Raw genomic sequence first — 55674 nt, 5'->3', positions numbered from 1 at the left:
CCCTACAACGTGCCGGCCTACCGGCTCGACGTGAAGCTCGCGCTCACCAACAAGGTTCCGGTCACGCCGATCCGCGGCGCCGGCCAGCCGCAGGCGACCTTCGTGATGGAGCGGCTGCTCGACCGCGTCGCGCGCGAACTCGGCCTCGACCGCGCGGAGGTCCGGCGGCGCAACCTGGTGCACGCCGATCAGATGCCGTGCGAGAAGCCGCTCAAGCTCCGCGGCGGCACCTTCGTGGCGCTCGACAGCGGCGACTTTCCGACGGCGATGGCCGACGTGCTGGCGAAGACCGGCTGGGCCGATTTCAGGGCGCGGCAGGAGGCGGCACGCGCCGCGGGGCGGCACATCGGGATCGGCCTCGCGAACTACGTCGAGGGAACGGGGCGCGGGCCGTTCGAGCCGGTCAAGGTGCGCGTGACGTCGAACGGCCGGATCCGCGTCGCCTCCGGCGCCACCGCCATGGGCCAGAGCACGCAGACGATGCTCGCGCAGATCGTCGCGGACCAGCTCGGCGGCGACATGGCGAACGTGTCGGTGACGACGGGCGATACCGCGGCGATCAATCTCGGCTTCGGCGGCTTCAACAGCCGCCAGGCGGTGATGGCCGGCAACTCGGCGCACGCCGCCGCAATGAAGGTGCGGAAGAAGATCCTCAAGGCCGCGAGCGCGATGCTCGAGGTGGCGGAGGACGACCTCGAGATCGTCGGCACGCGCGTGGCGCTCAAGGGCGTCTCGGAGCACGGCATCGCGCTCGGCGCGATCGCCCGGGCGCTCGACGGCTCCCCCGGCTACAAGCTGCCGGGCGATCTGGAGCCTGGGCTCGAGGCCGAGGAGCACGTGATCGTGCACGACATGGCGTTCTCGAGCGGGAGCGCGGTCGCGGAGGTGGAGGTCGACGTCGACACGGGCGCCGTGACGGTCACCCGCTTCACGCTCGCGCACGATTGCGGGCGGATGATCAACCCGATGATCGTCGACGGCCAGGTCGTCGGCGGCATCGTGCACGGCATCGGCAACGCGCTGTTCGAGTGGATGGGCTTCGATGCCGAGGCGCAGCCCGTCACCACCAATTTCGGCGAGTACCTGCTCGTGACCGCGACCGAGATCCCCGAGATCGAGATCCTGCACCGCCAGTCCCCCTCGCCGCTCAACACGCTCGGCGTGAAGGGCGTCGGCGAATCCGGGGTCATCCCGACGCCGGCGGCCATCATCTCCGCGGTCGAGGATGCGCTCTCGCCCTACGGCGTCCGGATCGCCCAGGCGCCGGTCTCGCCGGCCGACATCATCGCCCTCATCAATGGAGCGTCCGGCCGTGCCTGATGCGCTTTCCAAGGACCAGGCAGGCGCCGAAGCCGACCTTGCGGGCCTGAAGGAGGAGCTCGCGGTGGCCAACCGCCTGCTCGTGAACGAGGACGTCCTCGACGCGTTCGGCCATGTCAGCGTCCGCCACCCGGCGGATCCCGGCCGGTTCTTCCTGTCCTGCGCGCTGCCCCCGATCGTCGTCCAGGCCGGCGACATCCTGGAATTCGACCTCGACGGCAGCCTGGTCGGCGCGTCCGACCGCCCGCTCTATTCCGAGGTCGTGATCCATTCGGAGATCTACAGGGCGCGCCCCGACGTGAGCGCGATCTGCCACCACCATGCGCCCGCGATCCTGCCCTTCTGCGTCGCCGGCACGCCGCTCGTGCCGGTCTCCCAGCTCGGCGCGGTGATCGGCGAGGAGGCGCCGTTCTGGGACAGCCAGCACGAGTTCGGCGACACCAACCTGCTGCTCACCAGGCCCGAGGAGGGCGCCTCGCTCGCCCGCGCGCTCGGGCCGCACTGGCTGGTACTGATGCGCCGGCACGGCGCGACCGTGGTCGGGCGGAGCCTCCGCGAGATGGTGTTCCGGGCCGTGCATTCGGCCGCGAACGCGGCGGTGCAGAGCCAGGCCATGCAGCTCGGCCGCCTCGACGCGCTGACGGCCGGGGAGCGCGCGCTCGCGGGCGTCATCCGCGCCTCGCCGGTCGAGCGCTCCTGGCTGCACTGGAAGGCCCGGCTCGACGCCGCGGAGCGGCGCTAGCGCCGCTGCGGAGCGGCGGCGCCTTCCCGCGCCCCTCCCGGCTCAGCCCTCCTTCGCGCCGGAGACCTCGGCCGCCTTCTCGATGACCGCCTTCGGCGTCGCGTAGATCTCCTCCAGCAGGCCGGCGATCTCCGCGCCGGTGACGGGGCTCACCTCGAGCCGCAGGCTCGCCGCCTTGGCGAGGAAATCGGGGTCCTTCATCGTCGCGTCGAAGGCGGTCCGGAGCGCTTCGGCCCGCTCGGCGGGAATGCCCGGAGGGGCGGCATAGGGCCGCCCCATGACGTTCGGGGCGAGGATGAAGCGGATGATCTGCTTCTCCTCGGTCGTCTCCGCGAGATCCGCCGCGTTCGGGACCGTGAGGTCGGGCGCGCCCTTGAGCCCCGCCTGCAGGATGACGTGGACCTTGCCCTCGTCGAGGAGGTTCGCGAAGCGGCTCTTCAGCGAGCCGTAGGAGATGCCGCACACGCCGTCGATCTCGCCGCGCTCGACCGCGAGCATCATGTCGGTCGTGCCCGGATAGCCGGTGATGACCTCGAGCTTGGCGCCGAACAGGTTCTTCAGGGTCAGCGAAAGCGCATCGACGTCCGAGCCGCGGCCCTCGCCGCCGACCTTGTGCGGTATCGTCTTCATGTCCTCCCAGCTCTTCACCGGGGAGGCCGTGGAATAGGCGCAGACGCTCACCTCGCCGGCCACGCTGCCGATCCAGGTGAACTGGCGGGCGTCGAACGGCGCATCGCCGAGGAGAGGCGCGACGGCGAGCTGCTGGGCGAAGGTACCCATCACCGAGCCGTCCTTCGGGGCGACGCCGAAGAGATAGGTGGCCGATTTCAGGCTCCCGGCGCCCGGCATGTTCTGCGGCACGAGGGTCGGGCCGCCGGGCAGGTGGGCGCCCATGAACTGCGAGAGAAGGCGCGCATAGGCGTCGTAGCCGCCACCCGGCGCATAGCCGATCAGGACGGTCAGGTCCCTTCCCTTGTAGAAGTCCTCGATGCCCTGGCCCGAAGCGGAGGTCGCCCCGGCCGCGAGCAGGGCGGCGCCGCAGAGAATGCCCTTCCAAATTTTGTTCATCCGCCTTCTCCTCGATCGTGGCGCAGCCGGGAAGACATCCGCGCAGGGCTCCGAGCCGGCTTTGCGCCTCGGGAGAGCCGCAGGACGACATCACCTCGACCCGCAGCCTCGCCGTTCGGCATGGCGCGGTCAACCGGGTGTGCAAAAATTTGTACAGACGCCGACGGGGGCGTCGCTCAAGCGCGTTGACCTTTGGTGCGCCCTGCTCAAATAAGCAGTCCGAGACGACCACCCTCGCAACGACCCGCCCTGCCTCGGGCGCCCCGGCCGCGGCCCGAGCGCCCGCTCCGAAGACGAGGTTCCCGCATGCCCGATTCCGAGACAGCCTTCCGCGCGGCCGGCGGGCGGACGGGCTGAGCCTTGCAGGAGGGCCGGAAGACACCCGATCGCGCGTGGCGCCCGCGCCCGGGCGGCTGGCCGCCCGCGGCGCGCTGGGCGGTGCTTGTCGCGTTTTCGGCGGTGCTGGTCGTCGCGCTCGAATCGCTCCATTTGCCGGCCGCCCTCCTTCTCGGGCCGATGGCGGCGGCAATCGCCATGGCGGCGGCCGGGGGCACGCTCCGGCTGCCGCCGCCGGCCTTCGTCGCCGCGCAGGGCATTGTCGGGCTGATGATCGCCGACAACCTGCCCGCCTCGATCTTCGGGGAGATCCTGGGGAGCTGGCCCATCTTCCTGGCCGGAACGCTGTCGACGGTCGTCGCCGCGAGCGGCCTCGGCTGGCTGATGTCCCGCGGGCGCATGCTGCCGGGCACCACGGCGATCTGGGGGTCCTCGCCCGGCGCCGCCGCGGTCATGACGCTGATGTCGGAATCCTACGGCGCCGACATGCGCCTGGTCGCTATCATGCAGTACCTGCGCGTCGTGTGCTGCGCGGTCATCGCGACGCTCGTGGCCCGGCTCGCCGGCGGCCATGCCGGCGCCTCGGGCGCGCAGATGGACTGGCTGCCGGACCTGCCCTGGCTCCCGGTCCTCGCCACCTTCGCGCTCGCGCAGGCCTGCGCCTGGCTGGGGCAGCGCCTGCGGATACCGGGCGGGGCGCTGATCGTGCCGCTCGCGATCGGCCTCGCCGTCAAGACGACCGACCTGATGCCGATCGTCCTGCCGCCCTGGCTGCTCGCCCTCAGCTATGCCCTGATCGGCTGGGGAATCGGCACCCGCTTCACGCCCGAACTCGTCGCCCATGCGGGGCGGATCCTGCCGCGCGTCCTCGCCTTCAGCCTCGCGCTGATCGCGCTCTGCGGCGTGTTCGCGATGGGCCTCGTTTTCGTGGCGGACATCGACCCGCTCACGGCCTATCTCGCCACCAGCCCCGGCGGCGCCGATTCGGTCGCCATCATCGCCGCCTCGACCGGCGTCGACATCTCCTTCGTGATGGCGATGCAGATCGCCCGCTTCCTCTTCGTCCTCCTCGCCGGCCCGGCGATCGCCCGGCTCCTGTCGCGTTCGACGTCCGCCGCGGCGTGACCCGCCCGCGCGATCGGAATCCCCGATCGGCGCAGCCGCGATCGCGCGCCGACGACAGGGCGGAGAGCCGTTCGCCGCCCTTGACGCGCTGTTCCGAAATAGTTCATTTTACAAAAATAGGTACGCCGTCGCACTCGACGGGACGGAATTCGGGTCCGGCCCGTTCCTGCCCGCGCCGGCGCACCGGAGCCCAAGGATTGCGATGAAGCCAGCTCCCTTCAAGTATCACCGGCCGACGACGCTTGACGAGGCGCTCGCGATCCTCGCCGAGGTCGCCGAGGAGGACGGACGCATCCTCGCCGGCGGGCAGACCCTCGTGCCGATGATGGCGCTGCGCCTCGCCTATCCGCCGCATCTCGTCGACATCAACGCGATTCCGGAGCTCGCCCGCACCCGCGTCGAGGATGGCCGGCTCGCGATCGGCGCCCTCGTCCGCCATGCCGATCTCCAGGCGCCGCTCGGCTGCCCGCCGCTCGACGGGCTCCTCGCGGAGGTCGCCTCGCACATCGCGCATTATCCGATCCGCACGCGCGGGACGTTCTGCGGCAGCCTCGCCAATGCCGACCCCGCGTCCGAATGGTGCCTCGTCGCGGCGACGCTCGGCGCGGAATTCGTGATCCGCAGCGCGGATGGAACGCGCAGCGTCGGCGTCGAGGACTATTTCCAGGGCGTCATGGCGACCGCGATCGGGCCCGGCGAGATGCTGGTCGAGGCGAGGCTGCCGCTCCTGCCCGCCGACAGCCTCTGGGGCTTCTACGAGTTCAGCCGCCGGGCGGGCGATTTCGCGCTCGGCATGGCGCTCGCCACGCTGAGGCTGGAAGGCGGCGTGGTCGGCGAGGCCCGGATCGGCGTCGGCGGCGCCGAGGAGCATCCGCGCCGGATCGCGGAGGCGGAGGCGGCGCTCGTCGGCCGGGCGCCGGACGAAGCGGCGTTCCGCGCCGCGGCGGCGAAGGCGGCCGCGGTGATCGACCCGCTCGAGGATCATGCGACCGACGGGACCTACCGTCGCGAGCTCGTGGAAACGGTGGTGCGCCGCGCGCTCTCGGCCGCCATGGCGCACAGGCAAGCGCGGCCGCGCACGGAGATCGAAGCCCGCTCATGAACGAAAAGGTCGACCTCACGCTGACCGTCAACGGCCAGCGGCACGCCATCCGCGTCGAGCCGCGCAAGACGCTGGTCGACGCGATCCGCGACGATTGCGGCCAGACGGGGACGCATGCCGGCTGCGAGCACGGCGTCTGCGGCGCCTGCACCATCCTGCTCGACGGCGAGCCGGTGCGCTCCTGCCTCATGTTCGCCATCCAGTGCGAGGGGCGGGACATCCGGACCGTCGAGGGGCTGGCAAACGGAAACGAGCTCCATCCGCTCCAGCAGAGCTTCATCGACCACCACGCGCTGCAATGCGGCTTCTGCACGCCGGGCTTCCTGATGCTCGCCGCCGGCGTGCTGCGGAAGCGCCCCGACATCGGCGACGAAGAGCTGATCGACCTGCTCTCCTCCAATCTCTGCCGCTGCACCGGCTACGCCAACATCATCAAGGCGGTGAAGGCGGTGCGCGACGGGCTGGCGCAAGCGTGATGGCGGAACGCGGCATCATCGGGAAGTCGCTGCCCCGGCTGGAGGATCCTCCGCTCGTGACCGGCCGGGGCCGCTTCGCGGCCGACATCAACTTCCCCCATCAGCTCCACATGCGGATCGTGCGCTCCGCCATGGCGCATGCCCGCATCGTCTCGATCGACGCCGAGGCGGCAAGGGCGCTGCCCGGGGTCGTCGCCGTCTGGACCGCGGCCGACATCCCGGACGCCTCGCCCGTCGATTTCCGCGAAGGTCCGAACGAGAAGCTCGCGCCCTACCGGCAGCACGTCCTCGCCCGCGAGGCGGTCCGCTATGTGGGCGATCCGGTCGCGGCGGTCTTCGCCGAGAGCGCCTATGTCGCGGAGGACGCCGCCGACCTCGTCGCCGTCGAATACGAGGAGCTGCCGGTCGTCCTCGCCGCCGACGCGCCGCCCGGCGAGTTCTCGCCGGGGCGCAGCACGGAGGCCACGCTCGTCCGCCAGGATTACGGCGACATCGACGCCGCCTTCGCGGCAGCGCATCTCGTCGTCGAGCTCGACCTCTCGGTCGGCCGGCACACCGGCGTTCCGATGGAGACGCGCGGCGCGATCGGCCGCTACGATGCGGCGCGCGACGTGCTCGAGCTGCACGGCGCGGCCAAGGTGCCGCACAAGAACCGGGATTCGCTCGGCCGCATGCTCGGGCGCGACGTCACGGGCATCCATCTCTACGAATCGCATGTCGGCGGCGGCTTCGGCGTGCGCGGCGAGCTCTATCCCGAGGACATCCTGGTCCTGATGGCCGCGATGCGCCTCGGCCGCCCGGTCAAGTGGATCGAGGACCGGCGCGAGCACCTGATGGCGACGAACCATTCGCGCCAGCAGCGCCACAGGATCCGGGCCGCGGTCGACGCCGAGGGGCGGCTGCTCGCGATCGACAACGAGTTCTTCCACGACCAGGGCGCCTATATCCGGACCCACGGCACCCGCGTCGCCGATTCCACCTGCGGCCTGCTGCCGGGGCCGTACCGGCTTCCGGTCTACCGGGCGCGCGGCCACTTCCGCCTCACCAACAAGACGCCGGCCGCGACCTACCGCTCGCCCTCGCGCTACGAGACGAATTTCGTGCGCGAGCGGGTCATGGACGAGATCGGACGCCGTCTCGGGCTTTCCCCGGTCGACGTGCGGCGCCGGAACTTCCTGGCCAAGGAAGAGATGCCGTTCGCCCGCCCGCTCGCCGCCCTCGGCGAGAACGTGGTCTACGATTCCGGCGATTATGCGCTCCTCCTCGACAAGGCGCTCGCCGCGTTCCGCTGGGACGAGGTCCAGGCCGACATGGCGCGCCGGCGCGCGGCCGGCGAGATGGTGGGCGCCGCCCTCGCCGTGTTCGTCGAAAAGAGCGGGCTCGGTCCGACCGACGGGGCGCGGGTGATCGTCGACACGACGGGCGCCGTCGAAGTCGTCACCGGCGGGGCTTCGGTCGGGCAGGGCTTCGAGACCGTCGTCGCGCAGGTCTGCGCCGAGACGCTCGGGGTCGACTACGACCGCATCCGCGTGACGCACGGACGCACGGACAGGATTGAATACGGCCTCGGCGCCCATGCCTCGCGCGCCACCGTGATGACGGCGAACGCGACGGCGGCGGCCGCCGCCAGGGTGCGGGCGAAGGCCCTCGACGTCGCGGCCGAGATGATGCAGGCGCCGATCGAGGCGCTCGACATCGTCGCCGGGCGGGTCGTGCGGACCGACATCGAAAGCGGCCCGTCCGTCGCGCTCGGCGAGATCGCACGCAACCTCGCCCCTTCCGCGAAGCTCCGCAACGGGCGCGAGCCCGGGCTGTCCTCGGACGGCTGGTTCGACACCGAGCACCAGACCTATCCCTACGGCGTGCAGATGGCCGTGGTGAAGGTCGATCCGGAGACCGGCGGCGTCGCCGTCGAGCGGATGCTCGTCGGGTACGACATCGGGCGGGCGATCAACCCCATGCTCGTCCACGGCCAGATCGCGGGCGGCTTCGCGCAGGGGCTCGGCGGCGCGCTCTACGAGGAGTTCCGGTACAGCGAGACCGGCGACCCGCTCTCCGTCACCTTCGCCGACTACCTGATACCGACCGCGAGCGAAGTGCCGGAGGTCGAGATCCTCCTCACCGAGGACGCGCCGAGCCCGTGCAATCCGCTCGGCATCAAGGGTGCGGGCGAGAGCGGCATCGCGGCGGTCGGCGCGGTCATCGCCTCGGCGGTCGACGAGGCGATCGGCATTCCGGGCGCGATCACGGAGCTTCCGATCACGCCGCAGCGCCTGAAGCGCATCCTGGCCGGGATCCGGCGGCCGCTCGCGGCGGAATAGGGCGCCGGCCCGTCTTCTCTGTCGTCAGCCGTCTCTGTCGCCGTCCCTCTCTGTCGTCGCCGGGGCCTGGCCCGGCGATCCATCCCCCTCCCCCTAGGGGGAGGGGTTCTTCTCCCTCGCCGGATCCGGACCGGCATCCGGAAAGTCCGGTCCCCGCGGTTTCAGCCGGCGACCTTCTTGTAGAGGTCGATCACCTGCTTGAGGTCCTTCCAGCCGCTGTCCATCGCGACCGCGACGTACTCGCCGACATGATCGAAATCCGGGACCGATTCCACGTGCTTCGGATCGGGGTCGACGTCGACGCGGTTCGAGAGCGCGCCGCCGGGATTGCTCTTCGCCCATTCGCGCACGAAGGTCTCCTGGCCGTCCTTGCTGAGGAGCCAGTTCACCCAGATCCGGGTGGCGTCCGGGTTCGGCGCGTTCTTGAACACCGAGATGCCGCGCGAATGCAGGACGGAGACGGGGAACTTCTTGACGTTCGCGCAGCCGCCGCTGTCGTGGCACTGGAAGAGCGCCTCTTCGGACGTCCCGATGCCGACCGCCTTGTCGCCGCGAATGATGGACATCGTGCTCTGCCGGTCGTTGTCCACGAACACCGGCTCCATCTTCGTGAGGATCGCCTCCACCTCGCCGATGCCCTTCATCCTGGCGATCTGGGCGAGCATCATCGCGCCCCCGTGCGGCCGGCTCGGAACGCGGATCGCGATCTTCCCCTTGAGCGACGGGTCGAGGATGTTGTCGAGCGTGAGCACGCCGCCGGGCACCTGGTCGACGTCATAGGCGCCGTAATTGATCAGGAAGTGCGTGTGGACGAACACGAAGTTCCCGCGGTCGGACGTGTACATCATGTCCGGCAGCCGCCACTTCGACCTGTCCTTCACCTCGTCCAGCACGAAGAACTCGTCGATCGGCACCAGCACGCCCGCAGGCGTCGCCACGTTGTTCATGTTCGAGCAGACCGCCCACCAGGTATCCCAGTTGTAGAGCCCGTTCTTCTGCTCGGTGATGACCTTCGGCGCGGCGTCGCTGGCATGGATGGCGTTCGCCTGGACGTTGATGTCCGGGAACTTCTCCTTGAACACGTCGACGACCTTGGCGTGCGCGTCGAACGGATCCATGATCAGGTTGAGCGACTGCCCCTTCGCCGCCGCGACGGCGGCGTCCCAGTCCGCGCTTCCCTCGGCCAAGGCGGGCGACCGGCCGCCCAGCCCGAACGTCGCTGCGGCGGCGAGCCCGGCGGTGCCGGCGAGGAACTTCCTGCGATCTACCATCATCTCTGGTACCCTCCAATTCCCTCGTATTTCGGCGGCCCCGCCCCCCGGGGCCGGACAGCGTCCCCGCCTGTCAGCCGGCGACCTTCTTGTAGAGCTGGATGATGGCCTGGACCTCCTCCCGCCCGCGGTCGTAGGAGACCGGCGCGTAGCGATCGATGTGGTCGGTGTCCGGCAGCGATTCGGCATGGCCCGGAGCGGGCGCCACGTCCTTGCGCATGGACACCGCGCCGTTCGGGCTCCCCTTCGCCCATTCGGCGACATAGGCCTCCTGGCCCTCCCGGCTCAGGAGCCAGTTCACCCAGACCGTGGCCGCCGCCTGGTTCGGGCGGTTCTTGAACACGGAGACGCCGCGCGCCTGCATGTCGGCGGTCGGGAACGGCTTCACGTTCGCGCAGCCGCCGCCCTTGTGGCACTCGTAGAGCGTATCCTCGGCGGTGCCGATCCCGACCGCGCTGTCTCCGCGCATCACCGACATCGTGTTCTGCCGGTCGTTGTCGACATAGACCGGGTCCATGGTCGTCAGCAGCTTCTCCACGAAATCGAAGCCCTTCTCGTGGGCGATCTGCGCGAGCATCAGCGAGCCGCCATGCGGGCGGTTCGGGATCCGGATCGAGATCCTGCCCTTGAGGCTCGGGTCGAGCAGCTCGTCGAGCGACAGGTCGCCGCCCGGCACCTGGTCGGCGTCATAGGCGCCCTGGTTGATGAGCGAGAGCGTGTGGACGAAGACGAAGTCGCCCTTGTCCGACGTGTAGAGCATGTCCGGACGCCGCCAGTTTGAGACGTCGGAGACCTCCGGCAGGAGCAGCGAATCGGTGATCGGCGCCAGGATGCCGGCGGGCGTTGCCACGCTGTTCATGTTGGTGCAGGTGCCCCACCAGGCGTCCCAGGCGTAGACGCCGTTCTTCTGCTCGCTGATGACCCGCGGCGCCGCGTCGCTCGGGTGCATCACGCTCGCCTGGACGGATATTTCCGGGAATTTCCGCGAGAAGATCCCGATCACCTCGCGATAGGCGTCGGCGGGGTCGACGATCATGTTCAGCGTCTGCCCCTTCGCGGCCGCGACCGCCGCCTCCAATTCCGGGCTCTCGGCGGCAAGCGCCCGGCCGTCTTTCGGAAGCGCCGCGAAGGCGGCCAGTCCGCCGGTGGCCGCGAGGAAGCGGCGTCGAGAGAGCATGATCCGTATCTCCTTTGGTTGGATCCCCGCGTGCATCACCCCTTGGAGAGCACGAACCGGTCGCTCACCGCCCGGGCCAGCACGGCCGAGCTCACGGCGATGGCGAGGATGAGCAGGCCGATGATCGTGGCCGGCTCGAACTTGCCGGAATCGAGATAGGCGAGCTGCAGGATGGAGAGCGGCTGGGTCGGCCCGGTGCCGAGCAGGACGACGATGCTGACGACGGAGACCGCCGTCGCGAAGACCTGCAGGCCGACCACGATGACCGACGGCGCGACCAGCGGCAGCACGATCCTGAAGAAGGTGCGCAGCCGCGAGGCGCCGCTCGTCCAGGACGCTTCCTCGAGCTCGGCGTTGAGCTGCAGGAGCATGCCGCGGATGATCTGGACGCCCATCGTCATGCTGCCGATCACCACGGCAAGGATGAGCGCCCACATCGTCCCGTAGATCGCGCGGAGCGGGCCGACCTGCAGGAACATCTGCAGGAGCCCCATGCTCATGACGATGCCGGGCACGACGAGCGGCATCCAGGTCAGGAAGTCGAGGAGCCGCCCGCCGATATGGCGGGCCCGGGTCGCGGCATAGGCGACGAGCGAATAGGCGATCATCGCCAGCAGCGCCGATCCGGCGCCGAGCTTCAGCGTGTTGGCGAGCGCGCGGCCGAGCTCGGAGCGGGCGAGCGCGTCCTGCCAGTGCCGGGTGGTCCAGATGCTCGGCATGTTGAAGGTGCCGAAGAGCTTCATGAAGCTGCCGATCACGAGCATGATCGTCGGCAGCACGGTCATGATGAGGATGAGGCCGAGCACGACCGAGAAGAGCGGCCAGCGCAGCCTGCCGAGGTCCTGGATCCGCGTGCTGAACCGACCGCCGATCACGCCGTGGGCATGGCGACGCACGTACCATTGCTGCAGGACCACGAACGGCAGGATCACCGCGACGAAGGAGAGCGAGAGCACGCTCGCCACGCCGTAGAGCGGCGGCTCCTGCTTCATCGCGGCGTAGATGATCGTGCTGTAGACGTCGATGCCTGCCGGCGTGCCGAGGATGAGCTCGATCTCGAAGGCCTGCATCGAGTGGATGAGGCCGAGCAGCGCCGTCACGACCAGGGTGGGCGTCATGATCGGCACGACGATCTTCCAGACGGTGCGGACGAGGCCGGTGCCGCAGGCCCGCGCGCTCTCCTCGAGCGCGGCATCCATGTTCCGGAAGGCCGGGACGAGCAGGAAGACCTTGATCGGGATCGTCGCCGTCACGAGGTGGACCCAGACGATCCCCCACCAGGAATAGATGTTGAACACCGGCCCGTCGAGGAAGGGCAGGAGGTCGCTCAGCCAGATGTTGATGAGCCCGCTTCGCCCGCCGGCCAGGAGCACCCAGCTCATGGTGACCGGGAGCGCCGGCATGAAGAGCGCGATCCAGAAGCCGAGCTCCAGCCAGCGCCGGCCGGGCAGGTTGGTGCGCGCGATCAGCCAGGCGAGCCCGATCGCGACGGTGAGCGAGATGGCCTGCCGCGTGATGCTGAGCGTGAGCGTGTTCCACAGGGCCTCGCCGAGGCGGCGGCTCTGGAACGGCTCGATCCAGTTCGCGAGGCCGAACGTGGTCTCGCGGCCGAACGTGCCGACCTGGAAGCTGGTGGCGACCAGCGCCACGAGCGGGAAGAGGACGAGAAACCCGACAAGCCCGACGAGCGCCCAGAACAGGATGCGCCCCGGTTCGGGCGCAAGCCGCGCCCGAGCCGCGTGCGGCAGGGCGAGATCCGTCATGCCTTCGCCTCTGCCGCCGGCCAGAGCTGCAGGTGCTCGGGGGATAGCCTGAGCCGCACCTGTCCGCCTTCGCGCCATTCCGGGCCGGGCGGGACGGTGACGTTCATCGCCGTGCCGTCGGCGAGCTTGATGCTCGCCTCGTAGCAATTGCCCATGAAGAGGAGCGCGAGGATCTCGCCGCCGAGCGCGTTCGGCTCGCTCTGCGCGACATGCGGCTTGGTCGCCACCGGCTCGACATGGATGTGCTCGGGGCGGACCGCGACGAGGCACTTCGTGTGGGCCGGCGCGCTGCGCGTATGGTCGGAGCCCGCGACCACGCATGTCACGCCCTGGTCGAGCTCGACCGTCACGCGTCCGTCCGGCTCGCGCTTCAGGATCCGGCCCGGCAGGAGCCGCGTCTCGCCGAGGAAATCGCGCACGCTCGGCGTCTGCGGGTAGCGGTAGAGCTCCGACGGCGACCCGATCTGCTCGATATTGCCCGCCCGCATCACCGCGATCCGGTCGGAAAGCGCCAGCGCCTCCGACTGGTCGTGCGTGACGAAGAGGACCGCGATGCCGAGACGGCGCTGAAGCACCTTCACCTCCGCCCGCATCTGGTTGCGCAGGCGCGCGTCGAGATTGCTGAAGGGCTCGTCCATCAAAAGGACGTCGGGACCGACGGCGAGGCCGCGCGCGATCGCCACGCGCTGCTGCTGGCCGCCGGAGAGCTGGGTTCCGCGCCGCTCGGCGAACGCCTCCAGCCCGACGAGCCGGAGCAGCTTCGTCACCTCGTCCCGGATCTCGGCGGCCGGGCGACGGCGCGCCCGAAGCGGATAGGCGACGTTCTCGAACACCGACATGTGCGGCCAGATCGCGTAGGACTGGAACACCATCCCCATGTTGCGCTTCTCGGGCGGCAGGAAGGTCCGCTCGCGCGGGGCGTCGACGATCCGGCCGTCGAGCCGGACTTCCCCGGCGGTCGCCCGCTCGAGCCCGATCGCGATGCGCAGGGTCGACGTCTTGCCGCAGCCGGAAGGGCCGAGCAGGGTCAGGATCTCGCCCTTGCGGAGCTCGAAGCTGACGTCGCTGACGGCCTTGAAGGAGCCGTAGGTCTTCTGGATGTGGCTGAGCGCGAGGACCGTCTCGGCCGGCCGGGATGCGGGGGCGAGCGCGTCCGGCATTGTCTCCCCCGGATTTCCCGGCCCCGGCCGATCGACTGAGACGAGATGTGGCGGCATGAATCGGCCTCCCGACCGGAGCGCTTCGCCTAGAACCAGGCCGGCAGGACGTCCGCGAACCTGGCGCGGACGTGATCGTCGAGCGCCTTGCTGGAGCGGACCAGCGCGGGCCAGTCGGCGATCCTGTTCCACGGCTTGCAGGCGTCGATGACCATCCGCGAATTCATGTTCCGGCGGTCTTCCGGATAGGCCATCGGGTCGAGCGTGGTGCTCCAGCACCCCTTCAGGATCTCGACGTCCTCGCGCGGGTCGCAGCGCGTGCAGATCGCCCAGACGACCTGGTCCATGTCGGCCGGGTTCACGTCCTCGTCGACGACCACGACCATGCGGTTCGCATAGGCCCCGGCATGGCACTGCGAGGCGATCAGCCCCGCCTGCTTGGAATGGCCGGCATACATCTGCCTGATGGCGACGGTCAGCCACATGCGGCTGCCGCCGGCCTCGTGCGACCAGACGCCCTTCACCTCCGGGACGCCCGCCGCCTCGATCTCGTGCCAGACGGCGCCGGCGCGATAGGTGCCGCGATAGAAGGTGTCGTCGTTCGGCGGGACGGCGGGAATGCAGCCGGTGAGGATCGGATCGTCACGGTGCATGAAGGTCTCGACCCGGATCGCCGGCTCCTTCTTGAGACCGCCCGCATAATAGCCGGTCCATTCGCCGAGCGGCCCCTCGTCAATGAGGTCATCGGGATGGACGTAGCCCTCGAACGCGATCTCGGCGTCCGCGGGAATGGGAAGCCCGGTCTTCGGCCCCTTCACGACGCGGATCGACTCGCCGAGCAGCCCCCCGGCAGCGTCGTACTCGTTGTTGCCGTAGGGGATCTCGAGCCCGGCGACGGAGAAGATGCCGGGATGGACGCCCACCACCACCGCGATCGGGCACGGCTCGCCCCGCTCGTGGTAGCGCCGCTTGATCATGTCGCCGTGCTTGCCCTTGGAGGCCATCACCGATGCGACGTTGCGGTCGTGCACCTGGACCCGGTAGGCGCCGTAATTGACCCATCCGGTGTCCGGGTCGCGCATCACCACCATGCACCCGGTGCCGATGTAATAGCCGCCGTCGCCCTCGTGCCACCGCGGCGTCGGGATCTTCAGGAGGTCGATTTCGTCCCCGGAGAAGACGTTCTCCATGACGGGCCCGGATTCCACCTCGGTCGGGGGGATCATCGGGTGGTCCTTGAAGTTGTCGCGCCAGAACCTGACCAGGTCGATCTCGCGCGTGGTCTCGGGCAGGCCGAGCGTCAGCGCGATCCGCTTCACCGACACGAACAGGTTGGCGAGCACGCGATAGTTCGGATCGTAGCCGGGCACCTTGTCGAAGAGCAGCGCGGGGCCGCCGATCTTGCGCTGGTAGATGTCGACGATCCCGCCGATCTCGCGCTCGCGGTCGGCGCCGCTGATCCGCTTCAGCTCGCCGGCCGTCTCCATCTCTGCGATCCAGGTCCTGAGATCCTGTGCACGGGTGACCGTCTGCAACATCCGTGAAGCCTCCTCCGTGGGTGCGCGATCATCGGCACGGCCAAGTCTTTCCCACCGGCACGGCCCACCGTACAAAAATTGCAACACGAACACCTTTTTTGTGTCAATGCCAAAAAAGGTTCAGATGTGCTGAGAAGAGTGGCAGATTGGGATGGCTGTCCCGGAAAAGGGCCGGAGCCGCCTTCCCGGCCGGCAGGAAGCACTGGATAGTCCGCTGGCGACAAGGAGAAGGATTCCGCTTGCCCGTAACGCCGACCTGCCGTGCTGGACCCTCCGGCGGAACGAAGCCAAGTGACCGGCCGGCCTGCGGTGCGGCGCGCCCGATCCCGGCCGCCGCGCGCCTTCGTCAGGCCCGGCAGCAATCCGACCGCGCGGCCGGGGCAGATGCCGGACGCGGCTGACCCGGCCGCGGCCCGGGCCCGCAGGCGCGCGCTCGTCGCCACCAATGCCGGCGCGTTCTTCAGCCTGAGCCTGATGCAGATCGTCGGGCTCGTGACGCCGCTCTGGACGACGAAGCTCGCGATCGAGCCGGCCTGGATCGGCTTCATCCTGAGCGCCCGCTCAGTCCTGCCGTTCCTGCTGTCGATCCAGCTCGGCGGCCTGATGGACGCCATCGGCGTCCGCAAGGTGATGCTCGCCTGCGCCGCCGGGGGCATCGCGCTGCCGCTGCTCTATCCGCTGCTTCCCCATGTCTGGCCGCTCATAGCGCTGCAGCTCGTGCTCGGGCTGGTCTCCGCCGTGAGCTGGCTCGGCTCGCAGGCGTCGATCGGATTGCTGGTCCACGGCGATCCGCGGACCATGGGGATCTTTTCCTTCCTGACGAATCTCGGCAGCGTGCTCGGCCCGCTGCTGCTGGGCCTCGCCTGGGACCATCTCGGGCCGGTCGGCGGCTTCGGGATGGTGAGCCTCTGGAGCGCCGGCCTGCTGGCGAGCACGCTCGCCATGCCGCGCGCCATCCCCTCCGCCGGACGGGGCGGCAAGGGCCTGCCGGGGCCGGAGGTCTATCTGCGGGCGTTCCGCCTCCTCGGTCGGACGCTGGTCGCCTTCGTGATCTGCATGACGTTCCTGCGCATCGCCCTCATCACGATGCAGGAATCGTTCTACCCGGTCCACCTCACCGGGGTCGGGATCTCGGCGGCGCAGATTGGCGTGCTGGTATCGATCGCCTGGCTGAGCAGCACGCCGTCGACACTGCTGATCGGGCCGGCGATCCGCCTGCTCGGCTCGGCCGAGGCGGTGCTCGCGGCGAGCGTCGCCCTTTCCACCGTCGCGATCACGGTCACGCCCGCCCTGCCCGGCTTCTGGCCGCTCGCCGCGGCGGCCTGCCTGTTCGGCATCGGGCAGGGACTCGGATTCCCCCTGACGATCTCGATCCTCTCCAAGGATGTCGGCGTCGAGGAGCAGGGCGTGAGCGCCGGCCTGCGCGCGACCGCGAACCGCTTCGCCGCCGTCGTGGTGCCGCTCGCGATGGGCGCCGTGGCGCAGGCCGCCGGGCTCGGCGCCTCCTTCTGGGTGCTGGGCGGCGCGCTCATCGCCGCCCTCGTGCTCTGCGTGCTCCTGTTCGGCTCGCGAAGGCCGAAGCGCCGACAGGGCCGCGGCTGATGCGGCCGCGGCTGATGCGGCCGTATTCGCGGCGCTGCCCAGCCGGCGGCCAAAAGCTGCATCCTGCGGTCCAATTTTGTGCATCCGTAACAAAATCGGCATTTCTGCTTGATGAACGGGACGTATGCTGGTTCACTTCCGGCGGAAGTTGGTCGGCGGCCCGGCAGGAATGCGGGGAACCCGGTCCGGGAATGCGGCTCCGGCCGCGCCGTGTGCTCCCGCCGGACCCCGTGCACCGCCCTTCGCCGGCCATGGAGATGGAGGAAGAGCCTATGCGTAAGCCTGTCGCGCTGGCGGGGTGGATTGCGGGACTGTTTCTGGCGACGGCCGCCCCGGCCCTTGCCGGGCCTTATACGATGACGGTCTGCGGCGCCAGCCCGGGCGGCCTCTGGTCGCTCGTCGGCGCCGGCCTCGACGCGGCGATGAAGGCCGCCTATCCGGGCTCCACGATCACCTATCAGACCTCCAGCGGCGGCCTCGCCAACGTCGTCCAGGTGAAGGGCGGCACCTGCGAGATCGGCATGGCGAATGACGGCGACCTCATCTACGCCGTCGAGGGTCGCGAGCCCTTCAAGGACAAGGTCCAGGGCCTGAAGGCGATCGCCGTTCTCTACGACTGGGCGCCGGTCATGTGGATCGCGCGCAAGGACTTCGCGGAGAAGTACGGCATCAAGGACCTGAACGACCTCAAGACGGCGAAGCCGCCCGTGCGGCTCGCCTTCAACCGGCGCGGCCTGCTCACCTCGGCGATCACCGAAGCGACGCTGGAGGCGATCGGGATCACCCTCGACGACATCAAGTCCTGGGGCGGCACGGTGCAGTTCCAGGCCTCCAACGAGCAGGCCGAGCTCATGCAGAACGGCCGCATCGACCTCCTGGCCAACACCCTCTTCGAGGGCCACCGCAGCATCGCGGAGATGGCCCAGGCGGTCGATCTCGCAATGGTCGACGTGCCCGACGAGGCCGCCAAGAAGACCATCGAGGAGTTTCACCTGAAGCCCTGGACGATCCCGGCGAGCGCGCACGACTGGCAGAAGAAGGACGCGAAGACGGTGACGACCAGCATCATCCTCTTCGCCGACGAGAAGCTCGACGAGCAGACCGCCTACGACATCACCAAGGCGATGATCGAGCATCCGGACCGCATGGCCGCGGTCTCGAGCGCCATGAGCCGGTTCAAGCCGAGCATCATGATCGACCAGGAGGCCGCGCCGTTCCACGAGGGCGCGATCCGCGCCTACAAGGAAGCGGGGCTGATGTAGGACGGGCTCCGGCCCGTCCTTTCGACCGAAGCCGATGCGATTGGCGGAAGGGGAAGCCTCTTGAGCTTCGTGAATCTCGCCTTCTCGACCGGGGTGCGCCGCTATCCGAGCGGCCGCCTCGGGCAGGCCTTCAAGCTCTATGCGGTGCTCGTGGCTGCCTACACGATCTGGGCGGCGGCGTTCTCGACCTGGGACGTCCTCTCCCGCACCATCGTGTTCCTCTCGATGATGCTGGTGCTCGTCTTCCCGCTCATCGGCCACAGCGAGCGGGCGCGCGCCGACAGGCCGCTCGTCACGGACTGGCTGCTCGCCGCGCTCGCCTTCGCGAGCCTCGTCTTCTTCGTTTCGGAGGTGGACGCGATCGGCCAGCGCATGTCGCTGTTCGATCCGCTGCCGCCGAGCTACTGGTTCTTCGGCTCGGCGATCCTCCTGATGTCGCTCGAGGCGGCGCGCCGCACGGTCGGGCTGGGGCTGACGACGATCGTCGTGCTGTTCGTCGCCTACAACCTCTTCGGCCACCTGCTCGCCGGCCCGCTCACGCATGGCCACATCACGCCCGGCCATTTCCTCGACCTGATGGTCTTCACCACCGACGGGCTGTTCGGCGCGCCGGTGCAGGTGACCGCCACCTACGCCTTTCTCTTCGTCCTCTTCGGCACGCTCCTGGAGCGCGCCGGGGGCGGCGAGTTCTTCTTCGACTTCGCGGCGATCTTCGCCGGGCGGAGACCCGGCGGGCCGGCCAAGGTCGCCGTGTTCTCCTCCGGGCTCTTCGGCATGGTCTCCGGCAGCCCCACCTCCGACGTGGTAACGACCGGCTCCGTCACGATCCCGATCATGAAGCGGCTCGGCTATTCGCCGCGCCTTGCCGCCGGCGTCGAGGTGGCGGCCTCGACCGGGGGAAGCATCCTGCCTCCGGTCATGGGCTCGGCCGTCTTCATCATGGTCGAGTTCACGGGCATCCCCTACGTGGAGATCGCCGTCGCGGCGCTCGTGCCCGCGATCATCTACTATGTCGGGATCTATGTGCAGGTGCATCTGCGCTCGCTGAAGCTCGGCCTGCGCGGCCTGCCCGAAGAGCAGATTCCGGAGCTCGCGCCGACGCTGAAGCGCGGCTTCCTGTTCCTGGTACCGCTCGTGACGCTCGTCGGCGCGCTCTGGGCCGGCTACACGCCGACCTTCGTCGCGCTCTTCGGAGCCGCCTCGGTGGTGGCCGTGTGGGCGCTCCGCTGGCGAACCTTCTCGCTCCGCGCGCTCTATGACGGCGCGGCGCAGACCACCTTCAACATGGTCGCGGTCACCGGCGCCTGCGCCGCGGCGGGCATGGTGATCGGCGGCATCACCATGACCGGCCTGGCCGGCAAGGTCTCCGACCTCATCGCGCTGCTCGCCGGCTCGAACCTGCTTCTGACGCTCGTGATCGGCGGCGCGCTCACCATCCTCCTCGGCATGGGCATGCCGACGCCGGCGGCCTACGCGCTGGCGGCCGCGCTCGTCGCCCCCACCCTCATCCGCGATTTCGGCGTGCCCGCGATCCAGGCGCACCTCTTCCTGCTCTATTTCGCGGTGCTGTCGGCCATGACGCCGCCGGTCGCGGTCGCCGCCTATGCGGCTGCGGCGATCGCCGACGACAATCCGATGGCGATCGCCTTCGTGGCCTGCAACCTCGCGGTCTCCGCCTTCCTGCTCCCGTTCACCTTCATCTACGATCCGGGCCTCATGCTGATCGGCGGCCCGGCGGCGATCGCGGGAAGCATCGTCAGCGTCCTGCTCGCCGTGGTGCTCATCTCCGTCGCCAAGGAAGGCTACGCCCACCGGCCGCTCGGCCCGGTCACGCGCACGCTCTGCGCGCTCGCCGGCCTCGCCTATCTCGTGCCGAACCTCTACAGCCTGATCTACGGCACCGTCCTCCTCGCGGCGGCGCTCGTGTCGCTGCGCTGGTCCCAGCCAGGCACGGCCGGGGCGGACAAGGCCGAAGCCGCGCTCCGCTGAGGCGATCCCGCGGATCTCAGGCGCCCGCCGCCCGGGCCGGCGGCGCGGGCGGAAAGAGCTCCGGGCGCCCGCGGCGGAACGTCATCCGGCCGGCCTTCCAGCCGGCGAGCGCGGGAGCGACGGTGCGGACCGCCGCGGCCGGGTCCGGCGCATCGAGGAGGACGATATCCGCCGGGCCGCCCGGGCGGATTCCGTGCGGCGCCCCGAGCTGCCGGGCGGCGTCCCCGCTCACCATCCGGAACACGGCGGCGAGATCCTCCTCGCGCGCGAGATGGGCGACATTGGCGTAGAGGTTCGCCATCCGGCAGAGCGAGGCGTCCCCGAACGGCGTGAACGGATTGAGGATGTTGTTGCTCGCCACCGAGGCGAGGACGCCGCGCCTGGCGAGCGCATAAGCGGGCGCGACGCCCCGCGGCGCGAGCCGGTCCGCAGCCCTGCCGCCGAGGAAGAGGTCGGTCGCCGGCAGGACCGTCACCGCGACGCCCGCTTCCGCGAGCGTCTCCGCCATCCCCGCCACCGCCTCCGGCGCCATCGCCGCGAGCTTGGTGACGTGGCCGACCGAGACGCGGCCGGCATAGCCGCGCGCGCGGGTCTGGGCCGCGATCTCCGGCAGGATGGAGTGGGCAGGATCCAGGTCGAAATCGGCATGGAAGTCGACGTCGACGCCGTGCCGCTCGGCGATCTCGAAGATCGCGGCGACATGCGCGACGGGGTCGGGATCCGTGTACGGGCAGCCTCCGAGCGAGGTCGCGCCCATCCGCAGCGCCTCGTCCAGCATGCCGGCCGTCTCCGGCTCGTTCGTGAGCCCCTCCTGCGCGAAGGCGCAGAGGTCGAGGTCGAGCGCCCAGCCGTAGTCCGCCCTGAGCGCGAGGAGCGCCTGCAGCGAGCGGAAGCCGGCCCGCGGATCGACCTCGACGAAGCTCCGCATGCGCATCGTCCCGTGCGTGACCGCCTTCTCGATGACCGCCGCAGCGCGGGCGCGGACGTCCTCGACCGTGAAGCCGGCCTTCGCCCGCGCGGTGAGCGCGATCGCCTCCTCGAGCGTGCCGTGCCGGAGCCGGCAGCGGTCGAGGATGCAGGCCTTGTCGAGATGCACGTGGGTCTCGACGAAGCCGCCGAAGGCGAGGCAGCCCGTTCCGTCGGCGCGGGGCGCTTCGGATTCGATCCGCGGCTCGATCGCCGCGACCAGCCCGTCCGCGACGCCGATATCGACCGGATCGGGCCGTCCGGCGAGCCGCACGCCCGCGATGACGAGGTCGAGCGGCACGCTCACGCCTCCGGGTCGCTCATCGCGTTGTAGCGATAGGCGCGGTAGCCCTCGGCGGGCGCGTGGGCGCGGTGGAAGGCCTCCAGATGCGGCATCATCGCGTCGACCATCGTCCGCGCCTCGCGCTCCGCGGGCGTTTCGGGCGCGGCCAGCCGATCGGCGATCTCGCGCATCACGGCGTCGCGGTCGATCGAGACGACGCGGCCGCCCGCCACCACCACGCGGCCGCCGACGAGGACCTTGTCGATCGCGTGCCGGCCGCCGCGATGGAGCACCGCCTCGGCGACCGGCACGCGCGGGTCCACGAAGGGCCGGCCGATCGCGTCTGCGGAGAGGAGGACGAGATCCGCCTGCCTGCCCGGCTCGATCCGGCCCACGCTGTCGCCGAACCCGGCCGAGTTCGCGCCGTGCTCGCTCGCCATCGCGAGGATCTCCGCGGCGTCCGGCCGGTCGTTCCAGAGGCCGGTCTCGCGATGCAGCGCCCACACGAGCTTCATCTCGATCATCATGTCGCGATCGTCGCAGATGTTCGACTGGTCGATGCCGAGCGCGACCGGGATCCCGCGCCGCCGCATCTCGTTCACCGGCGCGATGCCGCTGCCGAGGCGGAGCCCCGAGCTCGCATTGTGGCAGACCGTGCAGCCGTGCTCCGCCAGGAGGTCGAGATCCGCGCGGTCCGTCCAGTTGGCGTGGCCGAGCGTCAGCTCCGGGCCGAGGCAGCCGAGCGCGGCGAGGTGCGCCACCGCCGAGCGGCCGAAACGCTGCCGCGCGAAGGCGGCCTGGCGCTCGGTCTCGACGAGGTGCATGTGGACGTTCGCGCCGTGCGCCCGCGCCGTCGAGAAGACGAGCTCGAGGCTCGCATCGCTGCACCAATGGAGGTTCGCCGGCGCGAGATGGAAGCGCACCCGCCCCGGCGCGGCGGCTTCCCGGCGCGCCCTGGCCTCCGCGAAGAACGCCATGTAGTCGGCGGTCGGCACATGCGCCGGAGCGAGCCTCGGAAGGAGCCAGGCGCGGACCGGCTCCGGCATCGCGGCGAGCACGTCCTCGTCGCATTCATAGGCGAGGATGTTGCGGTCCCGCATCATGAAGGAATAGCCGGCCCGCATGCCGATCTCGCCATAGGCGGCGAGAATGCCGTCGGTCGCCGCGTGCCATTCCTCCGGGCCGCCGGTGAGCCCGCTGTTGATGTGGTGGACCGTCGTTGTCCCGCTCTCCAGCATCTCGATCGCGGAATAGAGCGTATCGAGCCGCGGCCCGATCTGCCGCATCGCGCGGAACCGCGGCAGCCAGAGTTCCAGGGGCGCGAAGGGCACGCCCATCATCAGCGGCGTCAGGCCGAAATGGTGGTGCGCGTTGACGAGGCCCGGGATGACGACGGCCCCGGGCGAACCGTGCCGGGGCAGGCCGCTCGCCGCGATCGCCTGCGGGTCGCGAGGTCCGATTGTGGTGATCGTCCCGCCCCGCACCTCGATCGCGACGTCGTGCCGGACGATCGGCCTCCGCTGCGCATCGAGCCCGCAGAGGAGGGTCCCGGCCTCGACGATGCAATCCTCTCCGACGTCCATCCAGGCTTCCCCGCTCCCTCCGGAAGCATCTCTCCCGGCGTCCCTGCCCCGCAGCAAGCGTCGTGCCGCGAGCGGCGTCGCCGGCGGACCGGCCGCCGCACGCGCCCTTCTGCCTACGCGGTAGGCAATCGGCCCCGCCACGGGTCAGGCCGCGCGCGCCGTTGCCCCGGGAGGCGCGCCGGATCCTCGGCAGGCGGGCATGGCACGCGGCTTGCGATACGTGGGCAGAGGGTAGCGGGAGCGGCAGCATGCCGAAAGCCGTCGATCTGGAACTGGCGAGCCTCACGAAGCGCTACGGCGACACCCTGGCCGTCGACGCGATCGCGCTGAAGATCAGGGCCGGCACCTATTGCTGTCTGCTCGGGCCGTCCGGCTGCGGGAAGACGACGACGCTCAGGATGATCGCCGGCCACGAGAGCGTCAGCGACGGCGACATCGTGATCGGCTCGGAGGTCGTGAACGACCAGCCGCCGGCGGCCCGCGGCACCGCCATGATGTTCCAGAGCTACGCCCTCTTCCCGCATCTCAATGTGCGGGACAACGTGGCCTTCTCGCTGAAGATGCGCGGCATCGCCAAAAGCGAGCGCCATGCGCGCGCCCAGCACATGCTGTCGCTCGTGGCGATGCAGGCCTATGCCCTCCGGCTGCCGAGCCAGCTCTCGGGCGGCCAGCAGCAGCGCGTCGCGCTCGCCCGCGCCCTCGTCACCGATCCGAGCATCCTGCTCCTCGACGAGCCGCTCTCCGCGCTCGATCCGTTCCTCAGAATCAAGGTCAGGGCCGAGCTGAAGCGCTTCCAGCGCGAACTCGGCATCACCTTCATCCACGTGACGCACAGCCAGGAGGAGGCGATGGCGCTCGCCGACCTCATCGTCGTCATGAACAATGGCACTATCGAGCAGGCCGGCACGCCGCGGGAGATCTTCAACGAGCCGCGGACCGAGTTCGTCGCCCGCTTCATCGGCGGCCACAACGTGATCCCGATCAACGGCCGCACGGTCACCATCCGCTCGGACCGCGTCGCGGTCCTTCCGGACGGCGCCGAGGCGAAGGGAAGACCGGCCCGGATCGCGGCGATCGAATATCAGGGCGCCGCGGTGCTGGTGAGCCTCACGCTGGACGAGGGGCTGCCGCTCGCCGCGCTCGTTCCTGAGCGCGTCTTCTACCAGCACGCATTCGAGCCCGGCCAGACCGTGCGGGTCCGCTGGCAACAGGGAGACCTGCACGACGTCAGTGCAGCCGCATGAACGAACCCACCGAACGCACGCAGGAGAGGAGTGATCGAATGACCAAGAACATTTCGACCGGAGGCATGTCCCGCCGCACCGTTCTCAAGGGCTCCGCGGCGCTCGCCGGGCTCGCCGGCACCGGCTTCGCTTCGAGCTTCCCCGCCCCGGCCGTGCATGCGCAGGAGGCCGTCACCCTGCGCTATCTCGGCACGGCCGTGAACCAGTCGGCCGACATCGCCAGGAAGGCGAAGGAGGATATCGGCGTCACCATCGAATACATTCCCGTCGAGACGGACGAGGTCGCCAAGCGCGTCATCACGCAGCCGAACTCCTTCGACCTCCTCGACAGCGAATATTTCTCGCTCCCGAAGCTGCTCCCGTCCGGCAATCTCCAGGGCATGGACGCCGGGAAGATCAAGTACGCCGGCCAGATCGCCACCGTCTTCACGAAGGGCGAGGTCGAGGGCAAGAAGATCGGCGACCAGGGCACCGCGCCGAAGAAGGTGTTCTACCTCGAGGGCCAGTTCTCGAAGAAGTTCTCGGCCGAGCCGACCGAGTGGATCACGCTGATCCCGACCACCTACAACGCCGACACGCTCGGCATCCGGCCCGATCTGATCAAGCGGCCGATCGAGAGCTGGGCCGAGCTGGTCAACCCCGAGTTCAAGGGCAAGGCGGCGATCCTGAACATCCCGTCGATCGGCATCATGGATGCCGCCATGGTGGTCGAGGCGCTCGGCAAGTACAAATATCCGGACAAGGGCAACATGACCAAGGAGGAGATCGATCTGACCACCGATTTCCTCAAGGAGGCCAAGAAGGCGGGCCAGTTCCGCGCGTTCTGGTCGGATTTCAACGAGTCGGTCAACCTGATGGCGTCGGGCGAGGTCGTCATCCAGTCGATGTGGTCGCCGGCGGTCACCGCCGTGCGCTCGAAGGGAATCCCCTGCACCTACCAGCCGCTGAAGGAAGGCTATCGCGGCTGGGCATCCGGCTTCGGGCTGCCGAAGACGCTGGAGGGCAGGAAGCTCGACGCGGCCTACGAATTCATCAACTGGTTCCTGTCCGGCTGGGCCGGAGCCTATCTCAACCGGCAGGGCTACTATTCCGCCGTCCTCTCGACGGCGAAGGAGAACATGGAGCCCTACGAATGGGCCTACTGGATGGAGGGCAAGCCGGCCGAGAAGGACATCCACGCCCCGGACGGCACGCTTCTCGAAAAGGCCGGAACCGTGCGCGACGGCGGCTCCTACGAGGACCGCATGGGCGCCATCGCCTGCTGGAACTCGGTGATGGACGAGAACACCTACATGATCCGGAAGTGGAACGAGTTCATTGCTGCGTGACGCGGCCCTGAGCGCGGAGGCGATCCCGGGCGAAACGGCCCGGGATCGGCCGCGCGCGGGCGCGATGGCGAGCCGGCGGGCGGGCGCGCTCGCCCCCTACTGGCAGGCGGCGCCGATGGCGCTCGTATTCCTGCTCTTCTTCGTGCTGCCGCTCCTGGTCACGCTCATCGTCTCGTTCTGGAACTACACGGAATATTCCATCGAGCCGGCGTTCACGCTGGACAATTACCGCGAGGTCTTCGACGGCTGCCTTGCCGACCTGCCAGGCCTCTGCACGACCTTCAAGACCTACCTTTCGACGCTCAAGTTCTGCCTGATCGTGTGGGCGTCGACGCTCCTGATCGGATTCACGGTCGCCTATTTCCTGGCGTTCCACGTCCGCACCATGACGATGCAGATCGTGCTCTTCCTCCTCTGCACGATCCCGTTCTGGACCTCGAACGTGATCCGGATGATTTCCTGGATCCCCCTTCTCGGGCGGAACGGGCTCATCAACCAGGCGCTCGTCGGCACGGGCCTCGCCGGCAGCCCGCAGGAATGGCTGCTCTATTCAGACTTCTCCGTCGTGCTCGCCTTCGTGCACCTCTATACGCTGTTCATGGTCGTGCCGATCTTCAACTCGATGATGCGGATCGACCGCGCGCTGGTCGAGGCGGCCTATGATTCCGGCGCCTCGGGGTGGCAGACGCTGTGGAACGTGGTGATCCCGCTCTCGAAGCCCGGCATCGCCATCGGCTCCATCTTCGTCATCACCATCGTCATGGGCGATTTCGTCACCATCGGCGTGATGGGCGGACAGCAGATCGCCTCGATCGGCAAGATCATCAACGTGCAGGTCAACTACCTGCAGTTCCCGATCGCGGCCGCGAACGCCGTCGTCCTGCTCGTCCTGGTGCTCCTCATCATCTGGGCGCTGACGCGCATGATCGACATCCGGAAGGAGCTCTGAATGCGCGAGGCGCGGCCGGCCTCCTTCTATGCGCTCGCCCTCTTCTTCGGGCTGTTCGTGCTGTTCCTCTACGGGCCGATGATCACCATCCTGGTGCTGTCGTTCCAGGGCCCGCAGGGCGGACTGACCTTCCCGCTCAACGGCCTCTCGCTGCACTGGTTCGGGAGCCTCTGGAACGGCATCGGCGTCATCGACATCGGCGCCGCGCTCCGCCGCTCGCTCTGGCTCGGCGTCGTCGTGATGCTCCTGACGGTCGTCATCTCGGTCATGGCGGGGCTCGCCTTCCGCCGGCGCTTCCGCGGCGCCGCGCTCCTCTTCTACGTCGCGATCGCGAGCCTCATCATGCCCTCGATCGTGGTCTCGCTCGGCATCGCCCTCGAATTCCGCATCCTCGACGACAGCATCAAGGCGCTCGGCGACGCCTGGGAGATCGAGGCGGTCCAGCGCGGCTACACGACCGCCATGGGGCTCTTCACGTCCGGCCTCGGCGCCCATCTCTCCTGGACGCTGCCCTTCGGCCTCCTCATCATGTTCGCGGTTTTCAACCGCTTCGACAGGCGCTACGAGGAGGCCGCGCGCGATCTCGGCGCCACGCCGTGGCAAAGCTTCCGGCACGTCGTGCTGCCGATCGTGGCGCCCTCGCTCATCGGCATCGCGCTCTTCGGCTTCACCCTTTCCTGGGACGAGGTGGCGCGGTCGAGCCAGGCGCTCGGGTCCCGCAACACCCTGCCGCTCGAGCTGCGCGGCCTCACCACCACGGTCACGACCCCGGTCATCTACGCTTTGGGCACCGTCACCACCGGCATCTCGATGACGGTGATCGGGATCTGCCTGGCGCTCGCCATGATGGTCCAGCGCCGCCGCCGCAGGCAGGGGACCGACGCCGGCAGGGGCATGCTATAGGGCGTCGATGCGCATCCATGTGGTCAACCCGAACACCACCGCCTCGATGACCGCCGGCATCGCCGCGGCCGCCCGGCGCGCGGCGGGGCCGGGCGTCACCATCCTCGCGGGCAATCCGGATGAGGGGCCCGCCTCGATCGAGGGCTATTTCGACGAGGCGCTCTGCGTGCCGGGCCTTCTGAAGGAGATCGCCGCGGCGGAGCGGGCCGGAATCGACGCGCATGTGATCGCCTGCTTCGACGATACCGGCCTCGACGCGGCCCGCGCGCTCGCCGCCGCGCCGGTGGTCGGCATCGGGGAGGCCGCCTATCACGTGGCGAGCCTTGTCGCCGGACGCTTCAGCGTCGTGACGACGCTCGCCCGGTCGATCCCCGCGCTCGAGCACAATCTCCGCCGCACCGGGCTTGCGGAGCGCTGCGCCCGCGTGCGGGCGGCCGAGATCCCCGTGCTCGCCCTCGAGGCGCCCGGATCGGAGGCGGAGGCGAGGATCGCCGCCGAGATCGGGCGGGCGATCGCCGACGACCGCGCGGAAGCGATCGTGCTCGGCTGCGCCGGAATGGCGGACCTCGCCGGCCGGCTCTCGGCGCGCTTCGGCGTTCCGGTGATCGAGGGTGTGGGCGCCGCCGTCAGGCTCGCCGAAGCCCTGATTGGGCTCGGCCTGAAGACGTCGAAGGTCGGCGGCTGGGCCCCGCCGCTCCCCAAGGCCTGGAGCGGTCCCTTCGCGCCGCTCGCGGACGGGGCGGCCAAGTGAGCGGCCTCGACATCCGCCCGATGGGCGCCGGCGATCTCCCGATCGCGCTCGGCTGGGCGGCCGAGGAAGGGTGGAATCCCGGCCTCGGCGATGCGGCGCCCTTCCGCGCCGCCGATCCGGACGGCTTCCTGATGGCCCGGCTCGACGGCGAACCCGTCGCGTGCATCTCGGTCGTGGCCTACGGGGCGGCCTACGGGTTCCTCGGCTTCTACATCTGCCGGAAGGGCTGGCGCGGGCGCGGCTACGGCTACGCGACCTGGCGCGCCGGGCTGGACCGGCTCGGAGCCCGGACCGTGGGGCTCGACGGGGTCCTCGCGCAGCAGGACGCCTATCGCCGCGAGGGCTTCGATCTCGCGCACCGCAACATCAGGTTCGGCGGCCGCCCCGCCGTCCCGCCCGCTTCCGCCGAGGAGGGCCTGGTGGCGATCGAAGGCGGCATCGCGGAAGCCGTCATCGCCGCCGACCGGCGCTGGTTCGGGGCGGAGCGGCCGGCCTTCCTGGCGGCATGGCTCGCGCCCGGTCCGACGCGGCAGGGCCTCGCGCTCCTGCGCGCGGGCGAGATCGCGGGCTACGGCGTCATCCGGGACTGCGGGACGGGCGCGAAGATCGGGCCGCTCTTCGCCGCGGACCGGGCCGACGCGGAGCGCCTCTTCGCGGCCCTCGCCGCGACGCGTCCCGGCCGCGAGATCTTCCTCGACGTGCCGGAGCCGAACCGGGCGGCCGTCGCGCTCGCCGAGGCGCACGGCCTGGCGCCCGTCTTCGAGACGGCGCGCATGTACCGCGGAGCCCCGCCCGCGCTCCCGCTTCCCGCGATCTTCGGCATCACGACCTTCGAGCTCGGCTGAGCCGGCGAGGCTCCCGACGCCCCGCCTCCGCGCCGGCATGCGTCGCTTCCTCTACAGGAGGGGCCCTCTCCTCCTCTATAAGACGGGAGCCGCGCACCAGAGTACTGGCAGATGACAACCGACCACGACCGCGCCGGAGCGCCCGCCTCCGGGCCGATGCCGGCCGGCTCGCCGCTCGCGCAGATCCGGCGCGGCCTCGCGATCCTGGGGCGGTCGGCGATCCGCACCCGCCTCGCCGTCCTCGCCATCGCGATCGTCGCGGTGGTCGTCGCCAACGCCGCCGCGCAGATCGCGCTCAACGCATGGTACCGGCCGTTCTACAACGCGCTCGAGCAGAAGGACGGCGGCGCGTTCCTCGACCAGCTCGTCGTCTTCGCCGGGATCGCGACCGTGCTGCTCCTCCTGGTGGTCTCGCAGACCTGGCTCCACGAGCGCCTCAAGATCAGGCTCCGCCAGGCGGTCACGGAGGTGCTCCTCGACGAGTGGCTGAAGCCGAAGCGGCCCTATCAGCTCGCGCTCGCCGGCGAGATCGCGGTCAACCCGGACCAGCGGATCCAGGAGGACGTGCGGCATGTCGCCGAGCTCTCGGCCGATCTTGCCGTCGGGCTGCTGCAGGCGACGCTCCTTCTCCTCACCTTCGTCGGCGTGCTCTGGATGCTCTCCGCCGAGATCGCGTTCCCGTTCCGGGGCACGACCGTGACGATACCGGGCTACATGGTCTGGTGCGCCCTTCTCTACGCGGCGCTCGGCTCCGGCCTGAGCTGGCTCGTCGGCCGGCCGCTCGTCCGGCTCAACGCGGAGCGCTATTCCCGCGAGGCCGAGTTCCGCTTCGCGATCGTGCGCGCCAGCGAGAACGCCGAGGGTATCGGCCTCAACGCCGCCGAGGCCGAGGAGCGGCGGCGGCTCGGCGCGGAGCTCGGCTCCGTGCTCGCCATCTCGCGCCGGCTCGCCGGCGCGCTGGTGCGGCTCACCTGGGTCACCTCGGGCTATGGCTGGCTCGCCATCGTGGTGCCGATCCTCGTCGCCGCGCCCGGCTATTTCGGCGGCACGCTCACCTTCGGCGGGCTGATGATGGTCGCGAACGCCTTCTCGCAGGTCCAGCAGGCGCTCCGGTGGTTCATCGACAATCTCGCCCGGATCGCGGACTGGCGCGCGACGGTCTTCAGGGTGCTCGCCTTCGACCATGCCCTCGGCGGGATAGCGGCGCTCGGCGCCGGCGTCGAACGGATCAGGGTCACCGAACAGGCTACGGAGACGATCCGGTTTGACGACCTCGAACTGGCGCTCGCCAGGGACCGCAGCCGGCTCGAGGAGAGGCATGTCGAGATCGCACCCGGCGAACACGTCCTCGTCGTCGGCGAGCCGGGCGCCGGCAAGAGCACCTTCGTCCGCGCCGTCGCCGGCCTGTGGCCGTGGGGCTCCGGCGAGGTCCGGCTGCCATCCCGCGGAGAGATCATGTTCATGCCGGAACGGCCCTACCTGCTGCCCGATTCCCTGCGCACCGTCCTCGCACCGCCGGCGGATCCGGACCGCACCGGCGAGGATGCGATGCGCCGCGCGCTCGAATGCACCGGGCTCGGCCACCTCGCCGGCTCGCTCGATCGGCGGGCGCGCTGGGACCGCGAGCTCACGCTCAGCGAGCAGCAGCGGCTGGCCGTCGCGCGGATGCTCCTCCGAAAGCCCCGCTGGGTGTTTCTCGACGAGGCGACGAGCGCGCTCGACCGCGACCGGCGGCAGCTGGTGCTCTCGCTGTTCCAGACCGAGCTTCCCGGCACGGCGGTCGTCAGCACGAGCCGCTCCGGCGCCGGCGACGCCTTCTTCGGCCGGACGCTGCACCTCGTGCGGGTCCCGCAGCCTTCTCCCGCCATCCCCGAGATCGGGAAGGAGCACCGCCATCCTGCGGCCAAGTCTCCCCCGCCGGCACCCGGGCCGCTCGGCCTGCCGGGCCCGGCGCTGCCGTGAGGGCCCGCGCGCCATGACCGATCGCCCGCATCAGGGAGAAGGACGGCGCGGCGGCGCGCCGGACGATCCCGCCCTCCTCGATCTCGTCCAGAGGCGCACCTTCCGGTTCTTCTGGGATCTCGCCCATCCGGCGAGCGGCATGACGCCCGAGCGCGTGACGGTCGGCGCCCCGCCCGGCGATCTCGTCGCGACGGGGGCGTCCGGCTTCGGAGCGATGGCGGCCGTCATCGGGGCCGAGCGCGGCTGGGTGGAGCGCGGGGAAGCCGCGCGCCGGCTGCTCCGGAAGCTCCGCTTCCTGGAGGCGGCGGAGAGCCATCACGGCATCTTCCCGCACTGGATGGACGGGCGCACCGGCGCCACGATCGCCTTCTCGCCGGATGACGACGGCGGCGACCTCGTCGAGACGGCCTTCCTGTTCGAGGGCCTGCTGTGCGCCCGGCAATATTTCGGCGGCGCCGGCGAGGTGGAGTCCGCGCTCCGGGCGGCGGTCGACCGGCTGTGGGCGCGGGCGGAGTGGGACTGGCACACGCGCGGCGGCGAGGACGTCCTCTACTGGCACTGGAGCCCCAGCCGGGGCTTCGCGATGAACCTCCCGATCCGCGGCTGGAACGAGTGTCTCGTCGCCTATGTGCTCGCGGCGTCCTCGCCCACCCATCCGATCCGGCCGGAGGCCTATCACCGCGGCTGGGCGGGCGGCGCAAGCTTCCGCAACGGCCAACGCTATTACGGGATCGAGCTGCCGCTCGGCCCCGCCTTCGGCGGTCCGCTCTGCTTCGCCCACTACTCGTTCCTGGGGCTCGACCCGCGCGGACTCCGGGACCGCTACGCCGATTATGCCGAGCAGAACCGCCGCCACGCGCTCATCAACTTCGAGCATTGCGTGCGCAATCCGGGCGGGTTCGCGGGCTACGGGGCCGATTGCTGGGGGCTGACGTCCGACGATACGTCCGGCGGCTATGGCGAGCTCTCGCCGACCCGCGACCTCGGCTTCATCGCGCCCAATGCGGCGCTCGGCAGCTTCCCCTATCTGCCGGACCAGGCGATGGCCGCCTTGAGAACCTTCACCGAGCGGCTCGGCGACAGGATCTTCACCGCATTCGGCTTCACGTCGAGCTTCAGCGAGGCCGCCGGGTGGTTCTCGCGCGACCTGATCGGCATCGATCAGGGCCAGATCCTCGGAATGATCGAGAACTACCGGTCGGGGCTCCTGTGGCGGCTCTTCATGAGCTGCCCGGAGATCCGGCACGGATTGCGCCGGCTCGATTTCGAGATGCCGGAGCCGGCGGGCGCCTGAGGGCGCGCCGCGCCGTCAGAGCGGCCGCACCGCCGTGGCATAGGGCCCGCGCTCGCCGTCCCGCTCGTCGAACCGGACCGGCGTCCCGGGCTTCAGCTCGTCCCACGCATCCGCGCTCATGCCGCCCCGGTCGAAATAGAACTCGCGGCCGTCAGGGGTCGCGATGAAACCGTAGCCGTCCGCTGCGACGATGCGCGCGATGGCGCCGTGGCCGATCGTCGGATGGACCTTGGTCCGGTTCGGGTCGCGGCGCCGGACCAGGTCCTCGAGCCGGCGCTCCGCCGCATCGAAGGCGTCGCGGATCGCCACGAGCAGGTCCTCGTGCGCGTGGTCCATCTCGTGCGCGTTGCTCGCCGTCACCTCGCCGGCCGGCGCGCGAATGTCGATCGAGACCTGGTAGATCGCGCCCTGCCGGCCGTGATGGTGCGGCGCCTCCACCGTGACGCGGCAGGAGACGATGCGGCCGTGGGTCGCCTCGAGATGCCCGATGTGCGCGATGATCTTCTCCTCGGCGTTCGCGGACGGCGCCATCCCGTGAAAGGTGATGACCGGTTCGACTTGCATGGGCGCTCCTCTCCGGATTGGGGCGTCGACGCCCGCGCATGGCTGCATGCAAGACGCTTCCGATCCGCCCGGCCTTGATGCACGTCAAGCGGAACGCGCCGGCGCGGCGCAACCGCGCCCGTCCCCGCCGCCTAATCCCAGTAGGGCACCGCGGAGACGGCGATTTCCGTACGGTCAATGACACGCGTCACGCCGGGCACCGATTCGGCGGCGATGCGGAGCGCCCGCCGCTCCTCTTCGGAGGAGACGACGCCGCTCAAGGTCACAACGCCCTCGGAGACGCGCACGCCGTCCCGCGCCAGCGTCGCCCAGGGCTGGCCGGCAAGCTTCTCCAGGATCGCGGCACGGATGGACCCGTCTCGCTCCGCCGCCCGTTGCGCCTCGCGGCCGGCGAGGAAGGCGGGCAGCAGGTTGGAGCGGGTCACGATGCCGCGGAGCTCGCCGCCCTCCCGGACGAGCACGCGCCTGACGCCGGCCGCCTCCATGGCGGCAACGATGTCGGCCGCGTCCGCCTCCGGGGCGACGCTTTCGACGCCTTCGTGCATGACGTCCCGGGCCTTGAGGCCGTGCTGCTTCACGAACTCCTTCGCGAGCGCGACCTCGCGCGCGGCGAAGAGGTCCAGCCACCAGCGCCGGCGGGTCTGCGCCCCGAGCTCCGGCCGGTGCATGAGATCGGCCTCGCTGACCATGCCGACGGCGCCCTTTTCCGGATCGACCACCGGGACGGCGCTGATCCCCTTGGCGAGCAGGAGCTTCGCAATGTCTTCGACCGAGGCGTCCGGATCGACCGAGACGACCGGGGACGTCATGATGTCGCGCGCCAGCACTGGCTTGCCCTCCGCATTCCGCAATGCGCGGACATGATAGGCGCGGGGCTGGGAAAGGGATTGACCTGGGTCAAGGCCGGATCGGGCCCGGGGCTGTGAAGGTGCTTCCGGCCGACCGGGCCGCGCCGACTTCCGCAAGGAGGACAGAGATGCCCAGCACCCAGCGCTACCGCGTCGTCTTCTTCAAGACGGTCGGGAACGGCTACGGCCGCGACCTGGAGATCTGCCAGCGCGCCGTGGACGTCGCGGCCGATTCCGAGGGCAGCGCGGTCGCGAAGGCGATCGCGTGCTTCTGCCGGGCGGAAAAGGTCCGCGCCTGGACGGACCATGCCGACCGCTACGCCGTGCGCGAGGCGCCGCGCCGCGCCACGGCAGACGATGGCCGCCCGGCAGCCGAGGCGTAGGCGCCGCGTCCGCCCGGACCGGCTCTGCAGGGCCGGCTCGTCGCCCCACCGGCATAAATTTCGTGCAGTGCACAATCTGGGCGTCCGAGGATCGGGACGGCGGCGGGAGCGCGCCCTATGATGGACCGTGACACACCGCGTAAGCTCAGGAGACGTGGAATGAGCGGTCCGTCCGAGTACACCCCGCCGACTACCTGGACCTGGAAGCCGAACGGCGGCAGGTTCGCCAGCATCAACCGGCCGGTGGCCGGCCCCACCCACGAGAAGGAGCTGCCGGTCGGGCGCCATCCCCTCCAGCTCTATTCGCTCGCCACGCCCAACGGCCAGAAGGTCACCATCCTGCTCGAGGAGCTGCTGGCGCTCGGCGTGAGCGGCGCCGAATACGATGCCTGGCTCATCAGGATCGGCGAGGGCGAGCAGTTCGGCAGCGGCTTCGTCGCGGTCAATCCGAACTCCAAGATTCCCGCGCTGATGGACCGGTCCGGTCCGGAGCCCATTCGCGTCTTCGAGTCGGGCGCGATCCTGCTCTACCTCGCCGAGAAGTTCGGGGCCTTCCTGCCGACTGAGCCCGCCGCGCATGCCGAATGCCTGTCCTGGCTGTTCTGGCAGATGGGGAGCGCGCCCTATCTCGGCGGGGGTTTCGGCCATTTCTACGCCTACGCCCCGACCAAGATGGAATATGCCATCGACCGCTACGCGATGGAGACGAAGCGGCAGCTCGACGTGCTGGACCGGCGGCTCGCCGAGAGCGAATTTCTTGCCGGCGACGCCTACACGATCGCCGACATGGCGGTCTTCCCCTGGTATGGCGGCCTCGTGAAGGGCTGGCTCTACGGCGCGGCGGAATTCCTCGCGGTCGAGGAATACCGGCACGTCCTGCGCTGGGCCGACGCCCTGCTCGAGCGGCCCGCGGTGCGGCGCGGCCGGATGGTCAACCGCCTCAGCGGCGACCCTTCGGAGCAGCTCCGCGAGCGCCACGATGCCGGCGACTTCGAGACGAGGACGCAGGACAAGCTCGCCGCGAGCGCGTGAGCCCCTGCCGCGCATGGCATGCCGGGGCGCGCCGCGCCGACTCAGCGCGACTCAGCGCGGCGCGAAGACCTCGATCGCATGCGGCAGGATGCGGAACGCGGCGGGCGTCGTCGTGACGAGCTCGCCGTCGGCATTGACGTCGTGCGGCCTCCTGGTGGTCAGCTCCAGCGCGGTCGTCCCGAAGGCGCGCACATGTTTCCAGCGGCCCTGCGTGCCCCTGCGCAGCGCCGGCGCCAGCGCGAGGAGGTGCCACCAGTGCGGCACTTCGAGGCTGTAGACGTCGAGCCTGCCGTCGTCGGGGCGGGCATTCGCCTCGACCGTCATCCCGCCGCCGTAGAAGCGCCCGTTGCCGACCGAGAGCTGGATGGTCCGGACCTTCTCGATCCGGCCGTCATGCGCGATGTGCAAGGTGAAGGGACGGCTCTGCGACAGGATCCGAAGCGCCGCCGCGCCGTAGCCGAGGACGCCCCAGCGGCGCTTGGCCTCCGCCGTCAGCCCGCGCGCGAGATCGGCGCTGAAGCCGACGCTCGCCACGTTGAAGAAGGGGTGGCCGTTGACCTCCCCGAGGTCCAGCCGGCGCGTGTGGCCGGCGGCGATCACCTCCGCCGCCCGCACCGGATCGGGCGGGATCGCGAGCGTGCGCGCGAGGTCGTTGGCGGTGCCGAGCGGCAGGATGCCGAGCGGCAGGTCCCGCTCGATGACGGCGCGGGCGACCGAGTTCAGGCTGCCGTCGCCGCCGCCGACGATCACCAGGTCGATGTCCGCCGCCTCCCGGACCCGGTCCGCCATGCCCGCGGCGCCGATCTCGGGCTCGACGAGCTCGATGGCGTTCCGGCCGAACACGGCCCGGGCCCCGTCGATGGAATGCGTGCCCCGGCGCGCCCGGCGGTTCAGGAGCAGGAGCGCGCGCCTCCGATGGGAATCCTGCCGTCGCTCGCACCCGGGTCGCATGTTCGGGCATATGGGGATGCCGGGGCCGGGCAGCGAGCGGCCGGGCGATGACGGAAGAGTTCCTGCCGCTCGTCCGGGCCCTCGTCCTCGTGGCGGTCGCCAACAGCGTTCCGATGTTCGTCGGGCGCCTCTTCCGCGATCGCCTCGCGGCGCCGCTCGATTTCGGCCTCGCCTTCTTCGACGGGCGGCCGCTCCTCGGCGCGTCGAAGACGATCCGCGGCCTCGCCGTCGCGCTTCTTTCGACGGCACTCGCGGCCTCGCTTCTCGGCCTCGGATGGACGGTCGGCGCCGGCATCGGCGCCGCCGCGATGGCCGGGGACGTCGCGGCGAGCTTCACGAAGCGCCGGCTGGGGCTCAGGCCGCATGCGCAGGCCTTCGGGCTCGACCAGGTTCCCGAGGCGCTGCTGCCGCTCCTCCTCTATCGCGGCGCGCTCGGGCTCGAGCCGTCCGGGATCCTCGCCGTGACCGCGGCCTTCACGGTCCTCGAGGTGGTGCTTTCGCGCATCCTCTACCGGCTGCGGCTGCGCGACACGCCCTATTGAGCCGGCGCACGCCGGAGGCGGTGGAGCGTCACCTCGGGCGGACAGTTGAGGCGGGCGTCGACGAGCGAGGTGCCGGCGCCGGTCGCCGTATAGCCGGCGAGGCGCCCGAACCGCCAGGCGCCCTGCGCCATCCGCCGCGGGCTGCGCGCCTCGGTGCGGACGGGTATGCCGCCCGGCAGGCAGATCTGCCCGCCATGCGTATGGCCGCTCAGCATCAGGTCGAAGCCCGCCTCCGCCGCCGCGCGATAGGTCTCGGGCGTATGGGAGAGCAGGATCGAGACGGCGTCCGCCGGGACGCCTGCGGTGGCGCGGGCGAAGTCCTCGAGCCGGTAGTCGTGGGCGTCCTCGATCCCGGCGAGGAAGATCGCGGCGCCGGCGCGCTCGATCGGGACCGCTTCGTTGAGGAGGAGCTTGTAGCCCGCCGCCTCCATCGCCGGCACCAGGCGGATCGTGTCGTGATTGCCGAGGACGGCGTAGACCGTGCCGGCGAGATGGGCGCGAAGCCGCGCCAGCTCGTCCGCCGCATCCTGCCAGGGGCCGAAGGTGCGCCGGCGATAGTCCCCGGTCAGCACGCAGAGATCGTAGGCAAGCGGCGCCACGCGGCCGGCGATCGCCGCCGTCAGTCCCGGGCTCATGCCGGGGCCGTAATGGAGGTCCGAGATCTGCAGGATCGCGTAGCCCTCGAACGCCGCGGGGAGATGCGGGATCGCCACCTCGTTCTCCCGCAGCACGACCGCGCTCGCGTTCCGCCGCGCGCGGGCGCGGAGGCCGGAGAGCCGGAGCGCGGTCTCCACGAGGCCCCGCAGCGAGAAAAGACCCTCGCCATGGAGGAGGCGCGCCCGCCGCCCGCGATGGCGCCGCTCATGCGCCTCCTCGATGCGGAGCCGCTCGCGGAAATGACGCGCGCCGATCCGCCGCTCGAGCGCGGCAAGCGCGGCCGCCTCGTCCGGCCCGGCATCCCGCGGCCCCGTCATGGCAAAGGCTTTCGGCATCGCAGTCCCGCGTTCCGGCGGCTCCGCCGCGATTGAGGGCCCGGCCCGGCGAAGTCGGCGCTGCGCAGGAAGGTGGAGCGGGCGATCGGGATCGAACCGACGACATTCAGCTTGGGAAGCTGACGTTCTACCACTGAACTACGCCCGCGACGGCACGATGATTAGCCGATCGGCGGGCGCATTGAAAGTGCCTCGCGGCGATGCCGGCCGGCTCGGGCGGGCCGGGTCAGGCGCCCTCCGGCACGCGGAAGTGCTTGGAGAGCTTCAGGCCCTGGGCCTGGTAGTGCGACCCGAGCTCCGCGCCGTAGAGGCGTCGCGGCGCGGCGCCGAGGCGCTCGTAGACGAGCCGCGCGATGGTCTGGCCGTGCTCCAGGATGAACGGCACCTCGTGGCTGCGCACCTCAAGCACGGCGCGGCTGCCGCCGCCGCCGGCGGAATCGTGCCCGAAGCCGGGGTCGAAGAAGCCGGCATAATGCACCCGGAACTCGCCCATCAGCGGATCGAACGGCACCATCTCGGCGGCGTAGCCCGGCGGCACGTGCACCGCTTCCGCCGAGACGAGGATGTAGAACTGGTCGGGATCGAGCACGAGCTCGGCGCGGCCGCGCCGCCTCAGCGGCTCCCAGAACTCCTCGACGTCGTAGCCGCCGGTGCGGTCGACGTCGACGACGCCGGTATGGCGCTTCGCCCGGAAGCCGACGAGCCCGCCCGGGCCGCCCTCGAGGTCGATCGAGACAGCGAGGCCGTTCGCGAAGTGCGGCCGGCCGGAGGCGAGCCTCGCCTCGGCGTGGAGCAGGCGCAGCGCCTCGTCATCGAGCGCGGTGGCGCCGCGGCGGAAGCGGATCTGCGACAGCCGCGATCCCGTCCGCACCAGGACCGGAAAGGTGCGCGGGCTGATCTCGAGATAGAGCGGGCCGGCATAGCCCGCCGGCACCTGGTCGAAGGCGCGGGCGCGGTCGACGATGAGCCGGGTGAACACGTCGAGCCGGCCCGTCGAGCTCTTCGGATTGGCGCTCGCCGAGACGTCGGGGGCGAGCGCCAGCGCCTCGAGCACCGGCACGATATAGACGCAGCCGGTCTCCAGGACCGCCCCGTCCGCGAGATCGAAGCGGTGGAGCGCGAGCCGGTCGAGCTTGTCGGCGACGGAATGCTCCGGCCCGGGCAGGAAGCTCGCGCGGACGCGGTAGGCGACCGCGCCGAGGCGGAGGTCGAGGCTCGCCGGCTGCACCTGCCCGGCCACCGGCGGCGCGGCGAAGCGGAGCGCGCCCGACGCCGCCAAGTCCTCGATCTCCCTGTCCGGCAGAATTCCCGTCACGCCACGCCCCGCACGTCCTCGCCGTTCGTTACCGGACGGCGCGGTTGACGCCAAGGCCGGCACGGTCTATGCGCCGGTTTCGTGGTGATTTGTGCCGGCCGGCTTGCGACCACGTTAAACCATGACGCTAAAAGGCCGGAGGTGAGAACCCCGGTCCCGGCGCATGCCCGCGGCCGGGTTTTTGCGTTTGGAGAGAGACCATGTCCGCTGAGAAGAGAGAGCTTCGCCCCGCCACCAGGCTGGTCCATGGCGGCACGATGCGCTCGCAGTTCGGCGAAACCTCCGAGGCGATGTTCCTGACCCAGGGCTTCGTCTACGACACCGGCGAGGCGGCGGAGGCCCGCTTCAACGGCGACGACCCGGGCTTCGTCTATTCGCGCTACGCCAATCCGACCGTCGCGATGTTCGAGGAGCGCATGTGCCTGCTCGAGGGCGCGGAAGCCGCACGCGCCGTGGCGAGCGGCATGGCGGCCGTCAACGCGGCCCTCACCTGCGACCTCAAGGCCGGCGACCACGTGGTCGCCTCGCGGGCGCTCTTCGGCTCCTGCCAGTACATCATCGCCGAACTCCTGCCGCGCTTCGGCGTCGCCTCGACGCTCGTCGACGGCACCGACCTCGATGCGTGGCGGAACGCGGTGCGGCCGGAGACCCGCACCTTCTTCCTGGAGAGCCCGGCCAACCCGACGCTCGAGCTGATCGACATCCAGGCGGTCGCGGCGATCGCGCGGGAGGCCGGCGCCCGCCTCGTCGTCGACAACGTGTTCGCGACCCCGCTCTTCCAGCAGCCGCTCGCGCTCGGCGCCCACACCGTCGTCTATTCCGCCACCAAGCACATAGACGGGCAGGGCCGCTGCCTCGGCGGCGTCGTGCTGTCCGACGCCGAATGGGTCGAGGGCAAGCTCGCGCCCTACCTGAAGCATACCGGGCCCTCGCTCAGCCCCTTCAACGCCTGGGTCCTCCTGAAGTCGCTCGAAACGCTGCCGGTGAGGGTCGAGCGGCAGGCCGCGTCGGCCGCGCGCATCGCCGACGCCGTCGCCGGCCATCCCGCGATCGCGCGCCTGTTCTATCCGGGCCGGGACGACCATCCGCAGGCCGGGATCGCCCGGCGGCAGATGACGGCCGGCGGCACCATGGTGGCGTTCGAGGTTAAGGGCGGCAAGGCCGGCGCCTTCGCGGTGTCGCGCGCGCTCGAGGTGGTCCGCATCTCCAACAATCTCGGCGACGCCAAGAGCCTGGTGACCCACCCGGCGACCACCACGCATCAGCGGCTCAGCGACGAGGAGCGTGCGGCGCTCGGCATCGGCGACGGCCTGCTGCGGCTCTCGGTGGGTCTCGAGGACCCGGAGGATCTGGTCGAGGACCTCCTGCGCGCGCTCGACACCGCGGTGCCGTCCGAGCTGCGCCGGGCCTCCTGATCAGCCGAAGGCGCGGAGCGCGGCGAGGACCCGCGCGCCCGCGGTGACGAGCGTCATGGCGGCGAAGACATAGGCGACGGCCGGAAAGGCGGCGGGCGCGAGGCAGGCGAGGAGGAAGGCGGCGAGCGTCTCCGTCGCCTCGGCGAGCCCGGCGGTGAAGTAGAGCGACTTCTCGCCCCTGATCGCGGTGGCGAGCCGCCGCTTCTCGGCCATCACGGCATAGGCCAGGAAGCTCGCGCCGTTCACGTAGAAGCTGAACAGCAGCACCGCCCCGGCGACCGCGTTCCGCGCCGGATCGGCGAGCACGAATCCGAGCGGCACCAGGCCGTAGAAGGCGAAATCGAGCACGATGTCGAGGAAGCCGCCGCGATCCGTCCTGCGGCTGTGGCGCGCGACGGCGCCGTCGAGCCCGTCGCAGAGCCGGCTCGCCAGCACCAGGAGCGCGGCCGTGTGGAAATAGGCCGCCCAGATGGCCGCGAAGGCGGCGAGCCCCAGGGCGAAGCCGGTCCAGGTGACCGCATCCGCGCCGATCCCGCGCGCCGCGAGGCGCCGCCCCGCCTGCTCGACGGCCGGCCCGATCAGCTTCCGCGCGATGCCGTCGAGCATCCTGCCGCCGACCGCTTCCGGCCGGCCCCGGTTCCGTCTAGTAGAAGTGCCCGAGGGGGGCGATCGACCAGCGTGAAAGGCGCCGACACAGCGCGATGCGAAGCTTGCGACACGCCCTCCTGATCCTGGCGATGCTCCTGCCGCTGGCGGCCCTGCCGGCATCGGCCGGCGCCGCGCCGGACGCCGACGCCGCGACGCCGGCCGCCCAGGACCCGGTGGTCATTCCGAACTTCTGGGATCCGCGCGCCCGCCTGGAGCGCCCGACGCCCGCCACCATCGGCGCGATCCGCTTCCTGATGACGGACGACTTTCCGCCCTTCTCCTATCGCGACCGGCGCGGCGTGCTGATGGGCTTCAACGTCGATCTCGTGCGCGCCATCTGCGACGTGCTCGAGGTGCGCTGCGCGGTCCAGACGCGGCCGTTCGGGACGCTCGGGCAGGCGCTCCTCGACCGCGCCGGCGACGCCGTCATCGCCGGCCTCGCGAATGACGGGTCGAAGCTGCTTGCCACCAATCCCTACCTGAAGATCCCCGGCCGCTTCGTCGCCCGGAAAGAGGGCACGTTCGACCCGGCGGCGAAGGGGCTCGACGCCTTCATCGGCACCGTCTGCGGCACCGCCCATCAGGCCTATCTCCAGCGCTTCTTCCCGAGCGCGAAGGCGGTCTGCTATCTGTCGCTCCGGACCGCGCTCGACCAAGTGAAGGAAGGCACGATCCCCGCCGTCTTCGCCGACGCGGTGAGCCTCGCCTTCTGGCTCGACGGGCCGGAGGCCGCCGGCTGCTGCCGCTTCGCGGGCGGCCCCTATCTCGACGACCGCTATTTCGGCGACGGGCTGACGATCCTCGTCCGCCCGGACGACCGCAGGCTGCGGGCCGCGCTCGACTACGCGCTCCGCGAGGTGCACCAGTCGGGGCGCTACGAAGAGATCTATCTCCGCTATTTCCCCGTCGGGCTCTTCTGAGGCGGCAGCCGGGCTCACGTCTCGCTGCCGAACTCCGTCTTCCGGTAGAGCCAGTGGAGGGCGAGGCCGGCCTGGACGAAGGCCTCCGTCGCGCCCTCCTCGCGCTCGACGATCGTGATCACGTCGGAAACGACGGCGCCGTCCTGCCGGAGCTTCGCGACCGCCTTCAGGGCCGAGCCTCCGGTCGTCGTGACGTCCTCGACGACGAGGACCCGCTTGCCCGCCAGGCTCTCGCCGTCGGCAAGTCCCTCGACCAGGCTCCTGGTCCCGTGGTCCTTCACCTCCTTGCGGACGAACACCGCCCCGATCGGACGGCCGGCCACGGCGCTCATCGCGGCGGTCGCGGAGACGATCGGGACGGCGCCCATCTCCAGGCCGCCGACATAGTCGGCCCCGAGCTCCGCCGCGCGCGCGGCGACCGCCGCGCCGATCAGCCGCGCACCGAGCGGATGCAGCATGGTCGGCTTCAGGTTGAAGTAGATCGTGCTCGTCCGCCCCGAAACGAGCGTGAACGTGCCGCCCTTCCGGAACGAGCGGCTCCGGATCAGCTCGAAAAGCTCTGCGCGTTCGTCCATGCCGCCTCCAGGGAAAATCGGAGCGGAGATGGCCGGATCGGGCGGGCAAGGTCAAGAAGGCGGAAGCGGGCGCGCTCAGTTCCCGAGTTCCGGCACCGGCGTCATCCAGCCGATGGCGGCGCCGTCCGGCTGGCCGACGATGGCGATCCGCCCGACGCCCGGAATGTCGAAGGGCGCCTTGTGGATGGTCGCGCCGAGCCGCTCGGCCGCGGCCACCCGGGCATCGACGTCGTCGACGGCCACATAGGCGAACCAGCAGGCCGGCACCCCTTCCCAGACCGGGGCGGAGATGTCGAGGATGCCGCCGATCGGCTTCGGCCCGTCACCCATGATCACCCAATAGGTGCCGTCGGGCATCGGCATGCCGTCGTAGCGCCAGCCGAGCGCCGCGGCATAGAACGCCTTCACGCCCTCGACGTCGCGCGTCATCAGCTCGTTCCAGCAGAAGCGGCCGTGTCCGTCCATTCCGCGCCTCCATCTCGGCGATGGTTCGACGGCCCGGCCCCTCCGTAAAGGCCGGGACCGTCACTTCGGCGTGAACGCCCGCCCGCAGCCCGGCCCTACATGCCGACGGAGGATTTCAGCTGGGCGACGAAGCCGCCGAAACCGCCGTGGGACGGCCGGACGACCACCCGCGTCCCGATCGGCACCCGGTCATAGAGGTCGATCACGTCGGCATTGAGGAGGCGGATGCAGCCGGAGGAGACGGCGCGGCCGATCGAATCCGGTTCGGCGGTCCCGTGGATCCGGTAGAGCGTGTCGCGACCGCCCTGGTAGAGATAGAGGGCCCGCGCGCCGAGCGGGTTGGCGGGGCCGCCGGGCATGCCGTCTGCATATTCGCGCGCCATCGGATCCCGCTGCTGCATCTCGACCGGCGGCGTCCAGGTCGGCCACTTCGCCTTCCGCGCGATCCGCGCCGTCCCCGACCAGCCGAAGCCCTCGCGGCCGACGCCGACGCCGTAGCGCAGCGCCTCGCCGTCCTTCATCACGAGATAGAGGAAGCGCGCATCGGGATCGACGACGATGGTGCCGGGCGGCTCGCCGGTCGGGTCCGCGACGAACTGGCGGCGATATTGCGGCGGGATGCGGCTGAGATCGACGGGCGCCACGCGGAACGGCTCGTCGGTGTCCGGCACGAGAAGCCCGCTTCCCGGGGTGGCGTTGCGGAACAGGAGGCCGGTCTGGGTGCAGCCGGCAAGCAGCGCGGCCGCGCCGGCCGCGAGAAAGAGGCGTCTGTCGAACAAGATGACACTCCGAACGGCGATCGAATTCGCCTCGGCGTGAAATCCGACAGAAGTACGGCCCGTTCCAGGCGGAACGGGCAAGCGTGGCCGAAGCGCCGCGATTGCGGCCCCGATGCAACAGTCCGCGGGTCCGGCCGGGACCGGACTGCCCGTCAGTTCTCCCGGGTCGGGGCCGGTGCGCGCGCCAGTTCGCGGGCGGTGCCGATGATGGTGTCGATGAAGCCCTCATATTCGTCCCGCAGCGGGTCGAAGATGTCGCGCTCCTCGGTGACGGCGCCGCGCATCCCGCCGGAGAGCCGGAAGAAGCCGTAGGCACGGCCCATATAGGGGCAGACGAATCCGTGCGCCTTCATCTCCTCGAAATCTGCCGGCGCGTGGCTCGCCCGCGCGATCCGGAATGCGCCCGAGGCGTCCGGCACGGTCTCGATCCGGATGCCGTGCCGGGTCTCGGCCTTCGCCATCGAGTTCGCGCCCGCATCGGCCTCGAACGCCGCATAGGGGTAGAGGCGCTCGATCGAGCCGCGGTCGTTCACGTCGGCGTTGGGGGTCATGGCATTCTCGCTCCAGTCTGCCTCGCAAGCACAACGCAGCCATCGGCCGCGCCGTTCTCGGGCCTCGGAAATTCCGTCGAATTCAGCCGCGGACGTAGATCACGCCCGAAGCGGCAGCCTTGACGGAGGTCAAGCGGAGCGGGCCGGCCGCGCGGCCGGCGGGCGTCAGGCCGGCGCGAGCACGCCGCCGGCGCCGCTCTCGCGCGCGGAGATCCGCTTCTGGACATGCACCATGAAGGCGGTCGCGAAGAGCGGCGTGAAGAGGTTCAGGAGCGGGACCGACAGGAAGGCGGCGATCGCCAGGCCGGAGAGGAAGACGCGCCCGCTGTTGCGCAGCCTCAGCGCGCGCGTCGTCTCGTGCGAGTGGAAGCGGAGGGCGGCGAGCTCGAAATATTCGCGGCCGAGCAGGTAGCCGTTCGCCACGAAGAAGACGATGACGCCGAAGCCGAGCAGGAACACGAGCGGCAGCGCGACGAGGTTCACGAGGACTACGACGCCGGTGAACTGCAGCGTGGTGAGAACCGACCGGCCGAGCGGCATGGCGCGGCCGGGCGGATCGGCCGGATAATGGGTGCGTTCGACCACCTCCGCCACGTCGTCGAGGAAGAGGCCGGCGAAGAGCGAGGTGACCGGCGCGATGAAGAAGGCGAGCCCGACCACGATCCCGACGCCGGAGACGATCGAGAACGCCGTCTCGAGCCAGGGGAAGGGCAGCACGACGAGATAGAGCACGACGTGCTGCAGCGCGATCCAGAGCACGGCGAGAAGCGCCACGGTCAAGGCGAGCGCCTTCCACATCACCGAGCGAAACGGGGCCGAGAAGATCTGCTCGAAGGCCAGCATGGCCGCACCGATCATGGCGCTCCTCCGCGAGAGGCCGGAGATAGGATCGCCCCGGCGGCCGCTCAAGCCGGCGTGTTGCGTTCGGCGCTGCGAGGCCTTAGCGGGGAGGCGACAGAGAGGCGGGATACCCGATGAGCCAGACGAAATTCGACGTCCTCACGATCGGCAATGCCATCGTGGACGTGCTCGCGCATGCGGAGGAGGACTTTCTCGTCCGCGAGGGCCTGGTGAAGGGCTCGATGCGGCTCATCGACACCGAGGAGGCGGAGCGGCTCTACGGCCACATGGGACCGGCCCACATGATCTCCGGCGGCTGCGCCGGCAACACGGCGGCGGGCGTCGCCTCGTTCGGCGGCCGCGCCGCCTTCATCGGCAAGGTGGCCGACGACGATCTCGGCCGCTTCTACCGCCACGACATGAACGCGCTCGGAATCCACTTCCCGACCGCGGACCTCGTCGGCGGCGCCCCGACCGCCCGCTCGATGATCCTGATCACGCCGGACAGCGAGCGCACGATGAACACCCATCTCGGCGCCTGCCAGGAACTGACGCCGGCGGATATCGACCGCGCGACCGTCGAGGCGGCGGAGATCACCTATCTCGAGGGCTATCTCTGGGATCCCCCGAAGGCGAAGGAGGCGTTCCGCGAAGCCTCGAGGATCGCGCATGCGGCGGGCCGCAGGGTGGCGATCACGCTCTCCGATTCCTTCTGCGTGTCGCGCTACCGCGAGGAATTCCTTCAGCTCATGCGCGGCGGCGCGGTCGACATCGTCTTCGCCAACAACCACGAGGCGCTGGCGCTCTACGAGACGAGCGACTTCGAGACCGCGGTCGGCCTGCTCCGGAAGGACGTGCCGCTCGCCGTCGTGACGCTCGGCGCCGCCGGATCGATGGTGCTCGCGGGCGAGGAGGAGGTGCGCGTGCCGGCCGCCCCGGTCGAGCGGATAGCGGACCTGACCGGCGCGGGCGACCTCTTCGCGTCGGGCTTCCTCTACGGGCTCGCGCGCAACATGGCCTATGCGGAATGCGGGATGCTCGGCTCGCTCGCCGCCGCCGAGATCATCTCCCATGTCGGGGCGCGGCCCGAGACCTCGCTCAGCCGGGTTGCAGCCCAGGGGGGTCTGCCGGCCTGAGCCGGCCGACATCGTGCCAGGGCTGGCCGCCGAGGCCGGCCTTCTCCATCAGGTCCCGCGCCCGCCACATCCAGGGGATCCGCCGCTCCGCGACGCCCGGAATGGAGCCCGCGTCGAGCCCCGTCCAGGGCAGGAACGGGTTGCGGCGGCCATAGGTCCAGATCTCGACCCTGACGGTCGGGCGGGCGCTCAGGCCGCGGGCGTGGAAGCCGACCGTGTCGGCGGCAACCAGGGTGTTCGCGGGAACCGCGAAAGCCTTGGGCGCGCCGTAGCCCATCCGCGCGATCTCCTCGCGCCCCGCGCGGAACGAGCCGCGCGCGAGCAGCCGGTTGGCGCTCTCCGAGGCCATCACGCTCGTCTCGCGCTCCCAGGCGAGGCGGCCGGGGGTCAGCCTGTGCGAGCCGGCCACGTAGACGAACGGCCCCTCGTCCTCCGCCACGTCGGTCAGGAACAGCCAGGCCTTCACGGTGGGATGGAAGGTGTCGGCGTGGAGGTCGGTCTGCGGGTCCGGGGCGGTCTCCCGCACATGCGAGAGGATGGTCTGGACGTAGGTGAGCGGCTCCTGGTCGAACGACCCGACATAGCGGTTGATGCCGCGCCATTCGGGATTGGCGAGAAAGCGCTTCAGCTCCGGGACCGCCGCGAGCGCCTGCGGGTCGACGGCGATCCGGCGCGTGATCGTGTCGCCCTGGATCATCTCCCGCGCCGGGGCCTCGTAGGCGAAGACCGCGTCGCGCAGCTGCCGGAAGGCGTCGTCCGGCAGGAAATTCCGCCGCATCACGAAGCCGTCACGGTCGAAGGCGGCGCGGTCCTCGGCCGAGACGAGCCCGGCGAGCCTGGCGCGGCGGCGCCATGCGAGATCGTGGGCGAGCCGCATGCGCCGTTCGTGGAGCCCGCGCCGGTTGAGCGCCGGCGATCCGATCAGCGGATTGTCGCGGAACGACTTCGCGCCGGTGGCGAGCTGGGCGACCCAGACTGGCGCCATGAGGTAGCGGACGGGATTCACGAGCGTTCGCCTCCGGTTGCTGCGTCCCGAACTTGCCCGCTCGATGTTTCAGGAGGATTGCGTTCGGCACAGCTCCGAACCGTCGGCCCGGCCCTGCCGTTCCGCCGGGTTTCAAGTTTCGTCCCGCGACAGGCGCGCAGGTCCCGCGGTGCGCACGCACAGGGCGGACGAGGGCGGCGCCCGCCGCAGGGGACGGACGCCGCCCGGTCTCGCCAAAGCTGGAGCCGCGCTAGAGGATGAAGCGCGACAGGTCGGCGTTCCGCGCCAGATCGCCGACATGCTCCTCGACATAGGCGGCGTCGATCCGGACCGTTTCGCCGCCGCGGTCGGGCGCCGTGAAGGAGATGTCGTCGAGGATCCGCTCCATCACCGTCTGCAGGCGCCGCGCCCCGATATTCTCCACGGTCGCGTTGATCTCGACCGCGAAGCGCGCGATCGCATCGACCGAATCGTCCGTGAAGTCGAGCTCGACGCCTTCCGTCGCCATCAGCGCCTTGTACTGCTTGATGAGGCTCGCCTCGGTCTCCGTCAGGATGCGGCGGAAGTCCCCTTCGGTGAGCGGGCGGAGCTCGACGCGGATCGGCAGCCGGCCCTGCAGCTCGGGGAGGAGGTCCGACGGCTTGGCGACGTGGAACGCGCCGGAGGCGATGAAGAGCACGTGGTCGGTCTTCACCGGCCCGTACTTCGTCGCCACCGTCGTGCCCTCGACGAGCGGGAGCAGGTCGCGCTGGACGCCCTCGCGGCTGACGTCGCCGCCGATCCGGCCGTCGCGGGCGCAGATCTTGTCGATCTCGTCGAGGAACACGATGCCGTCGTTCTCCACGGCGCGGATCGCCTCCTGCACGATCTGGTCGTCGTCGAGAAGCTTGTCGGATTCCTCGGTGAGCAGGACGTCGTAGGAATCCTTCACGGTGACCTTGCGGGTCTTGGTGCGGTTCTGCCCGAACGCCTTGCCGAGCACGTCGCCGATATTCATCACGCCGATCGAGGCTCCGGGCATGCCCGGCACGTCGAAGGCGCCCATCGGATTGGACGTGTCGCGGATCTGGATCTCGATCTCCTTGTCGTCGAGCTCGCCGGCGCGGAGCCGCTTGCGGAAGCTCTCCCGCGTCGTCGGGCTGGCATGCTCGCCGACCAGCGCGTCGAGCACGCGCTCCTCGGCCTGCAGGTGGGCCTTCGCCTGGACGTCCCTGCGCCGCTGCTCGCGCACGAGCGCGATCCCGGCCTCGACGAGGTCGCGCACGATCTGCTCCACGTCGCGGCCGACATAGCCGACCTCGGTGAACTTCGTCGCCTCGACCTTGATGAAGGGCGCGTTGGCGAGCTTGGCGAGCCGGCGCGAGATCTCGGTCTTCCCGACGCCGGTCGGGCCGATCATCAGGATGTTCTTGGGGAGCACTTCCTCCCGCATCGCGCCTTCGAGCTGCTGGCGCCGCCAGCGGTTCCGGAGCGCGATCGCGACCGCGCGCTTCGCGTCCTTCTGGCCGATGATGTAGCGGTCGAGCTCGGAGACGGTCTCGCGCGGCGAGAAGGTGGCCCTCCGGTCCTCGCGCCGGGTCTCCTTGTCCGCAGGGGCAGCCATGGTCTGGGTCATGTCTTTCTCTTTCAAGCGTCCCGGGCCATCAGGAGCGCGGGACCGTAGATGGTCGTTCTCTCGTCGAAGGCGGCGAAGCCGGCCTTCGCATAGGCGCGGATCGCCCGCGCGTTGCGCGGGTCCGGATCGACCAGGACGCGGGGGGCGCCGGCCTCCAGCAGCTCGCCGGCATATTGGGCGAGCATCGCGGATCCGTGCCCCTTCCCGACAAGGTCCGGGCGGCCGATCGAGAGATCGAGCCCGAGCGTCCCTTTCGGCTGATCGCGATAGGGGTGATCCTCCTCGCGATGGATGTCGTAGTGCTGCATATAGGCGATCGGCTCGCTTGCGCACTCGACGATCATCGCCCGCGTGGACGCGCTTCGCGCGGCCGCGCGGATCCCGGCAAGGCTCTTGGCGGGATCGCCCCACCATTCCGCCACGTGCGGCTCGGCCAGCCAGCGCGCCAGGAGCGCGAAGTCCGCCTCCCCGACATCGCGGAAGCGATAGGTGCGGTCGCGCGGGGCGCCGGACACCGTGGCTCCGCTATGCCGCGGCAGCACCGTCGATCGCCTCGACGATGACGCTCGCATTCGTATAGACGCAGATCTCGCCGGCGATCTGCATGGCGCGGCGGGCGATCGTCTCGGCGTCCTGGTCGGTGTCGGCGAGCGCGCGCGCCGCGGCGAGCGCATAATTGCCGCCCGACCCGATCGCGGCGATGCCGTTCTCGGGCTCCAGCACGTCGCCGGTCCCGGTCAGGACCAGCGTCGTCGCCTTGTCGGCGACGATCATCAACGCCTCGAGCCGGCGGAGATAGCGGTCGGTGCGCCAGTCCTTGGCGAGCTCGACGGCTGCGCGCATGAGCTGGCCGGGATATTGCTCGAGCTTCGCCTCGAGCCGCTCGAGCAGCGTGAATGCGTCGGCGGTCGCGCCCGCGAAGCCCGCGATCACGTCGCCCTTGAGGCGGCGGACCTTGCGGGCATTGTGCTTGATGACGGTCTGGCCGAGGGTCACCTGGCCGTCGCCCGCCACCACGACCTTGCCGCCCTTGCGGACGGTGACGATCGTCGTCCCGTGCCAGGCGGCGTAGGGAGATTGTTCGGACAAGGAAAGCTCCTTCAGCGGACGGCCGCCGGTCCGTTCCGGCCCCGGTGGCGTCCCTTTCGATATGCGAGTCCTATTTAGGAAGCGCGGAGGGGGGTGCAAAGCGGCCGAACCCGCACCCGGACATCCGCGCGGCCGCCCGTGCTACCCTCCGGAGGAAGAGAGGAGGAACGCGCATGTCCTACTGCCCCGTGATGCCGGCGATCCGCTACCGCGACGCGCCCGCCATGATCGACTTCCTCTGCCGCGCCTTCGGCTTCGAGCGGAAGGCCGTCTATGACGGCCCGGACGGCACCGTCGCCCATGCCGAGCTCACGCTCGGAGACGCGATGATCATGCTCGGTTCGGCGACGCAGACGCCCTATGGCCGCCTCGTCGAACCGGCGGAGCCCGGCCGCCCCGTCACGATGGGGCTCTATGTCGTGGTCGGGAATGTCGACGCCCATCACGACCGGGCGATCGCCGAGGGCGCGACGCTCGAGATCCCGCTGACCGACCAGAGCTACGGCGGCCGCGACTATACCTGCCGCGACCCCGAGGGGCAGGTCTGGACATTCGGGACATACGCGCCCTAGCCGGCGCGTACCGGCGGCGCGCGCCTGGTCCGCGCCCGCGGCCGATCGCCGGGCGCATCGCCCTTGTCCCCCACTCCGCCCGCCGCTAGAACCGCGGCGTTCCCGAAGGACGCGCGCGAATGGCCAGGACGGCTGAGATCTCCCGCACCACGAACGAGACGCGGATCGTCGTCTCCGTCGACCTCGACGGCACCGGCCGCTTCGACGTTTCGACCGGAATCGGCTTCTTCGATCACATGCTGGAGCAGCTTTCGCGCCATTCGCTGATCGACATGAAGGTGAAGGCCGAGGGGGATCTCCACATCGACCAGCACCACACGGTCGAGGATGTCGGCATCGCGCTCGGCCAGGCGCTGTCGCGCGCGCTCGGGGACCGCAGGGGCATCGCGCGCTACGCCTCGCTCGATCTCGCGATGGACGAGACGCTGACGCGCGCGGCCGTGGACGTGTCCGGCCGTCCCTATCTCGTCTGGCGCGTGCGCTTCGAGCGTCAGAAGATCGGCACGTTCGACACCGAGCTCGTGCGCGAGTTCTTCCAGGCGCTCGCCCAGAACGGCGGGCTCACGCTCCACGTCGCGAACCATTACGGCGAGAACGCGCACCACATCGCCGAGACCTGCTTCAAGGCGGTCGCGCGCGTGCTGCGGAGCGCGCTCGCGGTCGACCCGCGCGCGGCCGGCGAGGTTCCCTCGACCAAGGGCACGCTCGGAGGCTAGGGGGACCACATGGCGACCTACTACACCGTGCACGCGCCGCCCGACGGCGAGATCGAACGTGCCCGCTTCGTGAAGGAGGGCTTCTCCTGGCCCGCCTTCTTCTTTCCCGTCATCTGGCTCCTCTGGCACGGCCTCTGGGTCGCCTTCGTGCTCTATCTCGTCTACGCGGCGGCGCTCTTCGCATTGGCCCGGACCTCGCCCGAGGCGCCGGTCGGGGCGATCGCGCTCATCGGCGCGATCCTCTTCGCGCTCGAGGCGAACAACATCCGGCGCGCAGCGCTCGCACGCCGCGGCTGGCGCGAGCTCGGCGAGGCCTGGGGCCGCGGGCTCGACGAGGCCGAGCACCGCTTCTTCCGGCGCGGCGCCGCCGGCGAATCGGCATCCGCGGCGCCGAGGCCGGAGAGGTCGCGGCGGCCCTGGCCGGCCTTCCGGCCGGAGCGGCGCGAGGAGGACGAGGTTGTCGGGCTGTTCCCGAGGGCCGAGGCATGAAGGTCGCGATCATCGATTACGGCTCCGGCAACCTCCATTCGGCCGCCAAGGCGTTCGAGCGCGCGGCCGGCGCGATCGGCGGCATCGGCGTCGTGGTCACGGCCGATGCCGAGACCGTCCGGAAGGCCGACCGGATCGTGCTGCCGGGCGTCGGCGCCTTCGCCGATTGCCGGCGCGGGCTCGACGCCGTGCCGGGCATGATCGAGGCGCTCGAGGAGGCGGTGGTGGCGAAAGGCCGCCCCTTCCTCGGCATCTGCGTCGGCTGCCAGCTGATGGCGGGCCGGGGGCTCGAGAAGGAGGTCGTCCCCGGGCTCGGATGGATCCCCGGCGACGTCGTCCAGATCACGCCGTCCGATCCGGATCTCAAGATCCCGCATATGGGCTGGAACAATCTCCTGCCGAACCGCGCCCATCCGATCCTTGCCGGGATCCCGACCGGGCCGGACGGGCTCGACGCCTATTTCGTGCACTCCTACCACCTCGCCGCGGCCGAGCCGGACGACGTCGTGGCGACCGCCGATTACGGCGGGCCGGTGACCGCCGTGGTCGGCCGCGGCAACATGGCGGGCACGCAGTTCCACCCCGAGAAGAGCCAGCATCTCGGGCTCGCGCTCATCGGCAACTTCCTGCGCTGGACGCCGTGATCCTCTTTCCCGCGATCGACCTCAAGGGCGGCGTCTGCGTCCGCCTGCGGAAGGGCGCCATGGCGGACGCGACCGTCTACAACGCGGATCCCGCGGCGCAGGCCGAGGCCTTCCGCGCGATCGGCTTCCCCTGGCTCCACGTCGTCGATCTCGACGGCGCCTTCGCCGGCGAGAGCCGGAACGGCGCTGCCGTCGACGCGATCCTCGCCCGGCTCGGCGGCGAAATGAAGGTTCAGCTCGGCGGCGGCATCCGTACCGAGCCGCAGATCGCGGCCTGGCTCGACAAGGGCGTCGCGCGCGTCATCCTCGGGACGGTCGCGGTGCGCGACCCGGATCTCGTGAGGCGGGCGGCGCGGCGCTTTCCGGGCCGGATCGCCGTCGGCATCGATGCGCGCGGCGGCCGCGTCGCCGTCGAGGGCTGGGCGGAGACGTCGGAGCTCACCGCCGCCGACCTCGCGGCCCGCTTCGAGGATGCCGGCGTCGCCGCGATCGTCTACACCGACATCGACCGCGACGGCGTCCTCGCCGGCATCAACTGGGCGGCGACGATCGCGCTCGCAAAGAGCGTGTCGATCCCGGTGATCGCCTCGGGCGGCCTCGCCTCCATGGAGGACATCCGCCGCATGACCGAGCCGGACGCCCGGCGGCTCGAAGGCGCGATCTCCGGCCGCGCGCTCTATGACGGCCGGATCGATCCGGGCGAGGCGCTCGCGATCCTCCGCGCCGCCGCGCCAGCGCCCGAAGGCGCCCGCCCCGCCGGCTGATCGCGGCGCCGGCCGGCGGATCACCCGGTGAGCCGGCTACGAACGGTTCCTTCACCAATTCGGAATAATATCGGGTTGGCATTCTGCGGGGCTTCCCGATGCGTTCCCTCGGACGCGACCTTTATCTCGGCGTCGGCCTGATCGGCTGCCTGATGGCGGCGGTCTGGGGCGCGATCGAGGTCACGTCGAGGACCGTCGAGAACCTTCTGGTCGAGGACGCCCGCGCCGAGGGACGGTCCTGGGCGCAATATCTCGCCGGCAACATCCCCGACCTTCCCGAGATCGCGGCGGGCGCGGCGCCGAGCGCGGCGACGATGGAGTTCTTCGCCCGCGCGCAGAATGTCGGCGACGTGTTTCTCTACAAGATCTTCGATTCCGAGGGCCGGCTCCGGCTCGCCTCCGACCGGCTCGAGGAGGCCGGCAACCCGGCGCAGGAGATCGCGAAGCACAATCCGACCGCCGCGGCGGCGGTGCTGCGCGGCGAGCCGGTCATCGAGGCGAAGGCCGGCGAGCCGCCGCTCCGGCCGCGCTTCTACGCCGAGGCCTACGTCCCGGTCGTCCGCGCCGGCGCCGTGGCCGCGATCGTCGAGGTCTATGTCGACCAGGCCGCGAAGCGGGCGGGCTTCCGCGCCGATCTCGCCTCCGCCGCCTTCGCGCTCGCCTCGATCGTGGCGGCCGCCTTCGCGATCCCCGCGCTCGGGCTCTACTTCCGGACCCGGCAGAAGCACGAGGCGGACGAGCGGGCGGACTTCCTCGCCCATTACGATCCGCTCACCGGGCTGCTCAACCGCACCAGCTTCATGGCCGGGCTGGAGGAGGCGCTCGCCTCCGCGCAGCCCTTCGCCATCCATCTCCTCGACGTCAACCGGTTCAAGGAAGCGAACGACGCGCTCGGCCATGCGGGCGGCGACGAACTCCTCAACGCCATCGCCGACCGCCTGCACGGGCTCGCCGGCCCGGGCGACATGGTCGCGCGGCTCGACGGCGACGAATTCGCGCTGGCGACCTTCGCGGCGGACGAGGCGAAGGTCGAAACGCTCGGGCAGAAGCTCGCAGCGAGCCTTTCGGAGCCGTATTTCCTGTCCGACCAGCGCATCGACATCACGGTCTGCGCCGGAACCGCGATCGCGCCCAAGGACGGCAGCGACGCCCCGGCGCTGATGAAGAGCGCGGACATCGCGCTCCGCCACGCCAAGGCCGAGGGCGCGCGCTCCCACCATCTGTTCCGGGCCGAGATGGATTCGGAGCTGAAGGCGCGCCGCGACCTCGAGGCGCTGCTCCGGCGCGCGCTGTTCCAGGACGGCTTCGAGCTGCAGTTCCAGCCCTTCCACCGCGTCGACGACGGCCTCGCCGGCTTCGAGGCGCTGCTCCGGCTTCCGCTGAAGGACGGCGGCTATGTCCGTCCCGACGTCTTCGTCCCCGTCGCCGAGCAGATGGGCCTCATCGACGCGATCGGCAGCTGGGTGCTCCGGCGCGGCTGCGAGGTCGCCGCGCGCTGGCCGCAGCATCTGGTGGTGGCGGTCAATCTCTCGCCGATCCAGTTCGAGGACGGCCGGCTCTGCGAGCGCGTGCGCGAGGCGCTCGCCCTCAGCGGGCTGCCGCCGCACCGCCTCGAGCTCGAGATCACCGAGGGCCTCCTCCTCGGCGACAGCGACCACGTGCTCGCGCAGCTCGCCGAGGTGAAGGCGCTCGGCGTCCGCATTGCCATGGACGATTTCGGCACCGGCTATTCGAGCCTCAGCTATCTCTGGAAGTTCCCGTTCGACAAGCTGAAGATCGACCAGTCCTTCGTGCGCGCGCTCGGCGTCGACGACCATGTCAGCTCGATCGTCGAGGCGATCGTGGCGCTCGGCCGTTCGCTGCACCTGACCGTGACCGCCGAGGGCGTCGAGACGGAGGCGCAGCGGGACCGGCTGCGGGCGCTCGGCTGCCACCTGCTGCAGGGCTACCTGTTCGGAAGGCCCACGCCCACGCAGGAGCTTCCGGCCCTCATCCTGCGCGATTTCCAGGCCGGCCTGGAGCGCGCCCCCGGCCCCTCCGAGGCGAGGCAGGCGGCGCAGACCGGCTGACCCGCGCGCGCCCCGCTCAGCTCCCTCCGACGGCGTGGAGGCCCGCGCCGTTCCGTTTCAGCCAGCGGCGCGCGGCGTCGAAATCCGGGTCGAGCTCCGCCACCAGCCGCCAGAAGCCGGGGCCGTGGTTCATCTCGCGCAGATGCGCCACCTCGTGGGCGGCGAGATAATCGAGCACCGATGGCGGCGCGAGCACGAGGCGCCAGGAGAATGTCAGCACGCCCTTCGCCGTGCAGGAGCCCCAGCGCGTGCGGGCGTCGCCGATCCGGAGCGCCGTGTGGCGGCAGCCGGCGGCGGCGCAATGGCGGGCGACCGCGTCCTCGAGGTCGCTCCGCGCCTCGCGCCTCAGCCAGTCGCCGACCCGCCGCGGCAGATGCGCGCGCTCGCCGGGCACGTGCAGTTCCGTCCCGCCCGGCCC

General features: G+C 70.5%; 53 protein-coding genes, 1 tRNA gene and 1 riboswitch (1 of these 55 only partly in view). Of the genes, 29 read left to right on the top strand and 25 right to left on the bottom strand.

Annotated features, from left to right (window positions below):
• Both E4O86_RS07480 and E4O86_RS07475 read left to right on the top strand, forming a co-directional pair.
• Positions 1-1320 carry the 3' portion of a xanthine dehydrogenase family protein molybdopterin-binding subunit gene (locus tag E4O86_RS07480; protein ID WP_161139897.1) on the top strand. Its footprint begins 1020 nt before the window's first position, so only the last 1320 of its 2340 coding nucleotides appear in the window; its start codon lies off the left edge, out of view; it ends in the stop codon at positions 1318-1320.
• The gene (locus E4O86_RS07475) at positions 1313-2062 is read left to right on the top strand and encodes a class II aldolase/adducin family protein (RefSeq protein WP_205520757.1); all 750 of its coding nucleotides are present in this window, start codon (positions 1313-1315) and stop codon (positions 2060-2062) included. Before E4O86_RS07480 ends, E4O86_RS07475 begins: the two co-directional genes overlap by 8 nt.
• 42 nt (positions 2063-2104) lie before the next feature.
• Here E4O86_RS07475 and E4O86_RS07470 read toward each other — a convergent pair whose 3' ends face one another.
• Positions 2105-3130: a Bug family tripartite tricarboxylate transporter substrate binding protein gene (locus E4O86_RS07470; protein WP_161139895.1), complete on the bottom strand. Its 1026-nt coding sequence runs from the start codon at positions 3128-3130 to the stop codon at positions 2105-2107.
• A gap of 438 nt (positions 3131-3568) precedes the next feature.
• Between E4O86_RS07470 and E4O86_RS07465 the strand changes: the two genes are divergently transcribed.
• The 4 genes from E4O86_RS07465 to E4O86_RS07450 all read left to right on the top strand — a co-directional run bounded on the left by E4O86_RS07465 (position 3569) and on the right by E4O86_RS07450 (position 8490).
• The gene (locus tag E4O86_RS07465; protein WP_343039117.1) at positions 3569-4591 is read left to right on the top strand and encodes an AbrB family transcriptional regulator; all 1023 of its coding nucleotides are present in this window, start codon (positions 3569-3571) and stop codon (positions 4589-4591) included.
• 202 nt (positions 4592-4793) lie between these two features.
• Entirely contained in the window at positions 4794-5693 is a 900-nt protein-coding gene (locus E4O86_RS07460) for an FAD binding domain-containing protein (RefSeq protein WP_161139893.1), read from the top strand.
• Positions 5690-6169, top strand: coding sequence for a (2Fe-2S)-binding protein (locus tag E4O86_RS07455; protein ID WP_161139892.1), 480 nt, complete (start codon positions 5690-5692; stop codon positions 6167-6169). The genes E4O86_RS07460 and E4O86_RS07455 overlap by 4 nt, the downstream gene beginning before the upstream one ends.
• On the top strand, positions 6169-8490 hold the full coding sequence (locus E4O86_RS07450) for a xanthine dehydrogenase family protein molybdopterin-binding subunit (RefSeq protein WP_161139891.1): 2322 nt from the start codon (positions 6169-6171) through the stop codon (positions 8488-8490). Before E4O86_RS07455 ends, E4O86_RS07450 begins: the two co-directional genes overlap by 1 nt.
• 161 nt (positions 8491-8651) lie before the next feature.
• Here E4O86_RS07450 and E4O86_RS07445 read toward each other — a convergent pair whose 3' ends face one another.
• The 5 genes from E4O86_RS07445 to E4O86_RS07425 form a co-directional block, all read right to left on the bottom strand.
• A complete protein-coding gene (locus tag E4O86_RS07445) occupies positions 8652-9764 on the bottom strand; it encodes an ABC transporter substrate-binding protein (RefSeq protein WP_161139890.1) in 1113 nt (370 codons plus the stop codon).
• A gap of 70 nt (positions 9765-9834) precedes the next feature.
• Positions 9835-10938 carry an ABC transporter substrate-binding protein gene (locus tag E4O86_RS07440; protein ID WP_161139889.1) on the bottom strand — a complete coding sequence of 368 codons (1104 nt, stop codon included), beginning with the start codon at positions 10936-10938 and terminating at the stop codon, positions 9835-9837.
• 35 nt (positions 10939-10973) lie between these two features.
• Positions 10974-12701, bottom strand: a complete 1728-nt coding sequence (locus E4O86_RS07435; protein ID WP_161139888.1) for an ABC transporter permease — start codon at positions 12699-12701, stop codon at positions 10974-10976.
• Positions 12698-13861: an ABC transporter ATP-binding protein gene (locus tag E4O86_RS07430; RefSeq protein WP_161139887.1), complete on the bottom strand. Its 1164-nt coding sequence runs from the start codon at positions 13859-13861 to the stop codon at positions 12698-12700. The genes E4O86_RS07435 and E4O86_RS07430 overlap by 4 nt, the downstream gene beginning before the upstream one ends.
• 86 nt (positions 13862-13947) lie before the next feature.
• Positions 13948-15396 (bottom strand): UbiD family decarboxylase, encoded by a 1449-nt coding sequence (locus E4O86_RS07425; RefSeq protein ID WP_161139886.1) that lies wholly within the window; start codon positions 15394-15396, stop codon positions 13948-13950.
• Positions 15397-15780: 384 nt separating this feature from the next.
• Between E4O86_RS07425 and E4O86_RS07420 the strand changes: the two genes are divergently transcribed.
• From E4O86_RS07420 to E4O86_RS07410, 3 genes are all read left to right on the top strand, one after another.
• Positions 15781-16998 (top strand): MFS transporter, encoded by a 1218-nt coding sequence (locus tag E4O86_RS07420; protein WP_161139885.1) that lies wholly within the window; start codon positions 15781-15783, stop codon positions 16996-16998.
• A 272-nt stretch (positions 16999-17270) separates the two neighbouring features.
• Entirely contained in the window at positions 17271-18260 is a 990-nt protein-coding gene (locus tag E4O86_RS07415) for a TAXI family TRAP transporter solute-binding subunit (protein ID WP_161139884.1), read from the top strand.
• Positions 18261-18329: 69 nt separating this feature from the next.
• Positions 18330-20249 carry a TRAP transporter permease gene (locus E4O86_RS07410; RefSeq protein ID WP_343039118.1) on the top strand — a complete coding sequence of 640 codons (1920 nt, stop codon included), beginning with the start codon at positions 18330-18332 and terminating at the stop codon, positions 20247-20249.
• A 16-nt stretch (positions 20250-20265) separates the two neighbouring features.
• Here the strand turns inward: E4O86_RS07410 and E4O86_RS07405 are convergent, their stop codons facing one another.
• Both E4O86_RS07405 and E4O86_RS07400 read right to left on the bottom strand, forming a co-directional pair.
• Positions 20266-21516 carry an amidohydrolase family protein gene (locus E4O86_RS07405; protein ID WP_161139906.1) on the bottom strand — a complete coding sequence of 417 codons (1251 nt, stop codon included), beginning with the start codon at positions 21514-21516 and terminating at the stop codon, positions 20266-20268.
• A 2-nt stretch (positions 21517-21518) separates the two neighbouring features.
• The gene (locus tag E4O86_RS07400; RefSeq protein WP_161139883.1) at positions 21519-23081 is read right to left on the bottom strand and encodes an amidohydrolase family protein; all 1563 of its coding nucleotides are present in this window, start codon (positions 23079-23081) and stop codon (positions 21519-21521) included.
• Between the two features lie 248 nt (positions 23082-23329).
• Here E4O86_RS07400 and E4O86_RS07395 point away from each other — a divergent pair, with 248 nt between their 5' ends.
• The 8 genes from E4O86_RS07395 (at position 23330) to E4O86_RS07360 (ending at position 32357) form a co-directional block, all read left to right on the top strand.
• Positions 23330-24325, top strand: a complete 996-nt coding sequence (locus E4O86_RS07395; protein ID WP_161139882.1) for an ABC transporter ATP-binding protein — start codon at positions 23330-23332, stop codon at positions 24323-24325.
• Positions 24326-24363: 38 nt separating this feature from the next.
• Positions 24364-25653 carry an ABC transporter substrate-binding protein gene (locus tag E4O86_RS07390; protein ID WP_161139881.1) on the top strand — a complete coding sequence of 430 codons (1290 nt, stop codon included), beginning with the start codon at positions 24364-24366 and terminating at the stop codon, positions 25651-25653.
• Positions 25654-25717: 64 nt separating this feature from the next.
• Positions 25718-26602 carry an ABC transporter permease gene (locus E4O86_RS07385; protein WP_161139905.1) on the top strand — a complete coding sequence of 295 codons (885 nt, stop codon included), beginning with the start codon at positions 25718-25720 and terminating at the stop codon, positions 26600-26602.
• On the top strand, positions 26603-27505 hold the full coding sequence (locus E4O86_RS07380; RefSeq protein ID WP_161139880.1) for an ABC transporter permease: 903 nt from the start codon (positions 26603-26605) through the stop codon (positions 27503-27505).
• Between the two features lie 7 nt (positions 27506-27512).
• Positions 27513-28256, top strand: a complete 744-nt coding sequence (locus E4O86_RS07375) for an aspartate/glutamate racemase family protein (protein WP_161139879.1) — start codon at positions 27513-27515, stop codon at positions 28254-28256.
• Entirely contained in the window at positions 28253-29101 is an 849-nt protein-coding gene (locus E4O86_RS07370; protein WP_343039116.1) for a GNAT family N-acetyltransferase, read from the top strand. Before E4O86_RS07375 ends, E4O86_RS07370 begins: the two co-directional genes overlap by 4 nt.
• Positions 29102-29212: 111 nt before the next feature.
• Positions 29213-31063, top strand: a complete 1851-nt coding sequence (locus E4O86_RS07365; protein ID WP_161139878.1) for an ABC transporter ATP-binding protein/permease — start codon at positions 29213-29215, stop codon at positions 31061-31063.
• Between the two features lie 13 nt (positions 31064-31076).
• Positions 31077-32357: a glucoamylase family protein gene (locus E4O86_RS07360; RefSeq protein ID WP_161139877.1), complete on the top strand. Its 1281-nt coding sequence runs from the start codon at positions 31077-31079 to the stop codon at positions 32355-32357.
• 15 nt (positions 32358-32372) lie between these two features.
• Here E4O86_RS07360 and E4O86_RS07355 read toward each other — a convergent pair whose 3' ends face one another.
• Positions 32373-32921, bottom strand: a complete 549-nt coding sequence (locus E4O86_RS07355; protein ID WP_161139876.1) for an HPF/RaiA family ribosome-associated protein — start codon at positions 32919-32921, stop codon at positions 32373-32375.
• A gap of 131 nt (positions 32922-33052) precedes the next feature.
• Positions 33053-33748: a CBS domain-containing protein gene (locus E4O86_RS07350; RefSeq protein WP_161139875.1), complete on the bottom strand. Its 696-nt coding sequence runs from the start codon at positions 33746-33748 to the stop codon at positions 33053-33055.
• A 149-nt stretch (positions 33749-33897) separates the two neighbouring features.
• Between E4O86_RS07350 and E4O86_RS07345 the strand changes: the two genes are divergently transcribed.
• On the top strand, positions 33898-34152 hold the full coding sequence (locus E4O86_RS07345) for a hypothetical protein (protein WP_161139874.1): 255 nt from the start codon (positions 33898-33900) through the stop codon (positions 34150-34152).
• A gap of 159 nt (positions 34153-34311) precedes the next feature.
• Positions 34312-35184 carry a glutathione-dependent disulfide-bond oxidoreductase gene (yghU, locus tag E4O86_RS07340; protein ID WP_161139873.1) on the top strand — a complete coding sequence of 291 codons (873 nt, stop codon included), beginning with the start codon at positions 34312-34314 and terminating at the stop codon, positions 35182-35184.
• Positions 35185-35235: 51 nt separating this feature from the next.
• Here yghU and E4O86_RS07335 read toward each other — a convergent pair whose 3' ends face one another.
• The gene (locus E4O86_RS07335; RefSeq protein ID WP_161139872.1) at positions 35236-36135 is read right to left on the bottom strand and encodes a lipid kinase; all 900 of its coding nucleotides are present in this window, start codon (positions 36133-36135) and stop codon (positions 35236-35238) included.
• A 47-nt stretch (positions 36136-36182) separates the two neighbouring features.
• On the opposite strand from E4O86_RS07335, the gene E4O86_RS07330 reads away from it, so the two are divergent.
• The gene (locus E4O86_RS07330; RefSeq protein WP_161139871.1) at positions 36183-36677 is read left to right on the top strand and encodes a CDP-archaeol synthase; all 495 of its coding nucleotides are present in this window, start codon (positions 36183-36185) and stop codon (positions 36675-36677) included.
• Here E4O86_RS07330 and E4O86_RS07325 read toward each other — a convergent pair.
• The 3 genes from E4O86_RS07325 to E4O86_RS07315 form a co-directional block, all read right to left on the bottom strand.
• Entirely contained in the window at positions 36671-37669 is a 999-nt protein-coding gene (locus E4O86_RS07325; RefSeq protein WP_246206269.1) for a metallophosphoesterase, read from the bottom strand. The genes E4O86_RS07330 and E4O86_RS07325 overlap by 7 nt on opposite strands.
• A 73-nt stretch (positions 37670-37742) precedes the next feature.
• Positions 37743-37817: transfer RNA gene (locus E4O86_RS07320), tRNA-Gly, on the bottom strand.
• A gap of 78 nt (positions 37818-37895) precedes the next feature.
• Positions 37896-38984, bottom strand: coding sequence for a 2'-deoxycytidine 5'-triphosphate deaminase (locus tag E4O86_RS07315; RefSeq protein ID WP_161139870.1), 1089 nt, complete (start codon positions 38982-38984; stop codon positions 37896-37898).
• Between the two features lie 71 nt (positions 38985-39055).
• Positions 39056-39135, top strand: a riboswitch (SAM riboswitch).
• 49 nt (positions 39136-39184) lie between these two features.
• Between E4O86_RS07315 and E4O86_RS07310 the strand changes: the two genes are divergently transcribed.
• Positions 39185-40399, top strand: coding sequence for an O-succinylhomoserine sulfhydrylase (locus tag E4O86_RS07310; protein ID WP_161139869.1), 1215 nt, complete (start codon positions 39185-39187; stop codon positions 40397-40399).
• On the opposite strand, the gene E4O86_RS07305 is transcribed toward E4O86_RS07310, so the two are convergent.
• The gene (locus E4O86_RS07305) at positions 40400-41005 is read right to left on the bottom strand and encodes a CDP-alcohol phosphatidyltransferase family protein (protein ID WP_161139868.1); all 606 of its coding nucleotides are present in this window, start codon (positions 41003-41005) and stop codon (positions 40400-40402) included.
• 104 nt (positions 41006-41109) lie between these two features.
• Between E4O86_RS07305 and E4O86_RS07300 the strand changes: the two genes are divergently transcribed.
• Complete coding sequence (locus E4O86_RS07300; RefSeq protein WP_161139867.1) at positions 41110-41967, top strand: transporter substrate-binding domain-containing protein; 858 nt, start codon at positions 41110-41112, stop codon at positions 41965-41967.
• A 14-nt stretch (positions 41968-41981) separates the two neighbouring features.
• On the opposite strand, the gene pyrE is transcribed toward E4O86_RS07300, so the two are convergent.
• The 5 genes from pyrE to E4O86_RS07275 form a co-directional block, all read right to left on the bottom strand.
• A complete protein-coding gene (pyrE, locus tag E4O86_RS07295) occupies positions 41982-42542 on the bottom strand; it encodes an orotate phosphoribosyltransferase (RefSeq protein WP_161139866.1) in 561 nt (186 codons plus the stop codon).
• A 75-nt stretch (positions 42543-42617) separates the two neighbouring features.
• The gene (locus E4O86_RS07290; RefSeq protein ID WP_161139865.1) at positions 42618-43007 is read right to left on the bottom strand and encodes a VOC family protein; all 390 of its coding nucleotides are present in this window, start codon (positions 43005-43007) and stop codon (positions 42618-42620) included.
• A 95-nt stretch (positions 43008-43102) separates the two neighbouring features.
• On the bottom strand, positions 43103-43786 hold the full coding sequence (locus E4O86_RS07285; protein WP_205520754.1) for a L,D-transpeptidase: 684 nt from the start codon (positions 43784-43786) through the stop codon (positions 43103-43105).
• 152 nt (positions 43787-43938) lie between these two features.
• Entirely contained in the window at positions 43939-44337 is a 399-nt protein-coding gene (locus tag E4O86_RS07280; RefSeq protein ID WP_161139864.1) for a hypothetical protein, read from the bottom strand.
• Positions 44338-44502: 165 nt separating this feature from the next.
• A complete protein-coding gene (locus E4O86_RS07275; protein WP_161139863.1) occupies positions 44503-45195 on the bottom strand; it encodes a sulfate transporter family protein in 693 nt (230 codons plus the stop codon).
• 116 nt (positions 45196-45311) lie between these two features.
• On the opposite strand from E4O86_RS07275, the gene E4O86_RS07270 reads away from it, so the two are divergent.
• Complete coding sequence (locus E4O86_RS07270; protein ID WP_161139862.1) at positions 45312-46313, top strand: adenosine kinase; 1002 nt, start codon at positions 45312-45314, stop codon at positions 46311-46313.
• Here the strand turns inward: E4O86_RS07270 and E4O86_RS07265 are convergent.
• From E4O86_RS07265 to hslV, 4 genes are all read right to left on the bottom strand, one after another.
• Entirely contained in the window at positions 46276-47319 is a 1044-nt protein-coding gene (locus tag E4O86_RS07265) for a phytanoyl-CoA dioxygenase family protein (RefSeq protein WP_343039115.1), read from the bottom strand. The genes E4O86_RS07270 and E4O86_RS07265 overlap by 38 nt on opposite strands.
• Before the next feature lie 229 nt (positions 47320-47548).
• Positions 47549-48901: an ATP-dependent protease ATPase subunit HslU gene (gene hslU, locus E4O86_RS07260; RefSeq protein ID WP_161139900.1), complete on the bottom strand. Its 1353-nt coding sequence runs from the start codon at positions 48899-48901 to the stop codon at positions 47549-47551.
• A gap of 23 nt (positions 48902-48924) precedes the next feature.
• Entirely contained in the window at positions 48925-49428 is a 504-nt protein-coding gene (locus tag E4O86_RS07255; protein ID WP_343039114.1) for a GNAT family N-acetyltransferase, read from the bottom strand.
• A gap of 10 nt (positions 49429-49438) precedes the next feature.
• Positions 49439-50002: an ATP-dependent protease subunit HslV gene (hslV, locus tag E4O86_RS07250; RefSeq protein ID WP_161139860.1), complete on the bottom strand. Its 564-nt coding sequence runs from the start codon at positions 50000-50002 to the stop codon at positions 49439-49441.
• Positions 50003-50175: 173 nt separating this feature from the next.
• On the opposite strand from hslV, the gene E4O86_RS07245 reads away from it, so the two are divergent.
• The 6 genes from E4O86_RS07245 to E4O86_RS07220 all read left to right on the top strand — a co-directional run bounded on the left by E4O86_RS07245 (position 50176) and on the right by E4O86_RS07220 (position 55256).
• Positions 50176-50574 carry a VOC family protein gene (locus E4O86_RS07245; protein ID WP_161139859.1) on the top strand — a complete coding sequence of 133 codons (399 nt, stop codon included), beginning with the start codon at positions 50176-50178 and terminating at the stop codon, positions 50572-50574.
• 119 nt (positions 50575-50693) lie between these two features.
• Positions 50694-51290, top strand: coding sequence for an imidazoleglycerol-phosphate dehydratase HisB (gene hisB / locus E4O86_RS07240; RefSeq protein ID WP_161139858.1), 597 nt, complete (start codon positions 50694-50696; stop codon positions 51288-51290).
• Between the two features lie 9 nt (positions 51291-51299).
• Positions 51300-51779 (top strand): DUF2628 domain-containing protein, encoded by a 480-nt coding sequence (locus tag E4O86_RS07235; protein ID WP_161139857.1) that lies wholly within the window; start codon positions 51300-51302, stop codon positions 51777-51779.
• Positions 51776-52423, top strand: a complete 648-nt coding sequence (gene hisH, locus E4O86_RS07230) for an imidazole glycerol phosphate synthase subunit HisH (protein ID WP_161139856.1) — start codon at positions 51776-51778, stop codon at positions 52421-52423. The genes E4O86_RS07235 and hisH overlap by 4 nt, the downstream gene beginning before the upstream one ends.
• Entirely contained in the window at positions 52420-53187 is a 768-nt protein-coding gene (gene hisA / locus E4O86_RS07225) for a 1-(5-phosphoribosyl)-5-[(5-phosphoribosylamino)methylideneamino]imidazole-4-carboxamide isomerase (protein WP_161139855.1), read from the top strand. The genes hisH and hisA overlap by 4 nt, the downstream gene beginning before the upstream one ends.
• Positions 53188-53285: 98 nt before the next feature.
• A complete protein-coding gene (locus E4O86_RS07220) occupies positions 53286-55256 on the top strand; it encodes a putative bifunctional diguanylate cyclase/phosphodiesterase (RefSeq protein WP_161139854.1) in 1971 nt (656 codons plus the stop codon).
• Between the two features lie 16 nt (positions 55257-55272).
• On the opposite strand, the gene E4O86_RS07215 is transcribed toward E4O86_RS07220, so the two are convergent.
• Positions 55273-55674 (bottom strand): M48 family metallopeptidase (locus tag E4O86_RS07215; protein WP_161139853.1); only part of this gene is annotated, 402 nt, incomplete at its 5' end.

The sequence above is a fragment of the Propylenella binzhouense genome, from assembly GCF_009866965.1.
Classification (GTDB): Bacteria; Pseudomonadota; Alphaproteobacteria; order Rhizobiales; family Afifellaceae; genus Propylenella; species Propylenella binzhouense.
The sequence above is the reverse complement of the archived record's forward strand: the minus strand, read 5'-3'. Positions and strand labels throughout refer to the sequence as shown.

What these genes read in the sequence shown, in the direction of transcription:
- E4O86_RS07470 (WP_161139895.1), bottom strand. Translation starts at nt 3,130, where the DNA reads ATGAACAAAATTTGGAAGGGCATTCTCTGCGGCGCCGCCCTGCTCGCG.
- E4O86_RS07460 (WP_161139893.1), top strand. Translation starts at nt 4,794, where the DNA reads ATGAAGCCAGCTCCCTTCAAGTATCACCGGCCGACGACGCTTGACGAG.
- E4O86_RS07455 (WP_161139892.1), top strand. Translation starts at nt 5,690, where the DNA reads ATGAACGAAAAGGTCGACCTCACGCTGACCGTCAACGGCCAGCGGCAC.
- E4O86_RS07450 (WP_161139891.1), top strand. Translation starts at nt 6,169, where the DNA reads ATGGCGGAACGCGGCATCATCGGGAAGTCGCTGCCCCGGCTGGAGGAT.
- E4O86_RS07445 (WP_161139890.1), bottom strand. Translation starts at nt 9,764, where the DNA reads ATGATGGTAGATCGCAGGAAGTTCCTCGCCGGCACCGCCGGGCTCGCC.
- E4O86_RS07440 (WP_161139889.1), bottom strand. Translation starts at nt 10,938, where the DNA reads ATGCTCTCTCGACGCCGCTTCCTCGCGGCCACCGGCGGACTGGCCGCC.
- E4O86_RS07435 (WP_161139888.1), bottom strand. Translation starts at nt 12,701, where the DNA reads ATGACGGATCTCGCCCTGCCGCACGCGGCTCGGGCGCGGCTTGCGCCC.
- E4O86_RS07430 (WP_161139887.1), bottom strand. Translation starts at nt 13,861, where the DNA reads ATGCCGGACGCGCTCGCCCCCGCATCCCGGCCGGCCGAGACGGTCCTC.
- E4O86_RS07425 (WP_161139886.1), bottom strand. Translation starts at nt 15,396, where the DNA reads ATGTTGCAGACGGTCACCCGTGCACAGGATCTCAGGACCTGGATCGCA.
- E4O86_RS07420 (WP_161139885.1), top strand. Translation starts at nt 15,781, where the DNA reads ATGCCGGACGCGGCTGACCCGGCCGCGGCCCGGGCCCGCAGGCGCGCG.
- E4O86_RS07415 (WP_161139884.1), top strand. Translation starts at nt 17,271, where the DNA reads ATGCGTAAGCCTGTCGCGCTGGCGGGGTGGATTGCGGGACTGTTTCTG.
- E4O86_RS07400 (WP_161139883.1), bottom strand. Translation starts at nt 23,081, where the DNA reads ATGGACGTCGGAGAGGATTGCATCGTCGAGGCCGGGACCCTCCTCTGC.
- E4O86_RS07395 (WP_161139882.1), top strand. Translation starts at nt 23,330, where the DNA reads ATGCCGAAAGCCGTCGATCTGGAACTGGCGAGCCTCACGAAGCGCTAC.
- E4O86_RS07390 (WP_161139881.1), top strand. Translation starts at nt 24,364, where the DNA reads ATGACCAAGAACATTTCGACCGGAGGCATGTCCCGCCGCACCGTTCTC.
- E4O86_RS07385 (WP_161139905.1), top strand. Translation starts at nt 25,718, where the DNA reads ATGGCGAGCCGGCGGGCGGGCGCGCTCGCCCCCTACTGGCAGGCGGCG.
- E4O86_RS07380 (WP_161139880.1), top strand. Translation starts at nt 26,603, where the DNA reads ATGCGCGAGGCGCGGCCGGCCTCCTTCTATGCGCTCGCCCTCTTCTTC.
- E4O86_RS07375 (WP_161139879.1), top strand. Translation starts at nt 27,513, where the DNA reads ATGCGCATCCATGTGGTCAACCCGAACACCACCGCCTCGATGACCGCC.
- E4O86_RS07365 (WP_161139878.1), top strand. Translation starts at nt 29,213, where the DNA reads ATGACAACCGACCACGACCGCGCCGGAGCGCCCGCCTCCGGGCCGATG.
- E4O86_RS07360 (WP_161139877.1), top strand. Translation starts at nt 31,077, where the DNA reads ATGACCGATCGCCCGCATCAGGGAGAAGGACGGCGCGGCGGCGCGCCG.
- E4O86_RS07355 (WP_161139876.1), bottom strand. Translation starts at nt 32,921, where the DNA reads ATGCAAGTCGAACCGGTCATCACCTTTCACGGGATGGCGCCGTCCGCG.
- E4O86_RS07345 (WP_161139874.1), top strand. Translation starts at nt 33,898, where the DNA reads ATGCCCAGCACCCAGCGCTACCGCGTCGTCTTCTTCAAGACGGTCGGG.
- yghU (WP_161139873.1), top strand. Translation starts at nt 34,312, where the DNA reads ATGAGCGGTCCGTCCGAGTACACCCCGCCGACTACCTGGACCTGGAAG.
- E4O86_RS07335 (WP_161139872.1), bottom strand. Translation starts at nt 36,135, where the DNA reads ATGCGACCCGGGTGCGAGCGACGGCAGGATTCCCATCGGAGGCGCGCG.
- E4O86_RS07330 (WP_161139871.1), top strand. Translation starts at nt 36,183, where the DNA reads ATGACGGAAGAGTTCCTGCCGCTCGTCCGGGCCCTCGTCCTCGTGGCG.
- E4O86_RS07325 (WP_246206269.1), bottom strand. Translation starts at nt 37,669, where the DNA reads ATGCCGAAAGCCTTTGCCATGACGGGGCCGCGGGATGCCGGGCCGGAC.
- E4O86_RS07310 (WP_161139869.1), top strand. Translation starts at nt 39,185, where the DNA reads ATGTCCGCTGAGAAGAGAGAGCTTCGCCCCGCCACCAGGCTGGTCCAT.
- E4O86_RS07305 (WP_161139868.1), bottom strand. Translation starts at nt 41,005, where the DNA reads ATGCTCGACGGCATCGCGCGGAAGCTGATCGGGCCGGCCGTCGAGCAG.
- pyrE (WP_161139866.1), bottom strand. Translation starts at nt 42,542, where the DNA reads ATGGACGAACGCGCAGAGCTTTTCGAGCTGATCCGGAGCCGCTCGTTC.
- E4O86_RS07290 (WP_161139865.1), bottom strand. Translation starts at nt 43,007, where the DNA reads ATGGACGGACACGGCCGCTTCTGCTGGAACGAGCTGATGACGCGCGAC.
- E4O86_RS07280 (WP_161139864.1), bottom strand. Translation starts at nt 44,337, where the DNA reads ATGACCCCCAACGCCGACGTGAACGACCGCGGCTCGATCGAGCGCCTC.
- E4O86_RS07275 (WP_161139863.1), bottom strand. Translation starts at nt 45,195, where the DNA reads ATGATCGGTGCGGCCATGCTGGCCTTCGAGCAGATCTTCTCGGCCCCG.
- E4O86_RS07270 (WP_161139862.1), top strand. Translation starts at nt 45,312, where the DNA reads ATGAGCCAGACGAAATTCGACGTCCTCACGATCGGCAATGCCATCGTG.
- hslU (WP_161139900.1), bottom strand. Translation starts at nt 48,901, where the DNA reads ATGGCTGCCCCTGCGGACAAGGAGACCCGGCGCGAGGACCGGAGGGCC.
- E4O86_RS07245 (WP_161139859.1), top strand. Translation starts at nt 50,176, where the DNA reads ATGTCCTACTGCCCCGTGATGCCGGCGATCCGCTACCGCGACGCGCCC.
- hisB (WP_161139858.1), top strand. Translation starts at nt 50,694, where the DNA reads ATGGCCAGGACGGCTGAGATCTCCCGCACCACGAACGAGACGCGGATC.
- E4O86_RS07235 (WP_161139857.1), top strand. Translation starts at nt 51,300, where the DNA reads ATGGCGACCTACTACACCGTGCACGCGCCGCCCGACGGCGAGATCGAA.
- hisH (WP_161139856.1), top strand. Translation starts at nt 51,776, where the DNA reads ATGAAGGTCGCGATCATCGATTACGGCTCCGGCAACCTCCATTCGGCC.
- E4O86_RS07220 (WP_161139854.1), top strand. Translation starts at nt 53,286, where the DNA reads ATGCGTTCCCTCGGACGCGACCTTTATCTCGGCGTCGGCCTGATCGGC.